The 57,036-nt window shown below is 58.4% G+C and carries 53 protein-coding genes and 2 pseudogenes (2 of these 55 running past the window's edge); 37 read left to right on the plus strand and 18 right to left on the minus strand.

The genetic code is table 11. From position 1 onward, the window contains the following. Window positions 1-270, plus strand: partial view of a DNA internalization-related competence protein ComEC/Rec2 gene (locus FJ145_06080; protein MBM4260998.1) — the 3' end only. The gene continues 2,211 nt to the left of window position 1, outside the view; only the last 270 of its 2,481 coding nucleotides appear in the window; the start codon falls outside the window, past its left edge; the stop codon is at window positions 268-270. A 300-nt stretch (window positions 271-570) separates the two neighbouring features. On the opposite strand, the gene FJ145_06085 is transcribed toward FJ145_06080, so the two are convergent. Beyond that, entirely contained in the window at window positions 571-1,770 is a 1,200-nt protein-coding gene (locus tag FJ145_06085) for an NAD(P)-dependent oxidoreductase (GenBank protein ID MBM4260999.1), read from the minus strand. On the opposite strand from FJ145_06085, the gene FJ145_06090 reads away from it, so the two are divergent. The 10 genes from FJ145_06090 to FJ145_06135 all read left to right on the plus strand — a co-directional run bounded on the left by FJ145_06090 (window position 1,741) and on the right by FJ145_06135 (window position 11,398). Then, the gene (locus tag FJ145_06090) at window positions 1,741-2,835 is read left to right on the plus strand and encodes an amidohydrolase (GenBank protein MBM4261000.1); all 1,095 of its coding nucleotides are present in this window, start codon (window positions 1,741-1,743) and stop codon (window positions 2,833-2,835) included. The genes FJ145_06085 and FJ145_06090 overlap by 30 nt on opposite strands. 251 nt (window positions 2,836-3,086) lie before the next feature. After that, window positions 3,087-3,794 carry a hypothetical protein gene (locus FJ145_06095; GenBank protein MBM4261001.1) on the plus strand — a complete coding sequence of 236 codons (708 nt, stop codon included), beginning with the start codon at window positions 3,087-3,089 and terminating at the stop codon, window positions 3,792-3,794. Between the two features lie 12 nt (window positions 3,795-3,806). Continuing rightward, the gene (locus FJ145_06100; GenBank protein MBM4261002.1) at window positions 3,807-4,028 is read left to right on the plus strand and encodes a hypothetical protein; all 222 of its coding nucleotides are present in this window, start codon (window positions 3,807-3,809) and stop codon (window positions 4,026-4,028) included. 255 nt (window positions 4,029-4,283) lie between these two features. After that, the gene (gene thrC, locus FJ145_06105; GenBank protein ID MBM4261003.1) at window positions 4,284-5,630 is read left to right on the plus strand and encodes a threonine synthase; all 1,347 of its coding nucleotides are present in this window, start codon (window positions 4,284-4,286) and stop codon (window positions 5,628-5,630) included. A gap of 5 nt (window positions 5,631-5,635) precedes the next feature. Beyond that, window positions 5,636-6,856 carry an aminotransferase class I/II-fold pyridoxal phosphate-dependent enzyme gene (locus FJ145_06110; protein ID MBM4261004.1) on the plus strand — a complete coding sequence of 407 codons (1,221 nt, stop codon included), beginning with the start codon at window positions 5,636-5,638 and terminating at the stop codon, window positions 6,854-6,856. A gap of 78 nt (window positions 6,857-6,934) precedes the next feature. Further along, the gene (locus FJ145_06115) at window positions 6,935-7,930 is read left to right on the plus strand and encodes an ABC transporter substrate-binding protein (GenBank protein ID MBM4261005.1); all 996 of its coding nucleotides are present in this window, start codon (window positions 6,935-6,937) and stop codon (window positions 7,928-7,930) included. 84 nt (window positions 7,931-8,014) lie between these two features. Then, on the plus strand, window positions 8,015-8,977 hold the full coding sequence (locus tag FJ145_06120; protein MBM4261006.1) for a transporter substrate-binding domain-containing protein: 963 nt from the start codon (window positions 8,015-8,017) through the stop codon (window positions 8,975-8,977). A 101-nt stretch (window positions 8,978-9,078) separates the two neighbouring features. Then, a complete protein-coding gene (locus FJ145_06125; GenBank protein ID MBM4261007.1) occupies window positions 9,079-9,849 on the plus strand; it encodes an ABC transporter ATP-binding protein in 771 nt (256 codons plus the stop codon). Then, window positions 9,846-10,625: an ABC transporter permease gene (locus FJ145_06130; protein MBM4261008.1), complete on the plus strand. Its 780-nt coding sequence runs from the start codon at window positions 9,846-9,848 to the stop codon at window positions 10,623-10,625. The genes FJ145_06125 and FJ145_06130 overlap by 4 nt, the downstream gene beginning before the upstream one ends. Window positions 10,626-10,630: 5 nt before the next feature. Next, the gene (locus FJ145_06135) at window positions 10,631-11,398 is read left to right on the plus strand and encodes an ABC transporter permease (protein MBM4261009.1); all 768 of its coding nucleotides are present in this window, start codon (window positions 10,631-10,633) and stop codon (window positions 11,396-11,398) included. Window positions 11,399-11,464: 66 nt separating this feature from the next. Here the strand turns inward: FJ145_06135 and FJ145_06140 are convergent, their stop codons facing one another. Beyond that, on the minus strand, window positions 11,465-12,376 hold the full coding sequence (locus FJ145_06140; GenBank protein ID MBM4261010.1) for a fumarylacetoacetate hydrolase family protein: 912 nt from the start codon (window positions 12,374-12,376) through the stop codon (window positions 11,465-11,467). Between the two features lie 135 nt (window positions 12,377-12,511). Further along, window positions 12,512-13,336 carry an undecaprenyl-diphosphate phosphatase gene (locus FJ145_06145; GenBank protein ID MBM4261011.1) on the minus strand — a complete coding sequence of 275 codons (825 nt, stop codon included), beginning with the start codon at window positions 13,334-13,336 and terminating at the stop codon, window positions 12,512-12,514. A gap of 183 nt (window positions 13,337-13,519) precedes the next feature. Here FJ145_06145 and FJ145_06150 point away from each other — a divergent pair, with 183 nt between their 5' ends. Next, complete coding sequence (locus tag FJ145_06150; GenBank protein ID MBM4261012.1) at window positions 13,520-14,608, plus strand: ornithine cyclodeaminase family protein; 1,089 nt, start codon at window positions 13,520-13,522, stop codon at window positions 14,606-14,608. A 95-nt stretch (window positions 14,609-14,703) separates the two neighbouring features. Here FJ145_06150 and FJ145_06155 read toward each other — a convergent pair whose 3' ends face one another. Continuing rightward, complete coding sequence (locus FJ145_06155; GenBank protein ID MBM4261013.1) at window positions 14,704-15,072, minus strand: metallopeptidase family protein; 369 nt, start codon at window positions 15,070-15,072, stop codon at window positions 14,704-14,706. Between FJ145_06155 and FJ145_06160 the strand changes: the two genes are divergently transcribed. Both FJ145_06160 and FJ145_06165 read left to right on the plus strand, forming a co-directional pair. Then, a complete protein-coding gene (locus FJ145_06160) occupies window positions 15,072-16,280 on the plus strand; it encodes a transglycosylase (protein MBM4261014.1) in 1,209 nt (402 codons plus the stop codon). The genes FJ145_06155 and FJ145_06160 overlap by 1 nt on opposite strands. A gap of 13 nt (window positions 16,281-16,293) precedes the next feature. Continuing rightward, window positions 16,294-17,178, plus strand: coding sequence for a cation transporter (locus tag FJ145_06165; protein ID MBM4261015.1), 885 nt, complete (start codon window positions 16,294-16,296; stop codon window positions 17,176-17,178). A gap of 32 nt (window positions 17,179-17,210) precedes the next feature. Here FJ145_06165 and FJ145_06170 read toward each other — a convergent pair whose 3' ends face one another. Continuing rightward, window positions 17,211-18,428: an MFS transporter gene (locus tag FJ145_06170; GenBank protein ID MBM4261016.1), complete on the minus strand. Its 1,218-nt coding sequence runs from the start codon at window positions 18,426-18,428 to the stop codon at window positions 17,211-17,213. Window positions 18,429-18,761: 333 nt separating this feature from the next. Here FJ145_06170 and FJ145_06175 point away from each other — a divergent pair, with 333 nt between their 5' ends. After that, entirely contained in the window at window positions 18,762-19,022 is a 261-nt protein-coding gene (locus FJ145_06175) for a hypothetical protein (GenBank protein ID MBM4261017.1), read from the plus strand. Window positions 19,023-19,057: 35 nt separating this feature from the next. Then, window positions 19,058-20,485 carry a UbiD family decarboxylase gene (locus FJ145_06180; protein MBM4261018.1) on the plus strand — a complete coding sequence of 476 codons (1,428 nt, stop codon included), beginning with the start codon at window positions 19,058-19,060 and terminating at the stop codon, window positions 20,483-20,485. 21 nt (window positions 20,486-20,506) lie between these two features. On the opposite strand, the gene FJ145_06185 is transcribed toward FJ145_06180, so the two are convergent. The 3 genes from FJ145_06185 to FJ145_06195 form a co-directional block, all read right to left on the minus strand. Further along, entirely contained in the window at window positions 20,507-20,752 is a 246-nt protein-coding gene (locus tag FJ145_06185) for a hypothetical protein (GenBank protein MBM4261019.1), read from the minus strand. Between the two features lie 111 nt (window positions 20,753-20,863). Beyond that, window positions 20,864-24,460, minus strand: coding sequence for a DUF748 domain-containing protein (locus FJ145_06190; GenBank protein MBM4261020.1), 3,597 nt, complete (start codon window positions 24,458-24,460; stop codon window positions 20,864-20,866). A gap of 75 nt (window positions 24,461-24,535) precedes the next feature. Beyond that, window positions 24,536-24,979 (minus strand): gamma-glutamylcyclotransferase, encoded by a 444-nt coding sequence (locus tag FJ145_06195; protein MBM4261021.1) that lies wholly within the window; start codon window positions 24,977-24,979, stop codon window positions 24,536-24,538. Window positions 24,980-25,152: 173 nt separating this feature from the next. Between FJ145_06195 and FJ145_06200 the strand changes: the two genes are divergently transcribed. Continuing rightward, on the plus strand, window positions 25,153-25,749 hold the full coding sequence (locus FJ145_06200; GenBank protein ID MBM4261022.1) for an ABC transporter substrate-binding protein: 597 nt from the start codon (window positions 25,153-25,155) through the stop codon (window positions 25,747-25,749). A 4-nt stretch (window positions 25,750-25,753) separates the two neighbouring features. On the opposite strand, the gene FJ145_06205 is transcribed toward FJ145_06200, so the two are convergent. Then, the gene (locus FJ145_06205) at window positions 25,754-26,998 is read right to left on the minus strand and encodes an ABC transporter substrate-binding protein (protein MBM4261023.1); all 1,245 of its coding nucleotides are present in this window, start codon (window positions 26,996-26,998) and stop codon (window positions 25,754-25,756) included. Here FJ145_06205 and FJ145_06210 point away from each other — a divergent pair. The 12 genes and pseudogenes from FJ145_06210 to FJ145_06265 all read left to right on the plus strand — a co-directional run bounded on the left by FJ145_06210 (window position 26,987) and on the right by FJ145_06265 (window position 39,191). Further along, on the plus strand, window positions 26,987-27,730 hold the full coding sequence (locus FJ145_06210) for a hypothetical protein (protein MBM4261024.1): 744 nt from the start codon (window positions 26,987-26,989) through the stop codon (window positions 27,728-27,730). The two genes, FJ145_06205 and FJ145_06210, sit on opposite strands and share 12 nt — an antisense overlap. A gap of 232 nt (window positions 27,731-27,962) precedes the next feature. Further along, the gene (locus tag FJ145_06215) at window positions 27,963-29,117 is read left to right on the plus strand and encodes a hypothetical protein (GenBank protein MBM4261025.1); all 1,155 of its coding nucleotides are present in this window, start codon (window positions 27,963-27,965) and stop codon (window positions 29,115-29,117) included. Between the two features lie 126 nt (window positions 29,118-29,243). Further along, window positions 29,244-30,266 (plus strand): cupin domain-containing protein, encoded by a 1,023-nt coding sequence (locus FJ145_06220; GenBank protein ID MBM4261026.1) that lies wholly within the window; start codon window positions 29,244-29,246, stop codon window positions 30,264-30,266. A gap of 143 nt (window positions 30,267-30,409) precedes the next feature. Then, a pseudogene (locus FJ145_06225) lies at window positions 30,410-31,186 on the plus strand (ABC transporter ATP-binding protein). Window positions 31,187-31,541: 355 nt separating this feature from the next. Then, window positions 31,542-32,762 (plus strand): extracellular solute-binding protein, encoded by a 1,221-nt coding sequence (locus tag FJ145_06230; protein MBM4261027.1) that lies wholly within the window; start codon window positions 31,542-31,544, stop codon window positions 32,760-32,762. After that, window positions 32,617-34,596, plus strand: a complete 1,980-nt coding sequence (locus FJ145_06235; GenBank protein ID MBM4261028.1) for an iron ABC transporter permease — start codon at window positions 32,617-32,619, stop codon at window positions 34,594-34,596. Before FJ145_06230 ends, FJ145_06235 begins: the two co-directional genes overlap by 146 nt. Before the next feature lie 167 nt (window positions 34,597-34,763). After that, a complete protein-coding gene (locus FJ145_06240) occupies window positions 34,764-35,213 on the plus strand; it encodes a FecR domain-containing protein (protein MBM4261029.1) in 450 nt (149 codons plus the stop codon). 1 nt (window position 35,214) lies between these two features. After that, window positions 35,215-35,850, plus strand: coding sequence for an OmpA family protein (locus tag FJ145_06245; GenBank protein ID MBM4261030.1), 636 nt, complete (start codon window positions 35,215-35,217; stop codon window positions 35,848-35,850). 179 nt (window positions 35,851-36,029) lie between these two features. Next, the gene (locus tag FJ145_06250; GenBank protein MBM4261031.1) at window positions 36,030-36,287 is read left to right on the plus strand and encodes a hypothetical protein; all 258 of its coding nucleotides are present in this window, start codon (window positions 36,030-36,032) and stop codon (window positions 36,285-36,287) included. A gap of 90 nt (window positions 36,288-36,377) precedes the next feature. Then, window positions 36,378-37,001, plus strand: coding sequence for a methyltransferase domain-containing protein (locus tag FJ145_06255; GenBank protein ID MBM4261032.1), 624 nt, complete (start codon window positions 36,378-36,380; stop codon window positions 36,999-37,001). Between the two features lie 349 nt (window positions 37,002-37,350). Continuing rightward, window positions 37,351-37,779 (plus strand): annotated as a pseudogene (locus FJ145_06260) (hypothetical protein). Next, entirely contained in the window at window positions 37,743-39,191 is a 1,449-nt protein-coding gene (locus FJ145_06265) for a hypothetical protein (protein ID MBM4261033.1), read from the plus strand. The pseudogene FJ145_06260 and the gene FJ145_06265 overlap by 37 nt, the downstream one beginning before the upstream one ends. Before the next feature lie 106 nt (window positions 39,192-39,297). On the opposite strand, the gene FJ145_06270 is transcribed toward FJ145_06265, so the two are convergent. The 3 genes from FJ145_06270 to FJ145_06280 are packed head-to-tail and all read right to left on the minus strand — an operon-like array spanning window position 39,298 to window position 41,663. Then, window positions 39,298-40,368: an Ldh family oxidoreductase gene (locus FJ145_06270; GenBank protein MBM4261034.1), complete on the minus strand. Its 1,071-nt coding sequence runs from the start codon at window positions 40,366-40,368 to the stop codon at window positions 39,298-39,300. A gap of 9 nt (window positions 40,369-40,377) precedes the next feature. Beyond that, window positions 40,378-41,088: an MBL fold metallo-hydrolase gene (locus FJ145_06275; protein MBM4261035.1), complete on the minus strand. Its 711-nt coding sequence runs from the start codon at window positions 41,086-41,088 to the stop codon at window positions 40,378-40,380. 8 nt (window positions 41,089-41,096) lie between these two features. Beyond that, window positions 41,097-41,663: a hypothetical protein gene (locus FJ145_06280; GenBank protein MBM4261036.1), complete on the minus strand. Its 567-nt coding sequence runs from the start codon at window positions 41,661-41,663 to the stop codon at window positions 41,097-41,099. A gap of 198 nt (window positions 41,664-41,861) precedes the next feature. Here FJ145_06280 and FJ145_06285 point away from each other — a divergent pair, with 198 nt between their 5' ends. After that, window positions 41,862-42,338 (plus strand): flavin reductase family protein, encoded by a 477-nt coding sequence (locus tag FJ145_06285; protein MBM4261037.1) that lies wholly within the window; start codon window positions 41,862-41,864, stop codon window positions 42,336-42,338. A gap of 93 nt (window positions 42,339-42,431) precedes the next feature. Here the strand turns inward: FJ145_06285 and FJ145_06290 are convergent, their stop codons facing one another. Then, the gene (locus FJ145_06290; GenBank protein ID MBM4261038.1) at window positions 42,432-43,403 is read right to left on the minus strand and encodes a hypothetical protein; all 972 of its coding nucleotides are present in this window, start codon (window positions 43,401-43,403) and stop codon (window positions 42,432-42,434) included. Between the two features lie 360 nt (window positions 43,404-43,763). On the opposite strand from FJ145_06290, the gene FJ145_06295 reads away from it, so the two are divergent. From FJ145_06295 to xerD, 5 genes are read left to right on the plus strand one after another with little or no spacing between them, the layout of a single operon-like run. Beyond that, window positions 43,764-44,243: a MerR family transcriptional regulator gene (locus FJ145_06295; protein ID MBM4261039.1), complete on the plus strand. Its 480-nt coding sequence runs from the start codon at window positions 43,764-43,766 to the stop codon at window positions 44,241-44,243. A gap of 42 nt (window positions 44,244-44,285) precedes the next feature. Continuing rightward, a complete protein-coding gene (gene mutS / locus FJ145_06300; protein MBM4261040.1) occupies window positions 44,286-46,856 on the plus strand; it encodes a DNA mismatch repair protein MutS in 2,571 nt (856 codons plus the stop codon). Window positions 46,857-46,894: 38 nt separating this feature from the next. Then, window positions 46,895-48,334, plus strand: coding sequence for an N-acetylmuramoyl-L-alanine amidase (locus FJ145_06305; protein ID MBM4261041.1), 1,440 nt, complete (start codon window positions 46,895-46,897; stop codon window positions 48,332-48,334). Between the two features lie 15 nt (window positions 48,335-48,349). Further along, window positions 48,350-51,055 carry a [protein-PII] uridylyltransferase gene (gene glnD, locus FJ145_06310; GenBank protein MBM4261042.1) on the plus strand — a complete coding sequence of 902 codons (2,706 nt, stop codon included), beginning with the start codon at window positions 48,350-48,352 and terminating at the stop codon, window positions 51,053-51,055. Further along, window positions 51,030-51,950: a site-specific tyrosine recombinase XerD gene (gene xerD, locus FJ145_06315; GenBank protein ID MBM4261043.1), complete on the plus strand. Its 921-nt coding sequence runs from the start codon at window positions 51,030-51,032 to the stop codon at window positions 51,948-51,950. The genes glnD and xerD overlap by 26 nt, the downstream gene beginning before the upstream one ends. Before the next feature lie 24 nt (window positions 51,951-51,974). Here xerD and FJ145_06320 read toward each other — a convergent pair whose 3' ends face one another. The 4 genes from FJ145_06320 to FJ145_06335 form a co-directional block, all read right to left on the minus strand. After that, window positions 51,975-53,357, minus strand: a complete 1,383-nt coding sequence (locus tag FJ145_06320) for an amidohydrolase family protein (GenBank protein MBM4261044.1) — start codon at window positions 53,355-53,357, stop codon at window positions 51,975-51,977. A gap of 103 nt (window positions 53,358-53,460) precedes the next feature. Beyond that, window positions 53,461-54,054: a hypothetical protein gene (locus tag FJ145_06325; GenBank protein ID MBM4261045.1), complete on the minus strand. Its 594-nt coding sequence runs from the start codon at window positions 54,052-54,054 to the stop codon at window positions 53,461-53,463. A gap of 17 nt (window positions 54,055-54,071) precedes the next feature. Further along, a complete protein-coding gene (locus FJ145_06330) occupies window positions 54,072-54,653 on the minus strand; it encodes a hypothetical protein (protein MBM4261046.1) in 582 nt (193 codons plus the stop codon). A 67-nt stretch (window positions 54,654-54,720) separates the two neighbouring features. Beyond that, window positions 54,721-55,047, minus strand: coding sequence for a hypothetical protein (locus tag FJ145_06335; GenBank protein ID MBM4261047.1), 327 nt, complete (start codon window positions 55,045-55,047; stop codon window positions 54,721-54,723). A gap of 133 nt (window positions 55,048-55,180) precedes the next feature. Between FJ145_06335 and FJ145_06340 the strand changes: the two genes are divergently transcribed. After that, window positions 55,181-55,912, plus strand: coding sequence for a class I SAM-dependent methyltransferase (locus FJ145_06340; protein ID MBM4261048.1), 732 nt, complete (start codon window positions 55,181-55,183; stop codon window positions 55,910-55,912). A gap of 70 nt (window positions 55,913-55,982) precedes the next feature. On the opposite strand, the gene FJ145_06345 is transcribed toward FJ145_06340, so the two are convergent. Next, complete coding sequence (locus tag FJ145_06345; protein MBM4261049.1) at window positions 55,983-56,738, minus strand: class I SAM-dependent methyltransferase; 756 nt, start codon at window positions 56,736-56,738, stop codon at window positions 55,983-55,985. 71 nt (window positions 56,739-56,809) lie between these two features. Here FJ145_06345 and FJ145_06350 point away from each other — a divergent pair, with 71 nt between their 5' ends. Next, window positions 56,810-57,036, plus strand: partial view of an efflux RND transporter periplasmic adaptor subunit gene (locus FJ145_06350; protein MBM4261050.1) — the beginning only. It continues 970 nt past the right edge of the window; 227 of the gene's 1,197 nt are visible here — the first part of the coding sequence; the start codon lies at window positions 56,810-56,812; its stop codon lies beyond the right edge, outside the window.

A 57,036-nucleotide genomic window follows, 5' to 3' on the forward strand; every position in this document is an offset into this window, starting at 1 on the left:
GCTGCCATTCTCAAGATCCCGCGCCATGGCAGCGCCACGGCGAGCAGCGATGAATTCATCGGCGCGGTAAAACCACAGCTCGCCGTCCTGTCGAGCAGCGGCCGCGGTCCAGGCGCGGCCAAGCGCGATGAGTTGCTGGAGCGCTACCGCCAAACCGGCGCGCAGCTATTGCGCACCGACGAAGATGGCGCCATCATTCTCAAAACTAACGGGGAGTCGCTGCAGTTCGAAACCTACAAGAGCGGCAGAAGGGGCACCATCGATTTCTAAATTATGCCTTACACTCTCTCGCATCCGGCAGCCATTCTGCCGATCTGGCACCTGAGCCAAAATCAAACGCGTCTTGCTATTTGGCGGTTTCTTCGCCGCGGGCGGCATCCTCAATGGGCTGCGTTTTGCTCACGGAGGGTGCAGTTACTTCGTGGTTGGCGGTGGGGTCGGGGTGATTCTCACTTTGACAATGGTGGTGTTAGCACTCGGCTGGAGCCAAGCCCGTGTGTCGGTAAGTTCGCGCTGAACTGTAGAGGCGATGTAGCCGCGCATCGCCCCTACAGCTGTGTCGGATGAACGTTACAGCGCCTTTAATTCCTCGATGTAGTCTTTGAAGCCCGCGACGATGTCATAGTCCGGCGTCCAGCCCAGGACTTCTTTCGCCTTTGCAATCACCATCGGCTGCTTGGCCGAGCGCGGTTTCGGGCCTGGCGTAATTTCGACCTGCAGCTTGGGCAGCAGCTTTTCTGCCGTGGCGACGAGATCGTCAAACTTGATGACGACGCCGGTGCCGATGTTCAACGTCACCGGATCTTTCAACGGTGTGGTCGCGGCTTTGTCGAGGGCGCGGCCTAGGTCTTTGTAATAGACGTATTCGAAATCGCGGGCGACCTCCTGGGAGATTTTCACCACGCCGCCTTTGATGCCGGTCTGCAGCATGTTCTGCACCATCTCGCCGCCGCCCGAGCCGCCGGCGAAGTGGCCGACGCCGTAGACGTTGGCCAGGCGCAGCACGATCAGCTCGAAGCCGAACATTCTCTGATAGGCTTCGACCATCAATTCTTTGGCGACTTTGGAATTGCCGTAGGCTTCGCCCGGGCCGCGGCGGAAGTCCTCGCCAAGCGGCGTCGGTTCGCCTTGCCGGCGGTCGTAGACACCAAAGGTGCTGATCTGGATCAACCGCTTCACGCCGCACAGGCGGACGGCCTCGGCAACGTTGATCGTTCCCATGACGTTGATCTGCAGGCCGGCGTAGATCGGGTTGCCAACCTTGCCGCCGATCAGGCCGGCGGTGTGCAGCACGGTGTCGCATTTGTGTTTCTGAATGGTTTCGATCAGCGACGGCAAATCGCGAATGTCGCGCTGCACCACCGTGACGTTTGCTGTGCCGAGTTTGTTCGCCAGGAAGTCTTTGCGCGGCGCCATGTCATAGAAGACGACGCTCTCGCCGCGTTTGAGCGCGTTTTGCGCGTAGGACGTGCCGACCAGGCCAAGACCGGTCACTAGAGTTGTGCCCATGGGTTGCCTCCAAATGCTTAGGTTAACTGACCCATACTGCAAACGGGGAATGCCTGCAAGGTTTCGGGTTTCGAGTTCCGAGTTTCGGGTTTGCGCTCGGTTCGGATCCGGGTTGAACTCGAAACCCGAAGCTCGAAACGGCATTCTCCCGTTGCATCGAAGCCAGGTCACGTTGTATAGGCAAAGAACGACCAGGTAGAGACTATTCGTCAGACAAAGAAGGAGAACGCCATGCAAGGTGTAGTTGACGCCGATACTCATATTGCCGAGCCCGAAGCGATGTGGAAATTGATCGATGAAAAGATGGCGCCGCGCCGGCCGGTGTTGGTCGGCTTGCCAGAAGACACCTGGTTCGGCGAGCGCAACGCGCTGTGGCTGATCGACGGCAATATTTTTCCCAAGCCGGCGGGGAAAGGCAGTTATCGGCTGGTGACGCCCTCGGCGCAGAAAGCCGAGGCCGTGCGCGGCGATATTACGATCGGTAGCCGGGAGGTTGCCAACGTCGAAGCGCGCATCAAAGACATGGACCGCTTGGGCGTCGATGTGCAGGTGATCTATCCGACGCTGTTCTTGGTTTACATTACCGACGATCCTGAACTGGATACGGCGTTGTCGAAGGCTTACAACAGCTGGCTGGGCCAGGCCTGCGCTAAATCCAACGGCCGTCTGAAATTCGTCGCGGTGCTGCCGCTGCGCTCGATTCCCGAATCGTTAAAGGAAATGAAGCGGGCTAAAGACCTTGGCGCTGTCGGTGTTTTCTTCCGCGGCATCGAGGGCGACAAGACCATCGATCATCCCTATTTCCATCCCGTCTACGAGCTCGCCGAAAAGTTAGATTTGGCGATCTCGATTCATACCGGCTCCGGCGCGCCCTGGATGCTGCCGTACTTTGAGCATGCGCGTAACCATACCTTCGCGCACGGCCGCGCACTGCCGATCATGGCCTTCAGGGATATCGTCGCCAACCGCATTCCGGAAAAGTTTCCTAAGCTGCGCTGGGGCTTTATCGAAGCTTCAGCCGGCTGGGCGCCGTTCATGGTGCATATCTTGCGGCGGCTCTTCAAAAATCGGCCGAAGTACCAGAACAGCCAGGAGCTGTTTCGCGACTACAATCTTTTCATCGCCGCCGAAGCCGACGAGGACATTCCGTATCTTGCCAAGTGCATCGGCGAAGATCACATCGTCATCGGCTCAGACTACGGCCACAACGATCCATCGGCGGAAGAGAAATTGGTCGAGAGCTTGCAGAAACGCGAAGATATTCCGGAGCCGTTTGCACGCAAGATTTTGTGCGAGAATCCGCGGCGGCTGTACGGCTTGAACTAGCCGGAAAGTTTCTCGCGCAGAGCACGCAGAGGCCGCAAAGAAAGAATTTTTAGGGGCGGCGACCGGTGGGTTGCCCGTGCCCTCACCCTGGTCCCCTCCCATGGAAAACTGTGTCGCAATGTCATTCTGAGCCGAAGGCGAAGAAGCTGCTTCACGCGCCTGTGCGCAAAGCAGATCCTTCGCTACCGCTCAAGATGACAAGAGCGAGAAATTTCGTGTTGCAACACAGTCTCGGGGGCGAGGGAACTCGGATGGGCCAGATCGACCATTTCACTACACAGGTTGCCGAATTCTTTGCCGCGCGGCTTGGTGCCTCTCTAGTCGAGGCCTACAAACTTGGCAGCCTCGCCCACGGCGGCTTCAGTAAGATCTACAGCGATATCGATGTCGGCCTGTGGCTTAACTGTAATCAGCCACCGGAGGCGATGGCTGAGCTGCTCACGCAGGCAAAAGCGCTCGATAGCGACTATGGCAAGAAGCTTTCGGTCTTTTGGGGCAACCCTGAGTGCAGTTGGGGGCGGTTGCCGATGATCGATCGGCTCGACATGCTCGACCACGGGGTGCCGTTGCTGCACGGCGTTCGCGCCAGTTTTCGCCGGCCAACTAAAGAAGAAATTCATGAAGAACAACGCCGAAGTATCGAGCGCAGCTGGAGATCGAAACTCCCGGAACTGCGCCAACTAGAAACCCTGGAAGCGCAGATGCGCAAGCCCTACATTCGTGCGATTCTCTATCCGGCGCGCCTGATCTATACTTGGGACACTTTGCAAGTCGGCTCCAACGATGTTGCGGTGGACTATCTGCACAAAGTGCAACCGCGAGGCTTGGACTTGACGCCCATCGACGTGGCGCTCGATTGTCGCCGCGAGAAATGCAGCGCCGAAGAGGTTTTTGCTCTGCGCGCTAATCTCATGTCCCAGTGCGAGGCGGCATTGGGCTACCTCGCCGCGCGACCGTAGCTGAGAGTCATCATGGCCAATCTCTATTATAAAGACCGTTTGATCATCACGTTTGCATCGTTCAACCAGAGCAGCAAAGACTTTAGCGCCGGCGCTGAAATCACTTGGAAGGGCGCAGACGGGCAACGTCTTTCGCACTCGATTGGCGGTCTGACAGACCGCTTCAAGAGCGCCGACGACGCCGAGAGATTCATTGTCAACTTGGCGCAGAGTTGGGTTGACGCCAACCCGTAAACGGGCAGTCCTGAGACCTGCTCCTACAATCTATTCCGACCGAACTGGAAAATTTCGCCAAAGTAGGCAAAATGGCATCTGCGTCTCAGATTCTGCTAAAATCAAAGAATGCTTCGACAGGCTTAGCATGAACGGATTCTTGCGCGCAGGATGTTAGCTCTGATTCCGTTCGTCCTGAACCCGCAGAATCCATGTTCGCAGCAGTTGTTTCTAAGCGGGCTTTGAGAGTCGGCCTTGGCAAAAGGTATTTAGATTATGAGTTATAACGCTTGGTTCCAGTGTATTAATGGCTGTCCCGGTCAGTACAATCTGCTTGAGATCATCTACCGCTGTCCGACTTGCGGCGATCTCCTCGAAGTTCGGCATGACACCGAAGCGCTACAGACCCGCGCGGCGGCGGCGTGGATGAAATTGTTCGACGATCGGGTGGGGGACAATACCTATCCCTATGCGTCGGGCGTCTGGGCAAAGAAAGAATGGGTGGTGCCGTTTATCGACGACGAAAATATCGTGTCGACCTGCGAGGGCAATACCAACCTGTTTTGGGCCAATCGCTACGGTAAGCAGCTCCATGTCGAAGATCTCTGGGTGAAACAGTGCGGCAATTCCCACACCGGCTCATTCAAAGACTTGGGCATGACGGTGCTTGTGTCGGTGGTCAAGCAAATGATTGCCAATGGCGAGCCGATCGACGCGGTGGCGTGTGCGTCGACGGGCGACACTTCGGCCGCGTTGGCGGCCTATGGCGCGGCCGCCGGCATTCCGACGATTGTCTTTTTGCCACGTGACAAAGTCTCGCCGGCGCAGCTCGTCCAGCCGCTGGCCAACGGCGCGCTGGTGCTCTCATTGGATACCGATTTCGACGGCTGCATGGCGGCGGTGCAAGAAGTAACGCAGCAAAAGCGGCTCTATCTGGCCAACTCGATGAACAGCCTGCGCATGGAAGGGCAAAAGACGATTTCGGTTGAAATCGTCCAGCAGTTCGACTGGGAGGTGCCGGACTGGATCATTCTGCCGGGCGGCAATCTGGGCAATGTCAGTGCCTTCGGCAAGGGTTTCATGATGATGTATGAGCTGGGGTTGATCTCGAAACTGCCGCGCATCTGCGTGGCCCAGGCGCAAAACGCCAATCCGCTCTATCTTTCGTATTTGAAGCACTTCGAACATTTCGAGCCGGTGGCGGCGAAAACGACACTGGCGAGCGCGATACAGATCGGCAATCCCGTCAGCGTGCGCAAGGCGATCGCCACGCTACAGCGTTTCAACGGCGTAGTGGAGCAGGCTTCGGAATTGGAATTGGCCGAAGAGGTCGCGCGCGCCGATCGCACCGGCATGTTCAACTGCCCGCACACCGGCGTCGCGCTGGCGGCGCTGCGCAAGCTGGTGGAGAAAAAAATTATTCACGGCCACGAACGGGTGGTGGTGATCTCGACGGCGCACGGGCTCAAGTTCGCCGAACAAAAGATCGATTACCATCTCGGCAAGCTCGAGGGCATCAAGAGCACTCTCACCAACCGGCCCGTCGAAGTCAGCGCCGATCCGAAGAAAATCAGCGAGGCGATCTCGCGCTACGTCGAAAGGGTCCGCCTGTTGGACAGCTAAGCATCATGGGACACGACAACACGCGTAAACCAGCTTTTTCCAGCAGCGATGCCAACAAACTTGGCTTTAGCACATTGGCGGTGCACGGCGGCGAGCCGCGGCCGAAACTCGGCAGCTCGCTGGCGACGCCGATCGTGCAGACCGCGACCTATACGTTCTCCGGCACGGCGGAGCTGCACGATCACTTTCAGCACAAGATCGACCGTGAAGAGTATGGCCGCTACGGTAACCCGACGCAAAAAATCGCCGAGCAAAAGCTTGCTGCCTTGGAAGGGGCGGAAGATTGCCTGCTGTTCTCCAGCGGCATGGCGGCGGTGACGACGGCGCTCTATGCCGTGCTCTCACACAATTCTCACGTGGTGGTGACCGACGATTCCTATCGCCGCACGCGGCAGTTTCTGACCCAGACATTGCACCGCTATGGCATCGAGGTCTCGGTCGTGCCCGCCGGCGACTACGAAGCCATCGAAGAGGCGATCCGCCCGACGACACGCATGCTGGTGAGCGAGTCGCCGACCAATCCTTACAATCGCATTGTCGACATGGAGCGCTTCGCCGCCATCGGCAAGAAACACCGGGTAAAGACTTTGATCGATGCCACCTTTGCCACGCCGTTCAATCAGCGGCCGCTCGAATTTGGCATCGACTTGGTGCTGCATTCGGCCACGAAATATTTGGCTGGTCACAACGATCTGTTGGCGGGCGCCGTGCTTGGCTCGGAGGCTTTGGTCGATGGTGTTCGTTCGCTGCAGCACATCACCGGCGCGGTCGTCGATCCGATGGCCGCCTATCTGCTCATTCGCGGACTCAAGACTTTTGCCTTGCGCGTGCAGCGGCAAAATACCAATGCTCAAGCCTTGGCCGAGTTTCTCGCCAAACATCGGCGCGTCGACGCCGTCCACTATGCCGGGCTGCCGACCCATCCGCACCATCAGATTGCCAAACGGCAAATGCGCGGCTTTGGCGGTGTAGTTTCGTTCGAAGTCAAAGGCGATCTGGAAGCAACCTCGCGGGTTGTCGACGGCTGCCGCATTCCGCAGATAGCGCCGTCGCTGGGCGGCGTCGAAAGCCTGATTGAACAGCCGGCGCTCATGAGCTTCTACGAGCTGTCAACGGAAGAACGCTTACAAGTAGGCATCAAGGATAACTTGATCCGCTACTCAGTGGGCATCGAAGACACCGAGGACTTGCTTGCCGACATCGCGGCGGCGCTCGATCGCGTGTAGCTAGTCCCATTGCCGTCGCATAGACGCCTGCCGCGCATTTCCCGACAAAAGCTCTTCATCAGCCTGGGTGTTTGTGGCATGTTCGAGATACTATGGTTTCTCGGAGGCTCGATGAGAAAAGGGCTCGTTGTCCCGACCTTGTGTCTGCTGACGTTTCTGTTTGGAGCTGTCGTTCAGGCGCAAAACCTGCGGATCAGTTATTCCGGCGTCTCGGGACAGAACAATGTGATCTGGGTGACCTACGAAGCCGGCTTGTTCAAGAAATACGGCCTCAATACGGAAATGCTGATGATCGCCGGCGGTGTGACCAACATCCAGGCGCTGATGGCGGGGGAGATCGCCTTTGTCTATCAGGGCGCCGCTTCGCCGGTGCAGGCGATTGCGCAGAACGCTGACTTGACGATCATCGCCACGACCTATGGCTTGATGCCCTACGGCATCGTCAGCGGGAAGGGGATACAGACGGCCGCCGACCTCAAGGGCAAACGGGTCGCGGTGTCGCGCATCGGCGGCATCGAAGAGACGGCGATTCGCATTGCGCTCGACAAGCTCGGCGTCGGCGCGCGCAATGTGACGTTTATTCAGACCGGCGCCGATCCAGTGCGGGTCGCCGCGGTGGAATCGGGCGCGGCGTCGGCCGCGGCGCTGGCGCCGCCGGGACTTTTTGGGGCGACGGCCCGTGGGTTGAATTTGCTGACCGATCTCGGAGCGCTCAAGATTCGCTATCCGACGTCGGTCATTTCGGCGCGCCGAACCGCGCTGACGACTGAACGGCCGATGGCCAAGCGATTTCTCATGGCGCTCACCGAAGGGTTGCACGTTTACCGCTCTAACAAGACCCTCGGCATGCAGGCGATGCAGAAGTACACCAAGCAGACCAACCCGGAAATTCTGTCGCAGTCCTACGATTATTTCATCAAGAACACGCCGACCGTGCCGTTGTCTGAACTGGCGGCGTTCGAAAACGCCATGCCCACCGATAAGCCGACCGACCGCAAGCCGCAGAGTTTTTACGACAACTCGATCTTGGAGGAGCTGGTCAACGAAGGCTTCGTCAAGAAAGTTGCTCGTTGAGGTCTTGCAAGGGCAACTCTTGACGTCATTTTCGTTAGCCGCTAGCGTTGGCGCAAAATTGCAGGGATTTGTGGAGGTCGATGTATGTTGATCAGTCGGCGTAATTTTCTGACGAAGGTAACGGTCGGTGTGGCGGGCGTGTCGCTGCTGCGCGATGTCGTTTGGGCGCAGACCAAGAGCAAGCTCGGCTACATGAAGATCGTCGACAACGCGGCGATGTTCATGGCGATGGAAAAGGGTTTCTTCAAGGCCGAAGGCCTGGAGTTGGAAACCGTTCCCATGGCCGGCGGCGCGGTGATCGTGCAGGGCGTGACCTCGGGCGATCTGCAGTTTGGCTGGACCAATGTGATTTCGCTCTATCAGGCATTTGTCGAAGGCTTCGATTTCAAGCTCATCGCCGGCGGCGCCACCAATGTGCGCGGCAGCAACGAAACCCACGCGATCATCGTCGGCAAAGATTCACCGATCAAGCAGGCTAAAGACCTCGAAGGCAAAACCGTCGCGGTCAATACCTTGAACAACATCGTGCACCTGATGGCGATGGCGTGGGTCGACAAGAACGGCGGCGCGGCCGGCAAAATAAAATTTATCGAAATTCCTTTCCCCGCCATGGAGGCCGCCTTGGTCGCCGGCAAGGTCGACGCCATCAGCGTACAGGAGCCGTTTGCCGCCGCGGCGGCGCGGCGCGCCGAAACCCGCGTGCTCTCGAATCCTTGGGGCGACGTGCTGCCGAGATTCCTGGTCGCCAGCTGGTTTGCTTCCGAGAAGTGGATTCAAAAAAACAAATCCACGGGCGAGGCGTTTGTGCGCGCGATCAATCGCGGCGTTGACGCCATTCGCACCGACAAAGACGGCGCGCGCGCGGCGATGATCAAATGGGCCGGCTTGAACCCCGACTTCGTCGGCAAGATTGGCCTGCCGCAGTTTGAAAAAGCGATCAACGAAAAAGACGTTCAGGTGACGATGGACCTGACCTACAAGTACAAATTGATTTCCAAGCCGCTCAAAGCGCGCGAAGTGTTGAGCGACCTAGCGCGCAAAGCATGAAGAAATGGAGTCATGGAGTGTTGGAATGATGGAGTATTGGGTTTCGGACCCAACGCTCCAATACTCCATCACGCCAATGTCCGAGACCTCCCGCCGTGCCGATTCTCCAGGTCCAAGGCCTTTCCAAGAGTTACCGTCAGGCCGGCGGTGAAACCACCGTCGCCATTGGCAACATCACCTGCGCAGTCGAAGCCGGTGAGTTCGTTTCGTTCGTCGGGCCGTCCGGCTGCGGCAAGACGACGCTATTGATGTCGATTGCCGGGCTGCTTGCGCCGACAGCCGGCAAGATCATCGTCAATGGCAGCGAAGTCGCCGGGCCGCCGCGCGATCTAGTATTACTGTTCCAGGAATACAACAAGTCGCTTTTCGCCTGGCGCACGGTGCTCGGCAACGTGCTGTTTGGCGTCCATGCGCGCGGCAATCATTCCACTGAAGGGGATGCCAAGGCGCGCCAATTGATCGAGTTGGTCGGCCTCAAGGGCTTCGAAAAGCATTATCCTTGGGAGCTCTCCGGCGGCATGCAGCAGCGCGTGGCGATCGCCCGGGCGCTGGCGTACGAACCGCAGCTATTGCTGATGGATGAGCCCTTCGGCGCTCTCGATGCGCTGACGCGCTTGGAGCTCGAAGACATGCTGCTCAAGCTTTGGGCCGAACTGAGAACCACGATTCTGTTCATTACCCACGATATCGAAGAGGCGATTTATCTCTCGGATCGAATCTGGATGCTGAGCCGGCGCCCGTCGCAAATCGTCCAGGAATTTAGAATCGACTTTTCCCGCCCGCGTCATCAAGTCAACACGCGCGCCGAGCCGCGCTTCATGGAGATCCGCAACGATATCTATCGGCAGATTGGCAATGCCGGTGCTTCATGACGGAAGCTAAGCGATTCAATTGGCTCGGCTGGCTCGCGTTTGCCGGGCTTTTGCTAGCCTGGGAGTTTGCCGCGCGCGGTAACCCCAAGCTGCAACTTTATTTCCCGCCAATCAGTACGATCATGGCGTCGCTCTGTCAGCTTGTTGTCGGCGGCCGGATCGGCGGCCATTTCTGGGTAACGGTGATCCGTTTCTTTGCGGGCTACGCGCTTGCCGCGTTAATTGCAGTCTTGCTCGGCATCGTGCTTGGCTATTTCCGCGTGCTCCATAGCTTTGTCGCCATGCTGATCGAATTTCTCCGGCCGATGCCGTCGGTGGCGATCATTCCGGTGGCGATCTTACTGCTCGGCATCGGCGACGGCATGATTGTCGCGGTGACGGTCTACGCCAGCATCTGGGCGATCTTGATCAATACCATCGAAGGTGTGCGCCACATCGAGCCGACGTTGATCGATACCGCGCGGACCTTCGGCCTCGGGCGCGGGCAGGTGCTCTGGCAAATCATTCTGCCGGCGGCGTCGCCATACATTGTCACGGGATTGCGCATCGGTTTATCGATCGCGCTAATTCTCGTAACCACCGCGGAGATGATCGCCGGCAGCAAGGGACTGGGCTTTTTCATCCTCGACGAAGAGCGCTCGATGAACAGCAGCAACATGTACGCCGGGATTGTCGTCGTTGCGGTGCTCGGCTATGCGCTGAACCGGGTTTTTCTCATCATCGAAAGTAAAGCGATGCGCTGGCACCACGGCATGACCGCGCGCGGCGGCGCATAGATTTTGTGAGAACCTCGAAGCTCAACGGTATCGTGTTTTTGCTAGCACTCTTGGTGCTATGGGAGTGCGTCGCTCAGGCGGGCTGGGTCAATCCCTTAATCGTGCCGCCGCTCAGCCGCATTCTGCAAGTCTTTTACGACTTGGTGTCGTCCGGCCAGATTCCGCTGCAGATCGTCGCGAGCATGAAACGCGCGGCGGCCGGTTATTTGTTGGCGGCGCTGGTCTTCATTCCGCTCGGCATCGCCATGGGATTGTGGCGGCGGGTTGACGATTTCTTTGCGGTGATTGTCGAAATGCTCCGGCCGATTCCGCCGCCGGTGGTGATACCGGTCGCCTTGCTTTTCTTCGGCTTGGAAGATTCCATGAAGATCTTCGTGATTTTTTTCTCGTGCGCCTGGCCGATTTTGCTCAACACGCTCGACGGCGTGCGCAGCGTCGACCCGATCTTACTGCACACCGCACGCACCTTTGGTTTATCCTATGGGAAAACCATCTGGCAGGTGATTCTGCCGGCGAGCGCGCCGCAGATCATGACCGGTCTGCGGGTCAGCCTGCCGATCACGCTGATCCTAGTGGTGATCTCGGAGATGGTCGGCAGCACCGACGGCATCGGCTATTTCGTGCTCGATGCCCAGCGGCGTTTCAAAGTGGCGCAAATGTACGCCGGCATGTTGGTGCTGGCGCTGCTAGGATACGTGCTGAATGTTGTCTTTGACTGGGTCTACAGGAATCTATTGTCGTGGCATGTCGGAAGTAGGAAGGATGAATCATGAAGGATGAAACAAAGACAGATCAAACGGGCTTCAATTCACCCTTCATAATTCTGAATTCATAATCACTTATACCACGTGCATGCCGCCGCCGGGAGGCGGTGTCGGTTGATTCTTGCCGGGCAGCCAGGGGACGTCTTTGCGCGGGCTGTTGCCTTTGACGCTGAACTTGGCGCGGCCCATGTTCTCGAATTCGATCTCAATCGTATCGCCGGCATTCACCGGCATCAGTCCCTCGTGGAACGTGCCCGTGAGGACGACGTCGCCGGGACTCAGAGTCAAAAATTTCGTCAGCCAGGCGATCTGATTGGGCACCTTATGGGCCATGGCGCCGGTGTTGTAGTTCTGGCGCGGCTCGCCATTGGTCCAGGACTTCACGATCACGTTGTGCGGGTCGGGGATTTCGTCCTTGGTGATGATCCACGGGCCGCAACAGCCGTGCGCGCCTTGCCCTTTGCCGATGAACTGGGTGCGCCGCACTAGCCCTCGGGTTGAAATATCGAACATCGGCACGTAGCCGAAAACATGATCTAACGCGTTTTTCTCCGAGACGTTTTCCGCGGTTTTCCCCATGACGAAAGCAAATTCGGCTTCGGGCTGATAGACCACGCAGGCCGGGATGTCGCGGAGATTTACCGATTCCCCGGGGCCGACCAGGTCCGGCGACTTGTAGAAATATTCATTGGGAAAATTGTCCGCGGTGCGGCCAGGCCGGTCGATGTAGTTGCTGAACGCCGCGAGACATTTGCCCGGGCGCGCCAGTGGGCTGCGCAGCTCAACGCTACCGAGCGGCACGCCTTCCTGTTCGGCCAAAACTTTTTCGAAACGGCGGCGATACTTGCGCCAGCCTGCGATGACTTCCTCCATGACGCGCTGCGGCCCCTTGGCCTTGCGCGCGCTGATCGTATCGCTAACATCGACGACGCGATCGCCGCTTTTCACGACGCCGATGCGGTCGTCATTGAATCGCAGAATCTTCAATGTTGTGCCCTCCCCTACGCGGAATGGGCTATGTTTGCGACAAGTGGCCGGGAATGTCAAATCGAGGACCGACGAAGGCCTGCGGCCAGAAAAGCATCGGTGTGCGAAGTTGCCGAAACAAACCGTCTCGGGGCGTTAGAATTTCAGGCCAACGGTCAAGTAGTAAAAGATCGGCGCGGCGATGATCCGATACCATCCAAAAGGCGCCAGAGTCCATCTGTTGATAAGCTGGATGAAGCCTTGAATCGCGATGGCGGCGACGCCGAAAGAAACGATGAAACCGATGGCTAGAGTGTCCATCTCGTCGTCAGTCAGGGAGCCGCCCATCTTGAGCATCTCGTAGCCCGTGGCGATGCACATAATTGGCACGGCGACGATGAAAGAAAACTCGGCCGCTGCTCTGCGGTTGAGGCCCAGCAGCATGCCGCCGATGATGGTGGCCGCCGAGCGCGACGTGCCGGGCCAGAGCGAAAGGACTTGAAAGCAGCCGATGCCGAAGGCCTGCGTCAGGCTCATGGTATCGAGCCCGTTGGTAGTTTTCTTGTTTAGGAATTTTTCAACCAGCAATATCGCAATGCCGCCGACCAGCAGCGCCGCGGTGACGGTGGTGGGAGAAAAGAGATGCTCCTTGATCGCTTTGCGCGCCACGAAGCCAACTGCCAGCGCAGGCAACATAGCCAGGCCGATGCGCATGAGGCCCGACCAACCCTCCAGGGCGGTAAATTTTTGGTCGGTATAGATGCGGCGGCGCGGGATCAGTAGAAAAAACTGGTCGTGGTAGAGCGCCACGACCGAAAGAATCGCGCCAAGCTGAATGACGACTTCAAAGCTATGCGCTTTGTCGCCGACGAAGCCGAGTAGATGGCCAAACAGTATGAGATGGCCGGTGGAGGATACCGGAAGAAACTCGGTTAGCCCTTCGACGGCGCCCAGAATCGTTGCGATCACCCAATCTTCCAAAGCAAACCTCCCAAACCCTTCGCAAGTGTAAAGTTAAATGGGTGAGAGTCAACAGGGGTCGGCGCCAGATGTGTTCGTCGGTCTTCGTTGCCGCGGGAAAAAAATAATGTCTCGCGCGGGGTTGTTGCGCCGGTTTCTTCCAAAGTGGCGCCACATATTATAAGCCAGGAGACGGAGGGCTTTATGCTGTTAATCAACAATCAGGAAGTGGAAAAATTGTTCACCATGAAAGACTGCCTCGACGCGCTCGAGGACGGCTATGACGACTTGAGCAAGGGGGATGCGGTTTATCGTCCCAGACTCGATCTGTGGATGCCCTGCGAGCGGCCCGACGGCTATTGGCGCTGGGGCACGATGGAGGGGGCGAGCCGCAAGATCGGCGTCTTTGCCATTCGCATGAAGTCCGACGTGGTGTATTGGCCGAGCGGCGAGACCGAAGAGAAATATTGCATGCAGCCCGGCACCTGGTGCGGCCTGGTGATGGTCTTTAGCGTGCGCAACGGCGAGCCGCTGGCGATCGTCAACGACGGTCTATTGCAGCATATGCGGGTTGGCGGCTGCGCCGGCTTGGGCGCGAAATATTTGTCACGGCAAGACGCCTGTGACGTCGGCATCTTCGGCTCCGGCGGCATGGCGCGCAGTTATCTCGAAGCGTTTTACGAAGTGCGCAAGCTGCGCCGCGTGCGCGTTTACAGCCCGACCAAGGCCAACCGCGAAGCCTTCGCGCGCGAGATGACCGGCAAGTTGGACATCGAGGTCGTGGCGGTGGACGGGCCGGAAAAAGTCGTACGCGAGGCAGACATCGTCGCCACCTGCACCGACTCGACCCAGACCGTTTTCGATCAACCGGAGTGGCTCAAGGAAGGCGCCCATATCACCTGCGTGCGCGCCTGCGAAGTGGGCCCCAAAGTGATCAAACAGTGCGATCTCTCGGTCAAGCTCGGGCGCAACACTTTTGAAGCGATGGACGAAGGCATGATTCGCTTGCACGGCAACGCCGGCTTCATTGCCGGCCAGCCGGAGGAGCGGGCGCGCATTCCCAACCCGGCGGTGGACAATTACAAGGGCGACTACTTCAAATACTTCATGGATATCCGCAGCGGCAAAGTGCCCGGCAGGCAAAACAATAAGCAAGTGACTTTCTTCATCAATGCCGGCACTCAGGGACTCCAGTTTGCGGCCTGCGCCGGCAAAGTCGTCGAGCTGGCGAAACAGAAAAAGATGGGGCGCGAGCTGCCGACCGAGTGGTTTTTGCAAGATATCAGAGACTAACGGTTGTTTCGGGTTTCGAGTTTTGGGTTTCGTGTTGCCGGATTTGGGTAGTGTTCAAAAAAACCCAAACTCGGAACCCGAAACTCGAAACGTATTCAATACCCCAAATCCTCTATCTCATCCTCGTCCATGCCGAAGAAATGGGCGATCTCGTGTAGCACCGTCAGCCGAATCTCCTCACGCAAATCTTGCGGATCGGGAAAATCTTCGAGCAACGGCTCGGAAAAAATGGTAATCTTGTCCGGTAACAGCGGCGGATCGAGCAAGGAACGCTCGGGCAGGGGAACGCCTTGATAGATGCCATACAAACTATCGTGGCGCGGGTCGAGGCCTTCTTCGCGCAAGAGCTCCGCGCTGGGCCGTTTCTCGATGACGATTTCGAGATTCAGCAACTGATCGCGAAATTCTTTCGGCAAGCGGTCTAAAACTTGCACAACCGCTTTCTTAAAATCGTTTTTGTCCAATGACGTTAGGTTACCTTCAATTGATTGGCCGGTTCAAGCCGGTTTTTTGGCGCAGCGCTCTCGGACTTCTGGCCGGTGTCATTATTTTGGCGAGCCCAACGGGCGCTGTTGCGCAACCCGATTGGGCCGACGACCTGGACCGCGATTCTTTGCGCACCGCGATCCGGCGCAGTATCAGCTATCTCGACAAGCTGCCGCGCGAGCGCGTGGTCGGTGAGCAGCCGCGCCGCCTGAGCGCCGGACAGGTGCTCGACTCGCTGCGGGCATTCGAGCGCTTGCTTGAACGCTGGGATTGTCGCCCCTGCTTTCAAAAGGAGCTGCAGTCGCGTTTCGAGCTGGTGCCGTCGTCCAACGATACCGAGCTGGAGCAGGTGTTGTTCACTGGCTACTACCAGCCGATACTCGAGGCGAGCCTGACGCGGACGGAGGAGTATCGCTATCCGCTCTACGGCACGCCGGCCGACTTGGTCATGGCGGAACGGGTAACGCTCACCCCGGAAGTGAGAATCGAAAGAGTCATCGGCCGCGCCGACGATGTGAGTTTCCCTGCCTACTATTCGCGGCGCGAGATCGATGAGGCCGGTGCTTTGCTTGGCCGTGGTATCGAGCTTGCCTGGGCGAAGGATCCGGTGGATATTTTTTTCTTGCAGATACAAGGCTCGGGAGTGTTGCAGTTGCCCGACGGCCGGCGAATTCACATCGGCTATGCGGCGCAAAACGGGCAACCCTATCGCAGCATTGGCCGTTTGCTGATCGATCAAGAGAAAATTCCCAAAGAAGAGATGTCGATGCAGCGGCTGCGCCGCTATCTGGCGGAGAATCCGGCGGAGCGCGATGAAATTCTCTACTATAACGAGAGCTACGTGTTCTTTCGGCTCTTGGAGGATGGACCGTTTGGCAGCCTCGGTGTGACGTTGACACCGGGGCGGTCACTGGCCACCGATTCGCGGCTGTTTCCCAAAGGCGCATTGGCGTTTGTTGCCACCGAGCAGCCAGTGGTCGGTGCCGACGGCGAGGTGCGCAGTTGGGAGCCCTTGTCGCGCTTTATGTTGAACCAGGACACCGGCGGGGCGATTCGCGGGCTACAGCGCGGCGACATTTACTTCGGCGGCGGCGCCGCGGCCGGCGCGCAAGCCGGTTACATGAATCGGCAGGGCAAATTGTTTTTTCTCGTCTTGAAGGACAAAGCCGCGGCGGTCAAGCGATGAATAGGATCCGGCGATGAGCGGCGAACATAAGCGGCATGACGAGACGCGCCGGCTTACCGCGGCGCTGGCGATCAGCGCCGCTTATTTTGTCGCCGAGGTGGTCGCCGGCTTTCTCACCAATAGTCTGGCGCTGCTTTCCGATGCCGGCCACATGCTCTCCGATGTCGGCGCGATGGCGCTCAGCTTATTCGCCTTTCGCATGGCGGCACGGCCGGCGACGCACAGCAGCACCTATGGCTTTCACCGGGCCGAGATTCTTGCCGCGCTTTTCAATGGCCTAACGCTCTGGCTGATCGTCGGCGTGATCTTCACCGCAGCGTTTAACCGCTTCTTCAACCCACCCCACGTAGAAAGTTTTGGCATGATGGTGGTTGCGGTGCTGGGCTTGTTGGTAAATATCGCCGCGGGTTTAATTCTGCATCACGGTCATCACTATAGTCTCAATATGCGCGGCGCGTTCCTGCATGTGATTAGCGATGCGATTGGCTCGGTCGGTGCGATTGTCGCCGGCGTTGTCATGCTGACTACTGGCTGGTACTTGGCCGATCCGCTGATCAGCGTCTTCATAGGATTTCTCGTCCTCTATTCGTCCTGGAATCTGGTCAAAGACTCGGTCAGCGTGCTCATGCAATCGGTGCCCAAAGGCATACAGCTCGACGAAGTGCGCGAAACCATCGAGGCGGTCGACGGCGTCGCCAAAGTCCATGACCTGCACGTTTGGGCGGTAACTTCGGGTATCTACACTTTGAGCGCTCACGCCGTGGTGGAAAATGGCGGCGATTTTCACCAGGTGCTCGACGGCATCGAAATCACGCTCAAGGAGCGCTTCAACATCGAGCACACAACCATCCAGCTAGAAACCGAGAGTCGCGAGGAAAAAGAGTTTAAGGATTTTTAAGCCGGTTGACACTGGTCAAACGGCCTTCGTTTTTAGGACGCTGCCGCCACCGGGCGTTGGTTCGCCCGCGGCAGCAGCAGTGCCATCAATCCTACGCTGACCAGCGAAAGAATCCCGATCAACCAGAAGATCGTCGGCAGGTCGGCGCTGACCAACAGCAAGCCGACAATCGATGTCGACGTGGTTTTAGAAATCTGCTGAATCAAACGGTCGACGGACACGATGCCGGCGCGCAGCTCAGCCGGAGCGTTTTGGGTGAGCAGGCTCTTTTGCATCGGTGAAATGACGCCGTTGGCTAGGCCGTAGAACAGCAATGACGAACCCATCAGCCAGACATTGGGAATGAATGGAACGGCAATGATCGAAAGGCCACTGATGATAAAGGCGATGAACAGCAAAGTCGCCTTGTCTCTACCCGCGGCGATGCGGCCGGCCTGACTCGATGTGATCATGGCGCCGATGGCGAAAAACACGTAAAGCAAACCGGCCGTTGCCGTCGAGACGCCGTGGGTGCGTACGAGAAACAACGGAAAATAGGTGAGAAAACCGTAGTCGAGAAAAAAGCGCAGGAAGCCGGCGGAGAAGGCAACCATCAGCTTGGGATGGCGCGTCAGCCGGAGGATGTCGCCCAGGTAGGCTTTAGTGCCGCCTTTAGTTTTTCCCTTGGTCTCCGGCATCCAGACAAGCGCAGCGACGCCAAGCGGTACGGTGAAAAAATAAAAAGCGAACGGCCAGTACCAAGCGAAGGTGGCGAGAAAACCGCCCAGCGGCGGCAGCAGCATGTAGCCGACCCGATCGAGAAATACTTTTAATCCCTGCCCGCCGATTTCGTTGTCGCCTTCGAGCAGATCGCCAATCAACACAATCGTCAGCGGCGTCACGGCGGCAAAGGCCACGCCCTGCAGCACACGAAAAACTAGCAGCCAAGTGAAGTTGGGTGCGAAAGCCATGGCCGCGCCGCAGATGCCATAAGCAATCAGTCCCACACCCATCAAAAGCCGGCGGCCGCGCAAATCGGCGATCACGCCGAAAATCGGCGAGAGAAATATCGCCGGCCCGGCGAGCGCCGTCATGATTAACCCAAGCGCGGAATCGCTGATACCAAACGGTTGGATCAACGCCGGCAACACCGGCTGAATGAAGTTAACACCCATGGTCAGCCCGACGCTGGCTGCCATGACGATGTACAGCGCCCGCGACTTGTCGCGCGGCAAACCGCCGAGCCCGAACATGGTAAGCACCGAGGGCATGGGATGATCAGTAGGGGAATTCGAATGGTGAGTCAAATGAATCGGTTCGTTCACACTGTCACGTTATGTTGGAGTGCATGCTATAGTCGTATCGTTGCCGTTGTCCTTGACCTTGGGTATCTCAATGCAGGGCATGATTGAGTAAAAGATGACGATCAAGAAGGCACAAAGGTCGGTGATCCCAGAACGATTAGCCGACTCTGAGGCATGCAATCGCAAACAGCTCACGCATCGCTCGAAGAAAGACGGGCGCATTTTCTCGGTGCAATTCAAGGGAAACCCGTACTATCCTGGGTTTCAATTTGACGTTCAATAAGGGGTCCCAGGGAAGCAATGGCTGAGCTTATCCAAACACTGGGCGAGCTTTATCGGGGATGGTCGTTGGCGCTGTGGTTTACTAGTGCCAATGAGTGGCCGCCGGAAAACGGCCGATCGACAACTCGTTATGTGGATGTCTCTTTTGAGTTTGGTGATAACAGCCGCGGTTACAAAACTAACTGGCGCCAAGAGGCGCAAGTGCTGGCGGATAAGATCGCCGCGTCGTTGGCGGTCACAACCTTCGCGAAAAAACAAGCGGCTGAATTGGTTTTGTGATATCACAAGTCATTTCATCCCTGCGGAGATAATTCATGTCTCAAGACATGCGTTCGTGGATTGATCAGTTAGAGAAAGCTGGCCTGCTAGCGCGGATTGCGAAACCGGTGGACCCGCGCACGCAGATGGGGGCGCTCTTGTGGCAGGCGCGCGATCGCGGGTTGTTGTTTGAGAATCTGCCCGGTTATCCTGGTTGGCGCTGTCTGGGCCAGGCACCGGGCGATGTTTCGCTGGCGCCGGTGGCCTTTGGCACCGAGCGCGACGAAATGGTGCCGGAGTTTGTTCGGCGCACCGAGAAATTGGGCCGCACGCGTTTGGTCGAGACCGGGCCGGTGCAGGATAGAGTCTTGCTCGGCGACGAAGTCGATATCACCAAGATGCCGATCCATCAGGCTGGCATTCGCGACGGCGGGCCGTTTATCGGCTCGGGCTTGATGATCACGAAAAATCCCGAAACTGGGCGGCGTAACTTGAGCTTTCACCGTTTGCAGATGAAGGGGCCGAACAAGACCGGCATTTTACTTTACCCGCGCCACGCCTGGGCCAACTATCAGATGTACGAAGCGGAGAACAAACCGATGCCGGTGGCGATCATGATCGGCCACCATCCGATGTATTACATGGCGGCGGCGACGACGACGCAGTACGGAGTTGACGAATTGGAAATCGCCTCCGCGTTGTTGCAGGAAGACGTCGAGTTGGTGAAGTGCCGGACGGTGGATTTAGAAGTTCCGGCCTTTGCCGAAATCATTCTCGAAGGCGAGATCCCGCCGAAGGTGCGCGAGCCCGAAGGGCCTTTCAGTGAATTTCAAGATTATTATTTGACCGGTTCCGGCATGAACCCCATCGTTAACATCAAAGCGATCACCATGCGGCGCGATGCGATTTTTAAAAACATTCAAAACGGCACCGAAGTCGAAGGCTGCGTTTACCACAAAGTTCCCATGTCGGCGCAGATGCTGCGCCGGGCGCGCAACGTCGGCGGCTTGGCGGATGTCAAAAACGTCTTGGTCATGCCGGGAATCTTCGGTGTGGTGGTGCAGATGAACCCGCGCTACTACGGCGAAGCGCGCAACGTTTTGATGTCGGTGTTGTCGAGTGAATATCAGCATCCCAAGATCGCCATTGCCGTCGATCCGGATGTCGATATTTTCAATTACGCGGAAATTTTGTGGGCGATCAATACGCGGGTCAATCCGTCGGAAGATATCGTCGTGATCAACGGCGCAAAAATTCACGCCATGGATCCGTCCTGCCCCGAGTTCGGCTCTCCCGGCGCGCCGGGCTGGCATCGCATCGGCGGTAAAATGATCATCGACGCGACCAAGCCGCCGGAGTGCGACGCGAAGCGGCGCAGCGAATTTGAAAGATTGAAACCTGTGGGTTGGGAAACAATTAGAATCGAGGATTTCTTGCCGGAAGGAGCGCCGCCGCTGCGCTTTAAACCGAAGATACCGCTCTAATCGGGTGGCGGCGCTGCTGCGTTATTCGTCGGTCTCGCCGAAGTAATCGCGCAGAATGCGTTCTTTGATGTATTCGATGGCGCCGAGATCCTGCACGATGTCGCCGCCGGTGTCGTAGAAAAAAATGTCGCCTTTTTTGTTGCGGCCGATGGCGACCAGCCAATCGAGCTCGTCGCGGTCTTCGAGAAGGTAATTGATCGCCTGGTTGGCGCCTTTGCTTGCGATGATCGTGACTTTGGGAGCGGTGGACTTCTTGGGTTGGCTCATTAACTTGTCTCCTGGCTTAGGGGCAACCTATATCAAACGAACCGGTTGCACAACATCGCGCGCGTGCTCGGATTATTTAACCGCGAAGAACGCAAAACAGAATTAGGAAAACTATCTCAGCGAGAAATCTACACGACTCGTTTTTAGCTTGGCTTTTTCTTTGTCGCTTTCGGAGTTTGGCTTGGCGGCGACGATAAACAGACGGTCCGCGGTAATCTGGTCGGCGGCGAGGACGCGGTCGCGCACGGCCTGAGCGCGGCGATTGGCGAGCTCGCGCAGATCGTCGTCGCTCACTTTGGTATTTTTGTTCATCAGTTCTTCCATCTCGGCCACGGGCAAATCCTTGGCGAGGCCGACGATGTTGCGCGGCTTGGGAAAACTCTCGTCGCCGTAGGCGAGCTTTAAATATTTTTCATATTCATCTTTTTCGATCTGCACCTCATCGACCGACGCCGGAGCGTTGCCTTGGCGCAGCAACTCTTTCAACTTTTGCGCCTTTACTTTTCTTTCGATGGCGACTTTTTTGATGCCGTCGAGGTCGGCCAGGGGATCGACGCGGCCGCTGATCTCTAGTTTTACCACGGGGCGGTTATTCATCGCTGCGACCAAATTTTTGATCTTGGCTTCGCCGCTTTGCGGCACGGCGGCGCGGCCGTAGTCGAATTCGATGTAGCTCAACTCTTCGCCGCTGCCGCCGCCGAACGCGGCGCCGAGCATTGCGAACGGCGAGGTCACCGCTTTGACTAATATATTGACGATGATCTGCCAGATGATGCCGCCGACGCTGAACTTGGGATCGTCGAGGGAGCCACCAATGGGCAGATTGATGTCGATGACGCCATTGCGGTCTTTGAGCAGTGCGACCGCGAGCAGCACCGGCAGCTTGGTGGCCTCCGGGCTCTCGACGCGCTCGCCGAAGGTGAGTTGGTTCAGGATGATTTTGTTTTCGGCTTCGAGCTTGCGGTCGGCAATTTTGTATTTGACGTTGAACGAGAGTTTGCCGCGCTCGATGCCGTAGCCGACGTATTTGCCGGAATAGGGGGAAAACGGCGGCAGGTCGACTTCCCGGGCATCGGCGACGATATCCATGAACAAATTTTTCGTCAAGGGATTGATCTTGCCGCGGATGTCGACAGGCGCGGCGTTGTCTAGCTTGGCGACGATCTCCAAATCGCCGGGCGTTTCCGGCTTGAGCTCGGAAATCGTGCCCTGCACGCTGGTGAGATTGGCGGTGTAATTGGGTTTGATGAAAAAGTCGCTAAAGTTGACGTTGCCGCCTTGCAGGTTGATCTTGCCGATGGTGATCGCAGCGTCGCCGGCCGCGGATGTTGCGGTGGTCGTGTCGGCGGCGTTTTTGACCGGCTCGTCTTTTTTGTCGCCCGGCTTCACCAAGTTCTGCAGGTTGATCTTGCCGTCGGCGGCAAGAATCAGCCGCGAATAAAAATCGCTGAGGTTGATCTCGCCAACGCGCGGCTGCATCGGTTCGAGGGAAAACTGAATGCCGTTGAGCGCCAGCGACTTCCATTTCAGTAGATCCTGGGCGCTGCTCTTTTCGACGGTGGCGAAGTCGGCGACCTGTAGCGTCCCTTCGTAGTTGACCTTTGCCGGACCGCTGCTGGTCGCGTCGAAGACGAGCTTGCCCTCGGTGCCGATCTGCCCGCTGGTGAGCAGAAACAAGACCTGATCTTCCAAATAGGGTTGAAATGGCAGCAGGTCGACGTCTCGGCCGGTGACGGCGAAGTTGGCCACCGGCGGATTGAAACCAGCGCTGCCGGTGAGGCGCAAGGAGCCTTTATTGTTGATGCGCGTTTGCAGCGTGGTTTTGCTCCGGTGATTTTTTGCATTGGAAAAGTTTTCCAAGCGCAGTGAGAACTCGGATAGATTGACTTTGACCGGCGCTGCCGGGGCGCGGTCTTCGAAGTTGACCCGGAACCGATCGAGAGCGATCTGCTTGGCGACGATCTTCCATGCGTCACTGTCAGCTTTTCTGACCGGCTTTGCTCCTTTCTCGGCCGGCGCTGATTTGATCAGTTTGTCGTAGTTCAAGCTGCCGTCGGCGTTGCGCTGGGCGTAGCCGCTGCCGCCGCTGCCTTCGACTTTGCCAATGGCGATGCTCTTGCCTTCGAGGTCGACGTTGACTTCGCTGACGGCGAAGAGCGGCACGCTCCACAGCGGTTCGCGCCGGCCCGGCTCGTCGATGCGCAGGTTGCGCACCGTGGCGCTGACCTCAGGGAGCTTGAATAGGCTCTTCTCGGCTTTGGTTTCGAGGGAGTAGGCAGCGACCAGGTCGACCAGACCTTCTTTGATTTCCGCTGCGAGAGTCTTCTCGTAGTATGGTCTCAGCGCGGCAGGGCGCAGGCCGGTGACTTCTAATTTCCCTTCCACCAAAAGCGGCGCGAGCTGCGCCGAACCGGTGTGTTTGAAGCGCTCCTGTTGCGGCGATTCAAACGTTAAATCGACGGTGGCTTTCTTACCGGCTTCGTTGGTGAGCCCTTTGACGTTTAAGTTTAGGTTGTCGAAACGAGTCTGATAGCCGCGCTCGGGCACTTGATCGATGAAATGAATTTTTGCCGACTCCAAGGTGACGTCGTCGATTTGATACACGAACGGCGCGCCGCCAGCGGCCTGAGGCTGCTCGGCCGCTGCGGGTTTTTCCGACTGCCCGACCAAGCTTTCTAGGTTGAGCTTGCCGTCGCGGCCGCGCCGCAGGTGCAGCTCGGTGCCGCGCAATTTCACTGACGTGAGTTTGGCTTTGCGGGCCGGCAGCTCCAATGCGTCGAGCTGGGCTTCCAGAGCCGGCAATGCCAATAACGCAGTCGCATCTTTTTGCTGCACCGCCAATTCTTTCACCGCCAAGTTGCCGCTTAAAGCCAGCGTGGTGGGTTGACCCTTGGGAGTGTGGAAAGAGATCGTAACGGTGCCATCGATCTGGCCCAAGGGCGCAATGAAATTCAATTTGACTGGGGAGTATTCCAGATATTTAGGAATGCTGAGCTTGTCGATGGTGATCTGGAATTTGCTTGCGAGAGAATCTCTGAAAGGCTGGGTCTCGCCGCCGAGCGTTACCGGAGAGCCGTTGACCAGCGCCGAAAACGACGGCTGAACTTTTGTTTCACTCTGCGAGGCGATGCTGGAAACAAACGGCACGCCGATGTTGACCGCGCTGACTTTGTGCTTGGCTTGCTTGGGCCGGTCGTCGAAATCGATCGCACCGTCGCTGATCTTTATGTTGTAAATCGCAAAGCGCGGTGTCGGGCCGGCAGGCGCGGCCATGAATTCGTCGATGAGATCTTGAAAATTGTAAGAGCCGTTCTCGTTGCGCACCAAGCGCACATAGGGTTTTACCAAGCGCAATTCTTTCAGCACGGGGGCGAGGCGAAACAACGATTGGAGTTCGAGATTGGCGAACAACTCACCCAACGACAGCGCGGTCTGATCGCCCTGGCGTTCTTTTACGGCCAGGCCGCGCACGGTTGCGGTCATGGTGTAAGGATTGATTTGAATGTGTTCAATGGCAACTGGCCGGCGCAGTTGCTTGGAAAGCTGAGTCGTCAGTTGGCTGCGCAACAGCGGCGGTGCGACGAAGAAGCCTAACAGGCCGAAGCCAGCGACGATCGAGACGAACCAAAGAGCAAGGCGTCGCCAGCGCCAGCGGCGCTTTGGCGGAGTGGTGGAAACGGCCGTAGAGTGTTCGGCTTCGCTTGCCATGCCGGTAAAAAGCTTCAGCCTTCAGCCATCGGAGCTGGAGGAGTCCATTTAGTATGCGCGCCGCCCATCGACAACTCAAGCCGCCGCCGCTGCGATCGCTTGCAGCATGGTTTGATAGTCCTGTGGCAACTGCCAGTGGCGCGCACCCGCGACCATCAGTCGTTTGTACTCAGCATTGGGCAAAGGCACGTCTTCTTCCTTCGGGGCGATGTAAACCAGCGCGCGACGCGGCGCTTTGCCGTCGTTAATCGCATAGACATCGACAAAGGCGCGCGCGTAGCCGTCCTCAAAGCCGTCCATGATGATCAGATCGGTGTCGCTGACGTCGTAGACCACACCCCAAACGTCGCTGCCGGCTTTCGGATAGATATTGGCCGTGCCGCAATGGCGCAGCCGTGAATGGCGCGCGATGGCAAAACGGTAAGCCGGCAGGCGCGCGACACAGACGAACTGCGCCGATGGGCAGCGCCGCTGCATCTGTGGCCAGTCCATGTTGGAACCGTAAGCGAAGTAATACACAAGTTAAGCTCCCAGATTTAGTTAGTTGAAAATATTAAGGAAAGCCGCGCAAAGAGACAAGCGAGTTGGGGGTTTTTTGCAAACCAGATTGCGAGTTTTTTTGTGGGCTTTGCATAGAGCCGGCGTCTAAGATAATAGTTAATACATAAACTATTTATCTAACCGGGGTGATTATGCGCTCAATTGGAAGAGCCTTGGCCGTGGTTTTTGTCCTGTGCGTCATCGCTGCACCGCGCGCGGTTCTTGCGACTGGTGAAGCGACCAAACAGTTGAGCACCACGATCAATGAGTTTGTCGCTATCATGGTCAAAACGCCGGTGTCGGAGTTGCGCGCGACCGGTCTCCCGGAGAAGGCACTTAAACTGATTTTCGAGCGCTTCGACTTCGTCGAAATGACCCAGCTTGCTCTGGGCGGGCATTGGAAGTCGCTGAACCAGAGCGAACAAAAGGAGTTTGTCGATGCCTTCACGCAGCGGTTGCTGGTCAACTACGGCAAGACCGTGCGCAGCAACGGCGACGAAAAAATCGTCTGGCAGCGGGAAACCCAGAACGGCAAGCAGGTGAGCGTCGAGACTAAGGTGGTGAGCGGCGGCGGGGGAGAAACACCGATCGATTATGTGCTACATAACGTTAATGGCCAATGGAAAGTCTTTGATATGTCGATCGACTCGGTGAGTCTAGTAAGAAACTTTCGCGAGCAGTTTCAGCGCATCATCTCGCGCTCATCCGTGCAAGAACTGCTCAAGAAAATCAAACAGATCGATTCTTAGACTGCTAGCGCTGGACAAAGCTCCAATCGAATACCCTGCCCGAGTCGGGCAGGGCCTCTAACTTCATTTCTGCTTTGATCTCTTCCATAGCAATTTGAATTCCCTGCGGGTTGGCCGCACCAGTATTGGACCAGCTCGACGCCGCCAGCTCATAGCTGCCGTCCGCCAGCGCCCCGTCCATCTCGGTCCATTTGACGATCGAGCGCAGGGTTTCCTGCTTGTTGGCTTTGGCGAATTGCACGCCGCGCAGCGTCGCACGCACCAGACGGTGAATTTCATCGGGCTGCTTCTGGATCTTTTCTAAGCGGGTGCCAAAGCCCGCCAGCGGCGAAGGAATCAAATCGCCGACAAAAAGAATCTTCCTAAAGCCTTTCCGTTCAAGCATGACATTGTACGGCGCCTCGATCAGCGCGCCGTCGATGGCGCCGGTCTCCATGGCGGCAATCCGATTGGCGCCGCCGCCAAGCGCGAGAATCTTGACGTCCTGGTTTGGGTTCAACCGATATCGGCGCAGCAGGGCGCGCGCATAGGTGTCGGAGCTGGCGCCGAAGGATGAAATGCCAAGGGTCTTGCCACGCAGCTCTTCGACAGACTGGATGTTTGGCTTTGTGATCAGCGTGAACAGCGGTTTGTCGGCGATGGTCATGACCACGCGCAACGGAATGTTGCGCAGCGCCGCGCGAATCGTCGAGCCCAGCGCGGTGGTGTAGCCGACGTCGGCCGTGATCAGCGCTTGCATGGCGAGCTGCGGTTTCATCAGCACATAATCGACGTCGAGTCCCTCGGCGCGATAAAAGCCTTTCTCGCGCGCCAAGTGAATCGGAAACCACGACAGTGACTTGGAAGGCGCGGAGACCAGCACTTTGGCGTTCTGACTGTGCGCCTGCGGGGCGCCGAGCAGCAACGCGATCAATATTGACGGTAGCAAGACCAGGGCTTTCATGGTGCCAGGAAAATAGCCGGTGCCGCGTGGGCTGACAAGTGGCGCCGGTCGTTGACCGGCTGTAGCGCATTCGATAAGCCTCTTGGCATGAGCAAACTCAAAATCACACTGGCCCTGGGCTCCTATGATCGGCACGCGCCGCTGCTGGAAGGGTGCATTCAACACCCTCTGGTGGACGTTCAATACATCGAAAGCGACCCGCAACAGGGGCGGCACGAGCGGTTTCTGCAGCATTTCGAGTACGATGCGGCGGAGTTGTCGTTCTCCTCTTATTTGATTGCCATCGACCAGGGCATGCCGGTGCATGCTGTGCCGATTTTCCCACGCCGTTTGTTCAGCCAATCGCAAATGTACAGGAACGTTAACTGTGGGATCCGTGCGCCGTCGGATCTGGCCGGCAAACGAATCGGGCTGAGCGGCTACCAAAATACCCTCGGCGTGCGTGCCAAGGGCGATCTAACGCATTTTTATGGTGTCGATCGCCGCTCCGTGACTTGGGTTACACCGGGCAAAGAGGTGGTCGACGTGAAGCTGCCTGACGATCTGAAAATCGAAACCCGCGGCAGCATGGACGAGATCGAGAAAGAGTTCTCCGAGGGCACGATTCAAGCGATGTTTGTTTCGCGGTTGCCGAAAGTGTTTCGCGACGGCAATCCCAACCTGGCGCGCTTGTTTGAAAATCCCCAAGCGGAAGAAGAGCGCTATCTCAAAGAAGAAGGCTATTTTCCGATCATGCACGTGCTGGCGTTCAAGAAAGAGCTGGCGCAAGAGCATCCTGAGCTGCCAACGGCACTGTTCGATATTTTCGAGCAGGCACGGCTGCGCGCCATGCGGCGCTGGGTCGACCCCAACTGGTCGATGCTCATGTGGGGCCGGCGCGAGCTGGAGCGGCAGGGTGAAGCTTACAAAACCGATCCGTGGCGCAACGGCCTGGAGGCCAACCGCAAAAATATCGAGCGCTTTGCGCTTTACAGCAATGAGCAAGGACTGACACGGCGGCGCTTGACGCCGGAAGAACTGTTTGTGCCGATCGGTTGAGGATTTATTCACCACGAAGGCGCGAAGGGCGCGAAGGTCGGAGAGAAGAACCACGAAACACACGAAAATCACGAAAGGAAAACTGGGCCGATTGTTTTTTCGTTTATTTCGTGTGTTTCGTGGTTGTCTCTTAATCTGTCCTTGGTGCTTTCGTGGTGAGTCCGTTCCCTTGACAGCTTCGGCGCTCTTGCATATCTCAACAATAGCGAACTGACGAAAGGACTCTGTGTCAATGGCTCGTCAATACAAATGCATTTCCGGCGACGGTCACATCGATCTAAACCCGGACATCTGGCGCGATCGCGTGCAGGCACAATTCCGCGATCGCGCGCCCAAGCGCGTTAAGATGGACAACGGCTCCGACGCCGTGGTGATCGACGGCGGCAAGCCCAACACCATCGGCATCACTCGCAGCGTGCGCGTCGCCCATATCGATCTCGCCAAGCAGGTGCCAACGTTCGAGACCTGCGCCGGCACCGGCTCTCCCGAGCAGCGTTTGGCGGAACAGGATCAAGACGGCATCGATTGCGAGATCTTGTTTTCGCAAATCACTTTCGTGCTGCGCCAAACCCCGGACGACGATCTCTATCGTGACTGCATCCGCGCCTACAATGAGTTTCTCGCACTAGAGTATAGCGCGCCGGCGCCGGATCGCCTGGTTTGCATGGGCACGCTGCCGACGACCAATGTCGACGACGCCATCAAAGAGATGGAGCATTGCAAAAAGCTAGGCATGAAGGGGATGAAACTTGATCGCTATCCGAGCGGCAAGAGCTATCCGACAAAAGAGGACGACAAGTTTTGGGCGGCTGCCATCGATATGCAAATGGCGCTCACCAATCACAACACCGGCAACATGGGCTCGGGTAGAGGTCAGCCCGATTACATGTACCCCAAAGACCCTGGGCATGATGTGCATCAGAAGGAAGCCTTTAAGTTTTTTACGCGTTTTACCAACGACGCCATGACCGCCGCTTTGCAGATGGCTTTCTTCGGCGTGTGGGATCGTTTTCCCAAGCTTGAAATCTACTGGGCGGAAACGATGATCGGCTGGTTTGAATACGGCTTGTGGCAGGTCGACGATCACTATGACCGTTACATGGGCATGATCAACGACGCCTGGGGCTTGAACAAGCTCGATCGCAAGCCCAGTGAATACTTGAAAGATCGCAACTACTGGGGCTTTCTGCGCGACCCGGTGGGCATCAAGCGGCGCCACTGCATCGGCGTCGACAAGCTCATGTGGGGCACCGACTTCGCCCACGCCGCCAGCGATTTTCCCAACTCGCAGAAATACCTCAAAGAAGATTTCGCCGGCGTGCCGGAGAACGAGCTGCGCGCCATGCTGGTGGATAATTGCGTGCGCTATTTCCACCTCGATCAATAAGATGACTCACCACGAACACGAAGAATACGAAGTGAAGCCAAAGAAATTTTTTGTCCGAACCTTCGTGCTCTTCGTGCCTTCGTGGTGAAATCACTTTGCCCAAACGCTCTCACCGGAGAAAAATCTATGAGCGACGTTGGCACCACCCATGAAGACCTCGAGCGGTTTCTCGGCGAGCACTATCTTGTCGGCGCCGGGTTAAAGCGCGACAAGCGCATGACGCCGCGCGGGGGTAAGACGGCGGCGCACTGGCAATGGGATGGCATCCATCGCGGCTTGATGCGCTCCGGTGAGATCGTCACGGTGGGGCCCAACGGCATGACCGGCATGCGTTCAGTGGTGGGTATCGAGGCGAAGAACTTTCCTATCTGGATGAACGCACAGATTCTCATGCCCGGCGAGCGCACGCAGTGCCATCGCAACTTGCGCAGTGAGACGCGGCTCGTGTGCGAGGCGCCGAAGGATGCGGTTTTCGTCTGCGAGTATGAGGCCTATCCGATGGAGCGGGGCGATGTGATTATCAGCCCGGCGTGGACCTATCACGACCATTGGAACAAAGACAAAACGCCGGCGATCTGGATTGACGGCTACGATAACGGCTACAACCCCAACGTCAACATCAATGAACGCTTCCCTAAAGACGCGCCCTACGAAGAAGTGAAAAAGCCCACTGGCTATGGTCAACGCACCCTCGGTCTGGCACGGCCGATCGCCAACGAAGCGCCGTTTCCGCTGCCGCCGATGCGCTACGCCTGGGCGGACACCTACGGCGCGCTGATGGCGCTGCGCGAAAACAACGAAAGCGATCCCTACGACGGCGTGATGATCATGCTCGCCAGTCCGGTGGACGGCGGCCCGACGCTGCCGACGATCGCCTGGCATGCGCAGCTATTGGCGAAAAAGCAGAAAACCCTGGCGCACCGCCACAACAGCACCACTTTCTACTTTGCCTTCGAGGGCGCCGGGGCGGTGGTGATCGACGGCGAGCGGCTGGAATATCACAAGGGCGATATCTTCGCTGTGCCGGCCTGGACCTGGCACCATCATGAGAACCGCGCGAGCGATGATACAATTCTTTTCTCCATCGATGACTGGCCGGCGATGAAAAAGCTTGGCTTCTACATGAAAGAAGAGGCCAAAGGGTTTTAGAGGAGGGCAGGTCTGAGACCTGCCCCTATATCAACCAACCCGTCACGGCAACGATCGCGACTTCGTGGGGGCGCGGCTAAGACCCGCCCGGTTTTCCCCTGTAGAGTCCTGCCCGACTTTCGTGTAAGAGAATCAGCACGATTATGAGCAAGAGCGCTCCTACCCAGGCGGCCAATGGCGCTGTTGCAGCGAAAGTCGCCGTCAGTTTGAAGAACCTGTGGAAGACCTATCCCGGCAATAACCACCCTGCGGTCAAAGATCTCTCCCTCGATATCCGCGATGGCGAAATTCTGACGCTGCTCGGTCCGAGCGGTTGCGGCAAGACCACCACGCTGCGGATGGTCGCCGGTTTGGAAGTTCCCGACGGCGGCGATATTTTTTTCGGCGAGCAAGCGGTCGTGATGACCGCGCGGCGGCTCTGTTTGTCGCCCGACAAGCGCAACGTCGGCATGGTGTTTCAGTCCTATGCCATCTGGCCGCACATGACGGTTGCGGAAAACGTCGCCTTCCCTTTAAAGGCGCGGCGTTTTCCCAAGCACGAGATCAGCGATCGGGTGCGCAAAGCGCTCGATCTTGTCGGTTTGACCGGATTTGAAGACCGCCAGGGGCCGCTGTTGAGCGGCGGGCAGCAGCAGCGGGTTGCGTTCGCCCGGGCACTGGTCACGGAGCCCAAGGTTTTGCTGCTCGATGAGCCGTTCAGCAACTTGGACGCCAAGCTGCGCGAGCAGATGCGCCTCAGCGTCAAACTTTTGCAGAAGCGTCTCAACATCGCCATGTTGTTTGTCACCCATGATCAGATCGAAGCGCTGAGTTTGTCTAATCGCATCGCGTTGATGAACCAGGGCGTGATTCAACAGCAGGGCGATCCGCGCTTGCTTTACGAAGAGCCGGCCAATGAGTTTGTGCGCGATTTTGTCGGCCGCACTTTGTTGTTCAAAGGGAAAGTCCAGACCAGCAACCCCTCCGGGCAGATGGCGATTGCGTTGGAGGGGGCGCCGGATTGCGTCGTCTTTGGCCGGACCTACAATCCGGACGGTGTCCAAGCGAATGCCGCGGTCTACATCGGCGTGCGGCCAGAGGACATCGCGATTCAACCGGCAACGGCCGCTAGCGTGCCGGCGGGCATGATCGGCGGCACAGCCCAAGCGGCGCTCTTTGTCGGCGAGCGCATCGAGTATCAAGTGGAGGTGGACGGCCAGGGTAGCGTGGTTATTTATGGCGAACGCCACCAACCGATCGAGGAAGGCATTAAGGTTTGGTTGAAGCTGCGCCCGGATGGCCATAGCGCATGGTCATCGGACTGGGCGCATAGAGAAGAGTGAGGTTATGAGAAAGTCATCAGACGGATCAGGCCGATCGGTTGGATCTTTAATCTTGATAGTGGCAATGTTCGCGAGCAGCGTCGTCTTTGCCGCCGCCGCGCCGGCGAACTTTGACGCTGAGTGGGCAAAGTTGGTCGCCGCGGCGCAGCAGGAAGGCACAGTAACAGTCGCTTCCGGCGGCGCGCCGTCGCGCCAGTATCGGCCGGTGGTGGAAGCTTTCACGAAAAAATTTGGTGTCAAGGTTGAAGTGTCGACCGGCAATGCAACGGACACCGTCAACCGCGTTCTGGCCGAGCGCAAGGCCGGCAAATTCACCATGGACGTGGCGTTGATCAGCTCGCGCGAGAACCAGCAGCGGCTGGTGCCGTCCGAATCGCTGGTGCCGATCACGCCGATGTTGTTTCATCCGGAAGTGACCGACCTCTCTAAATGGTACAAGAACCGCCACATGTATGCCGACAAGTTCAGCAAGTTCACGCTGATCTATCATGCCGGCTTAGAAGACCAATACGAGACTTGGTACAACACCGACAAGATCAAAGAAGCGGAAATCGCCACACTCAACAAGCAGACCGATGTGTTCGATCCCAAATGGAAAGGCAAGGTCGCCGGCCAGGGTCTGGGCGATCCTTCCGGCATTCGCCAGATGATCGACAGCTATTTCGAGCCCGACCGCGGCCCCGACTGGGTAAAGAAATACATGATGGATACCGGCGTTACCTTCACCGACGACCGGCGCATCCTGGAGACCTGGGTCGTCAACGGACGCTTTCCGCTGCAGTTCGTCGCTACTGGCACCGAGGAGTACGTCGGGCTGGCGAAGAAGGGGCTGCCGATCAAACCGCGCTCTCTGGTCAAGAAAGCCGGCGTGCTACGCGCGTCGGGTTCCGGCTGCTGTATCTCGATGTTTGCCAATGCGCCGCATCCCAATACGGCCAAGCTTTTCGTCAATTGGTTCCTAAGCAAGGAAGGCCAGACGCTGACGCACACGCTGATTCCCAATCTCGATCGCTCATCGCTGCGCACCGATGTGCCCTTTGGCGAAGTCTCACCGCAGCAGCGCCGCGGCTTTGGCAAAGAGTATGCCTTCCCCGATGCGGATCCGGCCACGGGGGGCAAGCAGGAAGAGGTGCAGAAGTGGCTCTTCAAGCTCTGGGAGTCGCGGCAGAAGTAGTGGCCCGGAGATCCGACCGATCCGTCGGATCAGTCCGATCCGTCTGATCATGGCACCAAGCTCCACCCTCGACCAAGTTAGCACTGCGCCAGTAGCCCCGGTGGCAACCTTGACCAAGGGCCATTTCACCATGGCCGTGGTGCTGCTGGCGCTTGGCTATATTCTTATCTGGCCGGTGCTGCTGCTGTTGATCAACAGCTTCAACGCCGCCGGCGACTGGTTCGTCGAGCCGCGCCGCTGGGGCGTCGACCACTGGGTCAATGGTTTTCAACGTCCCGGTCTGCTGCGCTCGCTCGGCAATTCGCTATTGATCTGGGCGCTGACCGTGGTGATTAGCTTCCCCATCGGGGTCGCCATTGCCTGGCTCCTGGCGCGCACCAAAATTCCCTGCAGCCGCACGTTGGAGTTCTTGTTCTGGGTCTCCTACATGGTGCCGAGCTTGCCGACGACGATCGCCTGGATCACTTTGCTCGACCCCGACATCGGCATGATCAACGTCGGCCTGAAGAATCTTTTCGGCCTCGACCAGGGGCCGTTCAATATTTTCAGCGTGCCGGGGATAGTTTGGGCCAATCTGATGGGCCACGGCATCTCGATCAAAGTCATGCTGATGACCCCAGCTTTTCGCAACATGGACTCGACCCTCGAGGAGGCGGCGCGGGTTGGCGGCGCGAGTAACTTGCGCACGCTATTCAAGGTGACCTTGCCGCTGATGGTCTCGCCGATGATCATGGTCTTCGCGCTGCAATTGCTGCGGGTCTTTCAATCTTTCGAAACCGAGTATCTGCTCGGTGTGCCGTTTGGCTTTTACGTCTATTCGACCAAGGTCTATGCGTTGGCGCGCAATGCCATACCCAATTACGGCGAGGCCACGGTGCTCGCGAGTATTACGTTGTTAATCATTGCGCTGATCATTCCGCTGCAGCGCTGGATTCTCGACCGGCGCCGCTACACGACCATTACCGGCGCCTTTCGGCCCGGCTTGCTCGACCTTGGCAAGTGGAACTATGCCGCCTTCGCGGTGATTGCGACGCTACTCGTGCTGCTTACGATTGGCCCGTTGGTGGTGCTGGTGCTGGGAAGCTTCATGCAGCGCATCGGCTATTTCATGCTCGGCTATACCTTCGAACATTGGCGGCTGGTGCTAAGCGATCCGGTTTTCATCAAAGCGCTGCGCACGACGTTGGTTTTGGCGAGCGCCGCGGCGCTCTGCAGTCCGTTGCTGTTTTCGGTGATCGCCTACATCATCGTCCGGACCAAATTGCCGGGGCGCAATGCGCTGGACTTGATGATCTGGAGCGGCGGCGCCATTCCCGGCATTCTTGCCGGCCTGGGGCTGCTCTGGCTGTTCGTCGGCACGCCGGGTTTGAACTTGCTGTTTGGCACTATCTGGGCGCTGATTCTGGTCGTGATCCTCCAAGGCAAGACCACCGGCGTCAACATCATGAAGGGGGTGCTGGTTCAGGTCGGCGCCGACATGGAAGAGGCGGCGCGGGTCGCCGGCGCGGGCTGGATCCGCACCTATTTTCGCATTTGGCTGCCGCTGCTGGCGCCGACATTGATCCTCTTGGCGGTGATGAATTTCGTCAGCGCCGCCGGCGCGACCAGCAGTATCATTCTTTTGGCATCGCGCGATACCATGACGCTATCTCTGATGGCCTTGGAATTGTCTGCCACCGCTGTGAGCAACCGTGAGGCGGCCAGCATTATTAGTATCTTTATCATTGCGATTACCTTCGTGGGTGCGCTGCTAGTGCGCTACTGCGGCCGGCGCGTGGGCGTGCGCCACGACATGCATGGCAGCGCGGTGGGCGCGAGCGCGCGATCAAGATAGCGCTTGCTCTTGCATGGCGGCTTGTCCCTGCGTTCACAAAAATATTGCTTAATACCGTAAATTTTTGTGGACATTTTTCTGCGTATTCGGTAAAGACAAGAAGAATCACTATCGCGAAAGCTTCGAATGAGCCCCACGCGCGTGTCTTGGCGTTAGGGGTTCCATATATGAGTTCCATCGCTCGCGCTGTACTCGCCACGATTGTCGCTTCGCTGGCTCTTTTGTCAGGCGCCGTTGCGTGGGCTGACATCGGCCAAATCAAATCCCTTTCCGGGGAAGTTTACCTGATCAGAAACTCCGTGCAGCAGCGTGCCGCAGTGGGCGGCCTGGTGCAGCAGGGCGACGTGCTGGCCACCGGCGCCAATAGCAGCGCGGGTATCACCTTCGTCGACAATTCGCGTCTCTCGGTCGGCTCCAACACACGCATTGAAATAGCTCAATACCGCTATGACCCGACAACCCAGGAAGGCGTATTTCTGACCGATATCAAACGCGGGACGCTTTACGTCGTTTCTGGAACCATCGCTAAACAGCCCGGCGAGCCCATGAAGGTTAGGACGCCGACAACGGTGATCGCGGTGCGCGGCACCACGCTCGCGGTCAAAGTTGAAGAGTGACATGATGTCGAGACGCAGCCGCAGAAAAAGCAGCAACAAGATCGCGCTCTACAGCGCGCTCTTGGTTTGTGCGCTGTGGCTAGCTGGCTGCACCACCGCGACCAATACGACGGTCATCCTACTGCCAGAAAAGGACGGCCGGGAAACCTCGGTGATTGTCGGCGAGGGTGGGAACACCATTGTGTTGAACAAGCCGTTGCAGGTGGCGATTATCGATACCCGTCGGGCGATGCGGCAAGTCGACATGACTCTCGATGAAGTAAACAAAATGTTTGCCGAGGCGCTCGCTGCGCAGCCGCCCGAACCGATCAAGTTTACACTTTATTTCATTACCGGCGGCACTAACCTGACCGCGGATTCACAGCCCTATGTGGAAACCATCATCAGGGAAGTCGCCAAGCGGGTGGCCGTCGAGGTGGAGATCACCGGCCACACCGACCGCGTCGGCAGCCTCGCGGACAACGATAAACTCTCTTTGCAGCGGGCTGACGCCGTGCTCAATATTCTTCAGCAACGGGGCCTGGCGCCAAGCAGTTTCAAGCGCACGGTGGGGCGCGGCGAGCGCGAACCGCTGGTGCCGACCGCGGACGAAGTTGCCGAGCCGCGCAACCGCCGGGTTGAAATCATCCTGCGTTAGCTGGCGCCGTCGCTGCTCGCAATTCGTTCGAGCCGTTCAAACAATTCAAACCCTTCGCTACGGGACCATTCAGGGCTCACCGTTCCTCGAAATCCACTTGCCGGAGCAGCGACCGCTTATGGTTGCGTCGCGAGCGTCGCACCCGCGCTTCACTTGCTTTTCAGTGCCACGTGAACTCCATGTCCCAACAGACCGTCACAGATGCTCTCGTCGAATATCTTATCTCGCGCAACGTGACCCATGTCTTCGGCGTGCTCGCCCACACGCTGTTTCCCATTGGCGACGCGATGGCGAAGCTTCGGGAGCAGCGGCACTGGGCATCGTCCATGCCGGTGCCGCCACTCGTTCTCGGGCATCTCGTCCTTGTCCTGCGTCGCCAGGGTCAGGCTGGCGCACAGATTTCTGCTGAAAACCCAAGAAGGCTTCGAGCGGCGTAGCCTGAACCCGACGCGCGGTTCTTGCATTTACGCGCCGACGTATCATGCTTGAGATGACATCACGAAAAACCCATCGAGGAGGCAACTCGTATGAAAAAAAGCATTGCGGTATGCGTGCTGGTCCTGTCTTTGGCCTTGGTTGGCGCAGCGGCTCGGGCGCAGGAAGCTAACCCGGGCGGCGGCACCACGCAACTGCGTTCGCCGGATGTGGTCTACGTGCCAACGCCGACGGAGGTGGTCGAGGCCATGCTCAAAGTCGCTAAAGTCGGCAAGGGCGACGTGGTTTATGACCTTGGCTCGGGCGATGGGCGCATTCCGATATTGGCCGTGGAAAAATACCATGCCGAGCGGGCGGTCGGCATCGATATCAACCCCGAGCGGGTGCGCGAAGCCCAGGCCAACGCCAAGAAAGCCGGCGTCGAAGATCGCGTGCGCTTTCTCAATCAAGATCTGTTCGAGTCGAAGATCAGCGATGCCACCGTGGTGACGTTGTATCTGCTCAGCACGCTGAACGTGAAATTGCGGCCCAAGCTGCTCGAAGATCTCAAATCTGGCACGCGCGTGGTCTCGCACGCTTTCGATATGGGGAGTTGGAAACCGAAGGAAACGCTGACGATCGACGGGCGACAGGTTTATTTTTGGATCATTCCGCAGAAGGGCACGCCGGAATACCAGGCCGCCATGGCGGCGGCGGGGAAGACGACGAGCCGGTAGGCGCGGTTGCGCTCGGAAAAATCGATGATGGAGGATTGAAGATGGAGGATCGCGTTGATCAGCTACATTCGAGCTGTGCGCGGCGGTTTTGATATAGCATCTGAGCTGAGCGGGGATATGGGTGCAGCGCGCTAGGGGGCGACGTGGCGCTGCTTTGAATAGAGGTTACTGTGCCGGCGCTGGTATACGATTTGCTCAACCCTACCTGGGTTCTGAAAGCGGCGGCCAGAGGGCGGTTTTTCCAACACAAACGCGGCGCCCCGAAGGGTTTTTCAACGGTCGGGACTGAAGGAAATGTCCGCGTCGCCGAGCCATTACAAACCTCGCCAATCGTGCGGCTGCGAAGCCTATGACCGAAAACCCCCAGAGCACGGCAGCTGACGCTGCCAAACAAAGCGTCCCCCTGACCCGCGCCGCGCACGCCCAGTGGTACAAAGATGCAATCCTTTGCGAAATCCATGTGCGCGCCTTTTGCGATGGCAATGGCGATGGTATCGGTGACTTTAAAGGGCTCACTGAAAAGCTCGACTACTTGCAGGACCTGGGGTTTACGGCAATCTGGCTCTTGCCGTTCTAGCCGTCGCCGCTGCGCGACGACGGCTACGATATTTCCGACTACACCGACATTCATCCGAGTTATGGCACGCTGCAAGATTTTCGCGCTTTTTTGAGAGCGGCGCACCAGCGCAATCTGCGGGTCGTCACCGAGCTGGTGATCAACCATACCTCGGATCAGCACCCCTGGTTCCAGCGCGCGCGGCGCGGCAAGTGCGATTGATCGATGCGGTGCCGTTGCGTGCCAACGGTGCGACCGCCTACGTCAGTATCGTGCAAGTGCAGTACCACGAGGGAGCTGCGGAAGATTATCTGCTGCCGATTCGCTATGCGAGTGGCGAGCGTTCGGGAGAGCTTAAGCTTTCCCAGGCCGTCATCGCTCAGCTGGCCGTGGGGTTGCAGCCAGTCGAGGAGGGCGTTGTCTATGATGCGCTGATCGACGCCGACTTCGCCGGCACGCTGCGCGACGCCAGCGTGCGGCGTCGGGTTGTGAAATCAGCGGATGAGGATGGCATTGAAGTAGCGGCCGTGCCAGCGCGCGGCTTGCGCAAACTAATCGGTCCGCCGGCGATCATCCCGGCGGCCACCTGGGTGCGCGACGAGGAAAACCATACTTCCGTGATATTTGGCGAGCGCTTGGTGCTCAGGGTGTTTCGACGCTTGTATGCGGGCATCCATCCCGATTTGAAAATTAATCGCTTTTTGAACGATAGGACGAGTTTTCGCCACGTTCCGACGCTGGCCGGACACATCGAGCTGCGCTGCCCCGATCGCGCGCCGACGGTGGTGGCGATCCTCCAGGGCCGGGTGTTGCACGAAGCCGACGCTTGGAGCTACACACTCGACGCGCTGAAGCAGTTTTTTGAGCGGTGTCTGCCACGTCCCTGTGACGTTGAATTTCCGCGCCGTCATCTCGTCGACTTGGCGGAGGAAGAGATTTCCGAGGCGGCGCAGGAGCTGATCGGTGGCTACCTTGCGTCCGCGGGACTTTTGGGACAACGCACCGGCGAGTTCCACATTGCGCTGTCGAACGCTGGCGAGGAGCCGCAATTCGCCCCTGAGCCATTCACGTTGCAGGACCGCCAATCGTTATATCAGAACCTGCGCGCCTCGGCGCAGCGAGCGCTGGCACTCCTGCGCCAGCGCTTGGCGCAACTGGCGGAACCGCTCAAGCCTCTAGCCAGCGAGATTGGCGGCGCCGAGGGGCGCCTTTTGGCGCGCTACCGGATGCCGCTCGATAGGAAGATTACCGGGCTGCGGCTGCGCTGCCATGGCGATTACCATCTCGGACGAGTGCTGTTTACCGGCAAGGATTTTGTGCTCGTCGATTTCTCGGGCGAGCCCGGTCGCCTGCTCGGTGAGCGGCGCCTGAAGCGCCCGGCATTGCGCGACGTGGCATCCATGCTGCGCTCGTTCGACAATGCGGCCCGGGTGGCCGTGCGCACCAGCGGTCATCGCGTCGAGGACGCGGTGGCGCTCGAACCTGGGCGCACTTTTGGAATCGCTGGGTTTGCGCCGTGTTTCTCAAGAGGTATTTTCAAGCGGTTCAGCGCAGTGCTTTTCTGCCGAAAACCAAAGAAGAAAACAAAGTGCTGCTCGACGTGCTCCTGCTCGATAGGGCGATTTATGAATTGACCGACGCACTCAACACTCGATTGGAGTGGGTTGACGTGCCGCTGGGTGGCTTGGTCGAGCTGCTAAATCGCGAGGAGTGACTCTTGCGCCACCGATCAAAGCGCGCCTACTGTAGCTGGATCGGCGGCGTGGCTACTTTGAGCGTACCGGCTAATTCCTTCAGCGCTTCCCAGGTCGGGCCTTCGATCTCGACACCACGCTGTTGGTTCTGCGCTTCGCGGCGCCGCCCCGATTCGCCGGGCAGCAGTATCTCGCTGAAACCGGGTGCGCACTTTGTCGATTTGATGAACCCGATCATCTCGTCGACTTTGTCGTAGAACGTCTCCAGCGGTTGAAACTCTTCGACGGCGAAGGCTTGAAGAAACAAACCGTTGACGCCGTGGCCGCGGTTGTCCCAGTAGAGTTTGCCCATGCCGTTGCCGGAAAGCAGCCCTGCGAGTATTTCCGTCATCAGCGCGACACCCGAGCCCTTGTAGCCGCCGAAGGCGGTGAAGACGCCGCGCGGCGGGCCGCGAAAGGCGTCGAAGTCAGTGGTCGGGTTGCCGTGGCCGTCGAGCATGACCCCTGCGGGGATTTTCTCTTTGGCGCGCACGCGCTTTTGTATTTCACCCATGCTCATGGACGCGGTGGCGAAATCTAGAATAATCTGCTTGCCGCCGCGCGCCGGGATGCCAAAGGCCATCGGGTTGGTGCCGGTGATCGGTTTCATGGCGCCGTAAAGCGCGGTGACGGCCGAGCCGACGCAGGCTGCGCCGATGCCGATCATGCCCTGGGCGGTGGCCATCTCCATGTAGTCGGCTAACCTGCCGGTGTGGCCGGCGCGCCGCAGGGTGACGATGCCGGCGCCGTGTTCTTTGGTTTTCTTGATCGCCAGCTCCATGGCGAAGCAGGCGGCCACCTGGCCGATGTAATGTTTGCCGTCGACGGCCGCGGCGATTTTGCCTTCCCGCTCGATGGCCGGCCGCTCTTTGATCTGGTAGGTGCCGTCTTTGATCCAGTCTAAATAGGGCCTGACGCGAATCACGCCGTGGCCGGCGTAGCCGCGCAGCTCGCCGCGCACCAGCAGGTCGGCGACGAGCTTGGCATCGTCGGCGGGCATGCCGCCCTTGGACAGCAGTTGATGACAAAACTCTAGGAGTTGTTGAGGGTCGACCTTTGGCAACGGGTGGCTCCGGATTGTGTGGAGTTAGATGCCTTCGCCCATGCCGCGCTGGCGGAAAAACGGTGTGCGGTTCCATTCAAAAGCTTCTTGAATTTTGCGTGGCAGGGGCGGTTTGCGCGAGGTCATGAACCGGATGAACTCGTCTTTCGAAGTGATTGTCATACGCGGATTTTTTTGTTTCTCGTCGCCCAGCGTCGAAACCGCCTCGCGATAGTCGTGGCCGGGGTAGAGGCGCAGGTCGCCGCCCAGCGCTTCGAGGCGGCGCAGGCTATGCCACTGACTCTCGGCGCTGCCGCCGGGCAGGTCGGTGCGGCCGCAGCCACCGATCAAAAGCGTGTCGCCGGTGAAAATCCGGTCGTTGAAGAGCAAACACATCGAGTCGAGGGTATGGCCCGGTGTGGCGACGACTTTGAGCGCCTGGCGGCCGAATTTTATCTCGTCGCCGTCATCGACGCGAATATCGATGTAGGGCGCGTCGGCAGCCCGGTGCATGACCACTTGGATGCCATAGCGCTCGCGCATGACTTTGCATGCCGAGTTGTGATCGGCGTGGGTGTGGGTGTCGATGGCGTAAAGTAGTTTGGCCTTGAGAAATTCCGCCAGCCCGACGTAATCGTCCGCCTTGTCAATTTCTGGGTCGATGACGATGCAGACTTTTTCCGCGGCGCAGCCAAGAATATAGGACAGGCAGCCCGCGGAGCGGATCTGCTCGAAAAAGATTTCAGCGCCGCTCATGGAGACTCTTACTTCGATGCCGGCACGGGAATCAGCTTTTGCTTCTCGATGTTGTAGCGGCTGCGATCGATCTTATCCAAATCATAACTCAAGAAACGAAATACCACGCCAGGTCCTTGGACCGCGTTGGTCGAATGGATCTCACCTTTCAAGTAGGGGATCACGGTGCCGGCTGAAAGCTTGTCGAGGCGGTGCTGTGCCAGCACCGCTTTGCCCGGCTCAGCGCCGTCATCGGTGCGTTTGAAAGTCTTGATCTCGGTGAGCCCGGTGTAGGCGCCGTAGACCACCCAGCAGGGGCCGTGATCGTGCGGCGTGTTGCCGTGGCCCTGCTTGTGCACATGGCCCATCTGGATAAAGCCATGATCCGGATCGCGGTAGAGCTCGCGCGACGGTTTGCCGTCGCCGATCAGCTCGGCCATCCAGGGGTCGTTGGGGCTGGTCGAGGCGAAGAGTTTTTCCATTGCCGCTTTGACTTTGAAGGGCAGCTGCGGATCTTTGCCGTCGCCCCAAATCGCGCGAACTTCAGCGATATATTGCTCCAGTGTGTTAGCGGCTTTGCGTTCTTGTACGGCCATAAGGAATCTCCTTTCGATAGCGTATGTCTATCACGCCCCGAGCTTATTCGTCTAGTTGCTGCGCTGGAAGCTTTTCGGTTCTGGAATTTGAAATCTGCAATTTGTAATGCCGAGCGTTAGCGAGGCGGTCCTGATTGACAGCACCGCCGGCGCTCTGTTACCTGTGAGAAAAAATTTTTTCACGATCGTGAGTGAATCATGACCATCGAAGCACAGGAACTACGCCGGGTGATGGGGCACTTTGCCACCGGCGTGACAGTGATCACAACCAAAGACCAGGGCGGCGCGCCGCAGGGATTGACGGCGAATGCTTTCATGTCGCTTTCGCTCAATCCGCCGCTCGTGATCATCAGCGTCGACAAGGGCGCCACATGTTATAACTGCTTTGAAAAGGGCAACGGCTACACCGTCAATTTCTTAAGCGAAGATCAAGAGGATATCTCCAAGCGCTTTGCCACCAAGGGTATCGACAAGTTCGCCGGCCTCAATTGGCACGAAGGGCAAAACGGTGCGGCGATCATCGATGGCGTGCTCGGCCATGTCGAGTGCCGCATCACCCAGAGCTACGACGGCGGCGATCACACCATCGTCGTCGGCGAGATCCTCAACGTCGCCGCCACCGGCGAACGGCCGCTGCTGTTTTTTCGCGGGAAGTATCAGAAACTGCCAAACTAAAAAGCGGAAACGCGGAAAGCGGAAACGTGGAAAAAATCAGCCCGAGGTTTCTTGGGATTTGAAATTTCCGCTTTCCGCGTTTCTGTTTTGGCCCTAGGCGCCCAGCGCCAGCGCGTTAATACAAGGCAAACCGCTAATCAAAGTCTTGGTCTTGCCCTTCGAGTCGACCTTGATCACTTCGCCGTCGGCGGTGCCGACAAGCACGCTGTCGCCGTCGAAGCCCTCGCACATTTCCATCACGCCGCCGGTCATCTGATCGGTCAAGAATTCCCATTTGGCGCCGTCCTGCGATTTGAAGATCGCGGTTTTGGCGCGCCCTTCACGCAGCCAGGTGCGCGGCCGATCTTGGGTGATGCCGAGAAAGATATTGCCGTTGTCGTCCTCCGCCAACGCGTTGCCGTAGGTGCGGCCGCCCGGCGGCGTCACAGTTGCCCATTTATTGCCGCGGTCGGTGCTGCGCGCCACGCCTTCGCCGCAGGCAGCCACCAACAGGCCGGGGCGTTTTTGCGCCGACAGGATGCTGTGCAAGTCGGGGTCGGTGAGGCCGTCGTTACGTTTGGTCCAGTTCTGGCCGTCGTCTTCGCTGACCAGAATGCCACCGACTTCGATGCCGCAGTAGATGCGGTTACCGGATTTTTCAGTTGTCAAAACCCGAGTGCGCGGCGCCAAGTCGGGGTTGGGTGGAAAGGTGCCGCCCAGGGCGCCCTGGCGAATGCCTTTGATCTCTTCCCAGCCTTTGCCCTCAGGTTTTACGTACAAGCAGGCCGGCCGGGTGCCGACCATGACTTTGCCGGGCAGCGCCAGCATCGCAGACATTTCCAAGATCGGCACGTTGGGCTCGGCGCGCTTCCACTCCTTGCCGGCATCAATGGTCACAAACATGCCGGAGTGCTCGGTGCCGGCGTAGACTTTCTTGCGATCGCCGGGGTCCACCTGGATGCAGCTCATCTGCCAAAACGTCAGGGCGCGATCGGTCTGCTGCCAATCTTCGCCGTTTCGTTCAAATCGATACCAGCCGGAATGGGTCGCCAAGTGAATCGCTTTGTTTGTGCCGTTGGTCGCCATAAAACACCTCCCAGGTTTGAGTTTAGCGTTTGGGGTCTAGTGTCTAGCGTTTCCTTGAACTTCCGCGGTTAAACGCTAGGCGCTAGACGTCTAACTAGTTTCCCTGAGAATACGTCGGAGGTGAATTCGGCGTCAAGAGGGGCCGCGCTGTGCGCAGCGGTTGCGGGTTTCGAGTTCCGGGTTGTTCGGGGTCGATCGAGCCAACAACCGCGAATGAGGGGACCCATACCGCTTTACATCGAGCGCCCAAGTCCGGTGAACCCGAAACCACGCAGATCGGGTTGACAACCCGATCTGCGCCCTCTACCCTGAGGAAAACATTGATGTTTCCATTTGTCATTGCCGAAACCGGGCGGTGGTATGGACGCCTATGACAGCAAAACTGCAAGCCGCATTGTCGGTGTGAGTTTGCGGCAAATTCAATACTGGGATGAGCGCGGCTTTGTCCGGCCGTCGGTGCGGCTTGCCGGCGGGCGCGGCACCAAGCGGCTTTATTCCTTTCACGATTTGATCTGTCTCAAGGTCGTAAAGGACCTGGCCGGTTATGGCTTTAGCCTGCAGCGGATCCGGCGCTGCCTGCAGCCGTTGCGCAAAGCCGATGGCCGCGCGATCGAGGTGACCCATGGCTCGCGCTATCTCACCAACGGCGAAGATTTGTTCATGATCACCAGCGACCGCGAAAAGATTTTGGGCGCCATGGAGCGCCAGTTCGTGTTGTCATTGGGCATCGGCCATTTGGTGCAGGAGTTGTCGGGCGCGGTGGCGCGCGCGGCGCTGCCGGCACGGCGCCGGCGCGCGCTCTTGAACGGTGCGGGGGAAAAATTCAGCGGACGCGCCTAGCGGCGGATTCCAGATTACCAATTCCAGATTCCAGATATTTCGATGGAACCGACGAAAGTCACGCCGATGATGCAGCAGTACCTGCAGATCAAGGAGCGCCATCGCGACGCGATTTTGTTTTTTCGTCTGGGCGATTTCTACGAAATGTTTTTCGAAGACGCGCAGACCGCCTCGAAGATTCTCGACATCGCATTGACGGCGCGCAACAAGACCGACGACGGTTCGGTGCCGCTGTGCGGCGTGCCGTACCATTCGGCGGAACCTTATATACAAAAACTGCTCGACGCCGGCCACAAGGTTGCCGTCTGCGAGCAGGTCGAAGACCCGGCGCTAGCCAAGGGCGTGGTCAAGCGCGAAGTCGTGCGGGTGATTACGCCGGGTACGGTGACCGCGGTCGAAGCGCTCGATGCCCGCGGCAACAATTTTCTTTGCGCGGTGGTTAAAGCCGAGCAGCGTTTTGGTCTCGCCCTGAGCGATATCACCACCGGGGAATTTCGCTGCACGGAAACCGCCGACTGGGAGCTCTTGTTGACCGAGCTGAGCCGCATCAAGCCGAGCGAGCTCTTGCTGCCGGAGCCCGAGCGGGCCCTTTCGGAGAAGCTCCGGCGCGAATTTCCGGCGGTTCATTTGACTCCCGTTGGCGCGGAAACTTTTTCTCAAGCGGCACGCGATCGCATGACGTCACGCGGCGATCATGCGGTCGGCGTCGGCGCGGCCTCGGCGATTCTCGCCTATCTCGAACGCAATGCCGGCGAGTCGCTCAAGCTGCTGCGCGAGCTGGAAGTTTATGCGGTTGCCAACAATTTGATTTTGGACGAGAGCACGCGGGTCAATTTGGAGCTAATCACGAGCTACGGCGGCGATCGCAAGGGTTCGCTGCTTGCTGTCATTGACCGCACGCTGACGCCCATGGGGGCGCGCCGGCTGCGCCAATGGCTCCTCTACCCACTGCTCGACGAGCGCGCGATCGCGGCGCGCCACGAGGCGGTGCAGGAGCTGGTCGATCATTTTAGATTGCGCGAAGATCTGCAACAAAGTCTCGCGGCGATGCAGGATCTCGAACGCTTGGCCGGGCGGACCCTGGCCGCCTCAGCGTCGCCGAAAGACTTGGTGGCGATCAAACAAACATTGGCGGCCATCGAGGGTCTGCGGCAGTGCGTCGATGTGGCGAGCGCGCCGCTCTTGATCGAGCTGCGCGGTCATTTGCAGCCGTTGCCACAAGTGAGCGATCTGGTCAGCCGCGCCATCATCGACGACCCGCCGTTTGTGATCAAAGAAGGCGGCTTCATTCGCGCCGGTTTCGACCCTGAGTTGGATGAGATTCGCGGCGCCCGCAGCCACGCTAAAGAGTGGATGGCAGCGTTCGAGGCCGACGAGCGGCGCCGCACCGCCATCCAATCCCTCAAGGTGCGCTACAACCGGGTGTTTGGCTACTACATCGAAATCACCAACGCCAATCTCAAGTCGGTGCCGGAAAATTACATTCGCAAGCAGACCATGGCCACCGGTGAGCGCTACTACACGGCGGAGCTAAAAGAATACGAAGCCAAAGTCTTAAATTCCGAAGAGCTAATCGGCCGCATCGAAGCCGAGCTGCTCGCCAAAGTACGCGAGCAAGTGGCGGCGCACTATCCGGCGCTAAAGCAGATGAGCGCGGCGCTGGCGACGTTGGATAGCCTGTTGTCGTTGGCGCGCGTGGCGGAGTCGGAGCGCTTCTGCCGGCCGCGCGTCGATAACGGCCAAAGCCTGTGGTTGCGTGAAGCGCGCCATTCGGTGGTGGAAGCGAGCGTCGGGCGCGGCGCCTTTGTGCCCAACGATTGCACTCTGGACAGTGAAACCCAGCAGATCGTCATGCTCACCGGCCCGAATATGGCCGGTAAGTCGACCTACATGCGCCAAGTCGCGTTGATCGTCATTCTCGCCCAAATGGGCGGCTTCGTGCCGGCGAGCGAAGCCCGCGTGGGCATCGTCGACCGGATTTTCACCCGCATTGGCGCGGCGGATTCGCTGGCGCGCGGCGAGTCGACCTTTATGGTCGAGATGAAAGAGACGGCCAATATTTTGCATCATGCCACTGAGCGTAGCCTGATCGTGCTCGACGAGGTGGGCCGCGGCACGAGTACTTTTGACGGCATCTCGATTGCCTGGGCGGTGGCCGAGTCGCTGCACGACGCGCCGGCGCGGCCGCGCACGCTGTTTGCAACCCATTATCACGAGTTGACGGAGCTGGCGCGCACCTGCCCGCGTGTCAAAAATTTTAACTTTGCCGTCAAAGAATGGCAGGGCGATATCATTTTCCTGCGCAGCCTTGTGGAGGGCGCCGCAAGCCATAGCTACGGCATTCACGTGGCGCGCCTGGCGGGGCTGCCGGCGCCGGTGATCGCCCGGGCCAAGGATATTTTGGCCCAGCTCGAAGGCGCTGCCGCCGGCCGCGAAGTTTTGACGCCCGCGGCAACCCCGGCGGAGCAAAACGAGCCGGTGCAGATGGCGCTTTTTTCTTCGGGCGATAGCAAGCTGCGCGAAGCGCTGCGCCGCGTCGATGTGTCGGCGTTGACGCCCATCGAAGCGATGAACTTATTGTACAAGTTTTCCGAAGAGGCGAAGGGAAAGTAGTTGCGCACGACGATGCTGCTTTTTGTGATGAGGTATTTATGAAAAGCCAACGACTATTTTACATTTGGCTAGCGATTTTTCCTGCGCTCGCGCTCAATCCGCCGGCCTGGGGCGCCCAAGCGGGACGGCGGACTCCGGTGGTCGAGCGGCCGGCGGTGCCCGCCGCGCCGCCGCTTGAAGCAAAGGCGCAGTTAACCGGCGTCCGTTTGCTGTCGTCGCCGACGTACACGCGGGTGACGATGGACCTGACGGAATCGGTGCGCTACGAGATCGGCCGCTTGCCCGAAGACCCGAAGAATAGTTTGCCGCCGCGCATCTTCATCGACATCAGCGGCACGCGCCTGGCGATGGACTCGGCGGAGCCGATTGCGGTGGACGACGGTTTGGTGCGGCGCGTGCGCCTAGGCCAGAACACCGACACAACGGTGCGCGTGGTCCTCGATATGAACAGTTTGCGCGATCATAAGGCGTTCCTGTTGCCGGACCCGTATCGGTTGGTGATCGATGTTCAAGGCGCCGGCAACCGCAGCGCGGAAAACAGCGTCGTCGCGGTGGAGAAAAACGCCGCCGCAGCGCCGGCTGAAGCGGCCAAGGCCGCGGCGCCGGTGCCATCGGCTCCCGAGAGAAATCGGCCGGCTCCGGTTGCGGAAGCGGCCAAGGCTGCGCCGGTGGAGACCGCACGGCCGGCGGCACCGCCACCGACTGTGGCGGAAACGCGCAAGCCCACACCGGTTCCTGAGCGCAGCCGGCAAACCGCGTCGTTGCCGTCAGCGGGCGCGCGCCCGGCAGCACCGGGCATTCGCAAGATCGTTCTCGATCCAGGCCACGGCGGCCGCGACCCCGGCGCCATCGGCGTCGACGGCCTCACTGAGAAAGATATTGTCTTGAAAGTAGCGCGCAAGCTGGCCGCTAAGCTGCAAAAGGACATGGGAATTCAGGTCGTGCTGACGCGCAAGGATGATTCCTATGTGCCGCTGGAAGATCGCACCGCCATTGCCAATTCCCAGGATGCCGACTTGTTTATCTCGCTCCATATGAACGCGGCGACGACGCCCGACGCCCGCGGCTTGGAAACCTACTACTTGGATAATACTACCGATGAGGCATCGATCCGCCTGGCGTCGCGGGAAAACGGCACGCCGCGCGGCAAGATTTCCGATTTACAGTTCATCTTGAGCGACATGATGCAGAACTCGAAGCTCGAAGACTCGATTACTTTAGCGCACAACCTACAGAGCTCAGTGGTGAACACCATGTCCAAGAAAATGGACGTGCGCGATTTGGGCGTGAAGAAGGCGCTCTTCTATGTGCTGGTCGGCGCGCGCATGCCGAGCGTGCTGGTGGAAATGTTCTTTATCACCAACAAGGCCGAAGGCCGCGCCATGGCGCAGGAAGCCTACCAGGATTCGGTCGTTGAGGCGCTCTATGACGGGATTTTGAAATACAACCAGAGCACGCTGGCGGTAAAGACGCTGTAATCATCGACAACCGGCATGGATACCATCGCGCTTTCTCGTTCGTTGCTCGACTCGGTGCAGGGCGAGGCCGATCTCACCCGGCGCGCGCGCAGCTATGCGCAGCGCGGCCGCGAGCTGCTGTTCGAGCGCCACCGCGCCGGCGCCGGCGGTTTGGAGATCGTTTCGGCGTACACGACGATCATCGATCACTTGGTCCGCCACCTGTTCACGGTCGCTGCCGAGGAGTATCAACAGCACCACCCCGCGGAAAAGCTGCGGTGTGCCGTGGTGGCCCAGGGCGGCTACGGGCGCGGCGAGTTGAATCCTCAATCCGATCTCGATCTCTATTTTCTTCACGTCGGTCAGCCGACGCCGTTTGTGCAAGCCGTGGCCAAGAAGCTCTACTACACATTGATGGATGCCGGCTTCACCGTCGGTCATGCGCTGCGCACCAACAACGACTCGATGCGCTTGGCCGAAGCCGACATGAAGGTTCGCACGGCGCTGCTGGATTCGCGTTTTCTTTGCGGCGACTACGGGCTCTACGGCGTGATCGAGCGCGATATTGAGAAACGCTTGCTGCGCAAACAAGCGAGCCGTTTCGTGGCGGAAAAATTGGCGGAAAGCAAGCAACGACACGCGGAGTACGGCGGGTCGGTTTATCTGCTCGAGCCCGAAGTCAAAGAAGGCGAGGGCGGGCTGCGCGATATCCACACGGCGCGCTGGCTGGCGCGTGTGCTGGTGCAGGCCAAGGACCTGGAGGATGTCGCGCTCAAAGGGATCGTCGCCGGCGCCGACGTGGCCAAGCTTAAAGAGGCGCAAAATTTTCTCCTGCGCGTGCGCAACGAGCTGCATTTTTCGACAGGCAAGCATCAGGATCAGTTGACCTTCGAGCACCAGGAGAAAGTCAGCGATGCCTTGGGTTTCCAGGGCGAAGAGATGCTGCGCGGCGTCGAAGTATTCATGCGCCGGTACTATCTCCACGCCGTGGAGATCAGCCGGATCACCAACTTGATCATCCATCGCATGACCAAGCACAAGCGGCCGCTGTTCGCCGCGCGCTACAGCTTCGGGCGCAACCTACGGCTCGGGGTGCGCGTCACCAAATCGCATATGTCCGTCACCAAGCCGGAAATCTTCCAGCGCGAACCGAGCAATCTGATCCGTTTGTTCGAAGATATGCAGAAACATGGCTACGAGCTGGCCCATGAGACCCGTGAAGTGATGCGCGCCCATCTCGGTTTGATCGACGAAGAGTATCGGCGCTCCGCCGAGGCGAATCTGCCGTTCTTTAGCATTCTCAAATGGAAAGAGCGGGTCTACGAAACGCTTTCGGAAATGCATCAGTGCGGCGTCCTCGGGGCTTTTATCCCCGAGTTCGGCCGTCTGCTGTGCATGGTGCTGCACGACGCCTACCACACCTATACGGTGGATCAGCATTCGCTGCGGCTCGTCATGGAAATCGAGCAGCTCAAAGCCGGCGACCATGAGAAAACCTTGCCGCTGCTCACCCAGTTGGCGCGCGAGGCGGACAAGATCGAGCTGCTCTATCTGGGATTATTATTTCACGATATCGGCAAGGGTTTGGGCGGCGGCCATTCCGAAGTGGGCGCCGAGATGGTTCGGCCGATCGCCAAACGCATGAAGCTCAACGCCGACGACGGCGCGCTCGTTGAGTTTCTCGTGCGCCACCATTTGCTGATGACCCACACCGCGTTTCGACGCGATCTCGAGGACGAAAAGACGATTTTCGATTTTGCCAAGACCATGGGCAACGTGCGCAATCTGCAGATGCTCTATCTGCTGACGTTCGCTGACGTGAAGGGCGTTGGCCCCGACGTGTGGAACCCCTGGAAGGCGTCGTTGCTGGGTGAGCTCTACGTCAAGACGTTGAATCTCCTCGAAGAAGCGGAAAAGGGCGAGCTGCAGCGCCAAGACGTGCGCGCAGTGGTGCGGCGCATTCAGACCCGGCTGCGCAAGGAGTTGGCGAAGGACGGCGCCGCGGAGCGCGTTGACGCGTTTCTCGAAATTATGCCCGATCGTTACTTTCTCTCGACGCCCGAGAACGATGTCGCCGGCCATTTTCGCTTGATGGAGAGCTATGACGGCGATGGCGCGGTTGTCGACGTGCAGCATTTTCCCGAGCGGGCTTGCAGCTCGGTGGTCATTTGCACCCAGGACCGCCCCGGTTTGTTTGCGTCGATCACCGGCGCTCTGACGGCACTGGGTTTAGATATCGTCAACGCGCGCATCTTTACGGCCAATGACGGCCGGATCATCGATGTGTTTCGCATCGCGCACCGCGGCAAACGCGATGCCGTCATGAACGAGCAAAAGTGGGGGCGCTTTCGCGCCACGCTAAATAGCGTGTTGGCTGGCAAGACCGACGTGGCGAAGTTGGTCGAGGGCTCGCGCAGATCGATCTTGCTGCAAAAGCGCGTGCCCAAAGTGTCCACCGTCGTGCGCATGGACAACGAAGCGTCGGACGGTTTTACCATCGTCGAGGTGTTTACCGACGATCGCATCGGGGTATTGTTCACGATTACCCACACGTTGTATCAACTTGGCCTGTCGATTCACGTCGCCAAGATCTCCACCAACGTCGATCAGGTCGCCGACGTGTTTTATGTCACTGACGAACGCGGCGGCAAAGTGCTCGATCCGGGTCGTCTCGAAGCCGCGCGCGATGCGCTGCAACGGATTCTGGCGCCGCAGAATGAGCCCAGCCAACGAGTCGCTTAGTCTCTACGTCGACCGCTTCCTGGCGTCGATTACGGTGGAGAAAGGCTTGGCGAAGAATACCGTCGAAGCCTACAGCCGCGACCTCGCGCAGCTCGTCGAATTTCTTACCCAGCAAGGGATCGGTGCATGGCCAGACGTGGAGCCGCTGCAGCTGCGCTCCTACATCGGCTACCTGCGCGAACAGAGACTCGCCAACCGCAGTATCGTGCGCCGCTTGGTCGGGCTGCGCCGGTTGTATCGGTTTCTGAAAATTGAAGGGGTGGTCGCCAAAGACCCGCTGCCGTCGGTGCGCTTCGCCGCTGCTCCCCGCAAACTGCCGAATACTTTATCAGGCGACGACATCGCCAAACTGATCGCCCACCCGGATCCAACCTCGCCGCTCGGCATGCGCGACCGCGCCATGTTCGAGCTGCTCTATGGCGCCGGCCTGCGGGTGTCGGAGTTGATCGGCGTGCAGCTCCAACAAATCAACTTCGATGGCAACTATCTTACGGTGAAAGGCAAGGGCTCTAAGGTGCGGGCGATCCCGTTTGGCAAGTTCGCCCGCGAAAAATTGTATTCGTATGTCACCGACATGCGGCCGCGCCTGCTCAAAGGCAAAGCGAGCCCGTTCGTATTCACCAATCGTTCGGGCAGGCCGCTAAGCCGCCAAGGCTTTTGGAAGATTATCCGCGCCCACGCCCTCGCCGCCGGCATCGACAAGCGGGTCACGCCGCACACCCTGCGCCACTCCTTCGCGACGCATTTGTTAGAAGGCGGCGCCGACCTGCGCTCGGTGCAAGCCATGCTCGGCCACGCCGATATTTCGACGACGCAGATTTACACCCACGTCGACGGCGCGCGCTTGAAGAAAGTTCACCGGGAGTTTCATCCGCGGGAACGCTCGCGAGGCTAAGCAATTGGCAAGATAGGGAGCCGCCTATTTGTTCGGCTTGGCCCATTCGCCGTCGCCGGCTTTACCGGTGACTTTGCCGTCGCGCATGACGACTTTGCCTTTGACGAGTGTCATCGTCGGGACGCCGATGACCTTTTGGCCGGCGTAGGGTGTCCAGCCGCATTTGGAATACATTTCCTCCGTGAGAATGGTTTTTTCTTGTTTCAAGTCGATGATCGCCAGATCGGCGTCGGCGCCGACTTGGATGGTGCCCTTGCGCGGGGCCAGGGCGAATCTTTGCGCCGGATTGTGCGACGTCAAGCGCACGAGTCGATCGAGGCTGATGCGGCCGCGGTTTACCTCGCTCAGAAATAGACTCAAGTATTCTTGTATCACCGGCGCGCCGCCGGGGGCTTCCCACATGTCTTTCCAGCCGATCTCTTTTTCTGCCGAAGTATGCGGCGCATGGTCGGTGCCGCAGACGTCGATGGTGCCGTCGCGGATGGCGTCCCACATGGCGAGACTGTCTGCTTCGGGGAGCCAGATGCCGAGGGCGTAGGGGCCGAGCTTGGTCAGGTTCTCGCGCTTGTGGCCGAGAAAAAGCGCCCAAGGGTTGACCTCGGCGGTGACGTCTTGGCCCTTGTCTTTGGCGCGGCGAATCAGTTCGACCGCGCCCAGCGTGTTGACGTGAAGCACGTGCAGTTTGGCGCCGGTCGCTTCTTGCATGCGCAGCAGCGTGGCGATCGCGCTATCCCAGACGATGCCTTTGTGCGCTCGATAGGCGTCGGCGTAGGCGGTCGGGCCGCGCAGGCCGCGCTTCCAATAGCCTTGCTCGACCACGTCCATGATTTCCTGGCTGTGCGGATGGACCATCAGCGGCAGGTTGGTCTCGGCGACGGCTTCGAAGATGCGCAGGAGATCGCCCTGGTGGCTGACGCCAATGCCGGGCATGTGGGGATAGCTGCGCCGGGTGTCGCGAATCATGAACAGCTTGAATGCCAAGGCACCGGACTTGGCGAGTTTGGGGACCTCTTTCAGATGGGTCGGCGCCGGGTTGTGATTGAAGTGCACGACCGCTTTCTTAACGCCGTTTTTCACGATGCTGTTGTAACGGGCCAACGTAGTCGTCGGCGGATTGACGTTGGGCATGCCGACCGAGAGTGTCACGCCGCCGGCCGCGGCAGCCTGGGTGGCCGTGAACAAGTCTTCCTTGTGGGTATAGCCGGGATCGCGGTGGTGCGTGTGGGTATCGATGAGGCCGGGAACGATCGCTTTGCCGGATGCGTCGATGGTTTCCTTCGCTTCGGCAAAAACGTCGGCGCTACCCAGCGCGGCAATCTTGCCGCGATGAATGGCCAGATCGGTTGTGACGATGCCACCGGGCGTCCAGACGGCGCCGTTTTTAATAACAAGATCGAAGCTTGCCATCGAATCCTTGAATCGCCACGAAGATCACGAAGGACAAGAAGCTGTGGAGCATTTCTTGAGATCCGACTTCGTGCATCTTCGTGGTGAGTGAAAATTTTGCAGCTTAGGCGGTGATTTCGTACGGGACGTTGGTCGGCCCTTCGATGCGGCGGTGTGTGTTCGTCGCCATATCGTAGTTGCCCTGGGGTACTTTGCCGGCGACACGCTCAGAGCGCAGAATCAAGCCGTAGGATTTTCCCGGCCCGCCATGTTCGGCATGAATGTCGAAGGGCGGCACCAGGTCGCATTTTCCCGGCGTTCCCAAAGTAGTGCTCTCCAGCTCCAGCTTGGCGTAGCCCTCTTTACTGTGATCGTCGACGCGGCGATAGCGCTCCAAAGTCTCCGTGCCTTCAAGCAAGCCATAAGCAGTCCACGCATGGGCATGATCGTGAATGCTGCCTTTGCGGTTGGCGCCATGCACGACGCCGTTGACGACGAAGCCGTAGTCAGGGTCTTCGTAGAAAAGCAGATTACGCCGGCCGCCGTCGGTGTCGGGCCACGTCTTGCAGGTCGCGCGCATCGACGGATCGTTGACCAGCTCCTGGAGCAACTCGCGGCCTTTTTTCATGCGCGCTTCGGTATCCGGTAGTTCTTGCCAAGCTGCGCGCAATTCTTGAATGAATTTTTCGAATGCCGGGAGTCTTTTCGCCGTCGACATAAATACCTCCGAAAGTTCTACTTAATTTCGTAAGGAATATTGGTCGGCCCTTCGATCTGCTTGTAGAGATTGCCTTCCATGCTGTAGCTGCCCTGGAGAACTTTGCCGGCGACCCGTTCGGAGCGCAGGATGACTGCAACAGAACGCGCGGGCCCGCCTTGCTCGGCGTGGATGTCGAAAGGCGGCACCAGGTCGACTTTGCCGGCGTTGCCTTCCGTGACGCTTTCCAATTCAAGTTTGGCGTAGCCTTCTTTGCTGCGGTCGTCGACGCGCCGATAGCGCTCCAGGCTCTCGGTGCCGTCGAGCACGCCGTAGGCTGTCCAGGCGTGGGCGTGATCGTGGATGCCGCCCTTGCGGCCGGGCACGCGGACGACGCCGTTAATCGCGAAGCCGCATTCTTGGTCTTCGTGAAAGAGCAGATTCTTCCGTCCTTCCGTAGACGGCCATGACTTGGACGCCTGGCGGAGCGACGGGTCTTGGACCAGTTCTTCGAGCAGTTGCCGGCCTTTTTTCATACGCGCTTCAGTATCTGGTAGTTCCTTCCACGCCGCGCGCAAGTCCGCAATGAATTTCTCAAAGACAGGAATGTGCTTTCCCATAGCAACCCCCAATGCTCTTTTTCTTGCCTATTGGTAACAAAGCGACTCGGGCCAAGCAACAGTTGAGTTAAAGATGAACAAATGCCCGCACCCAGTTCTTCGGCAGCGCCGTGTGGCCTTGACCGGTGACGTCTTCGGCGAGAAACACATCGCCGGGTCCAAAAACTATCTTGGTGCCGTCGCCGATGCCAATCTCACAGGAGCCAGAGAGCGTAATGCACCATTGGCGCCGCGGTGCGTTGTGCCAGCCCAAGATGTCGCGGTTGTCGTCGTTCTTGAACATCAGCGCTTTCGCGTTGATCGCTTTTAAGAAGAATTCCGAAGCCAGGCTTTGATCGAGATCTTCGAAGTGGGATTTGCCATCGGCACCCGTGTACATTCTGCAAAACTGCATGATTGCCTCCAATCTGTCTGCCTTAGCCGTAGCAGCAAAGGGCGAATTGTTTCAAGTCGATTTAGCCTGAGTTTGACAGCTAACCTAGGGCAGGGTAGCAACAAACAATTGCATTAACGTAGGAGATTTCCAGATGAACGATTCCTGGCAGCAGACTTGGGGTGACCAAGGTTTTATTGAAAACTGGGCAAGCAAAGGCAGTTGGCAGGCGCCGATTCGCGACCCGCAGACGGCGATGGTGCTGCGCATGATTCCGCAGCCTCTCAAAGCACCGGTTCGTGTGCTCGATGTTGGCGCCGGCTATGGTGCGCTGGCCGCGGCGGTGTTGCGTGAACGGCCCAATGCCAAGGCGGTGTGTGTCGACGCCTCGGAAGCGATGTTGAAGCTCGGACCGGACAAAAATCCTGACCTCAAGCAGCGCATGAGCTTTGTTCAAGGATCGCTTGAAACCTCCGATTGGCTCAGGCCTATCACCGGCACCTTCGACGTGGTGATTTCTTCGCGGGCATTGCATCACTTCACGGAAAATCAGCGGCGCCGTTATATCTTTAAAGAACTTTATCCACTCGTAAACAAAGGTGGTTGTTTCATCAACGCCGACAACGTCAAGGGTAACACGAAATCGCTCTCCGACCGCTACCGCCGCGCGCGAGATGAGTATTTGGATCGATATGTTCAGCGCATGAGCGGCGGCAAGACCAACCTCGCCGAAGCTAAAGCCGCCACGCCCAGCAGCTACCACGGTCCCCACAACAACGGCATCCTTGAAGAAGAGCTGCAATGGCTCAGAGATGCCGGGTTCGTCGACGTGGACTGCTTTTGGAAGTTTACGACAATGGTGGTTTATGGGGGATTTAGAGAATAAATGCAAAAATTCAAAGCTAAACAATCGGATGCGATCGAGCGGTTTTGGAGGGTTTTCTAATGTTTAGCTTTTAATTTCTTGCCGTTGCTTTGAAGCGCAAACGCACGTAGTCGGCGGTCCAGATGCCTTGCGCGTCGCATAGCTCTACTTCGAGAGCATTTTTCACCTCTGCTAAATAGCTTTGCCGCTGCGATGCCGCGACCGACTTTGTAAACGGCTGGGCAAAGACCTCCAACCAGCCGAGAATATCTCCGGGTAGTTTGGTTGGGCGCGGGATCAGCTCGATATAGTCCACGGCGAAACCATGGCGGTTTAACAAGGCCGTGTACTCCTGCGGCGCGGGATAAAACCACGGGTCGACGGCCCATGGGTCGATGCTGCGTTGGCGTAAACCGGCGTGCAGCGCGCCGCGAATTTTTTCCACGTTGCCGTGACCGCCAAACTCACCGACGAAGCGACCGCCAGATTTTAGACAAGCTGCCACTCCGCTAACTACTTCCTGGCTGCGCCTCATCCAATGCAGCGCGGCATTGGTGAACACCGCGTCGAAACGATTTTTGAGACTGAGTGCTTGTCCATCCATGGCCAATACGTCGAGGCCGCGCGCTCGCGCTGAGCGCAGTTGGGCGACACTGCTGTCTGTGCCGATCACGCGAGCCCCCGCCGCGGCAATTTTTTCCGTTAGTGCGCCATCGCCGCAGCCCAAGTCGAGAATCCGCTCGCCTGGTTGCGGTGCCAACAGTTGCAGCACCGGCTCGCCCAGGTCGGAAACAAAGCGTGCGTTCTTGGCGTAGCTATCGGGGTTCCAGGTCGTTGTCTTGCCCATGAATGGTGAAAATATCATGGCGCATTCGTCTTGAAAAAGCATGCCTTTCCCAGTTTACTGATAAAATAATCATGGCCACCAAAGACGCCGATCTTTCTTCCCTGCGCATCGATCGAAAGAATACAGTGACAGGTAGCGCGCGACCGCGGCAGCGCTGGGTTCGGCGCATTGTTACATGGGGGCTTACGCTGGTGGCCGTGGCGGTTGCGGCGCACTTTCTTCGCGGTTTCTTGAATCCGCCATTGGAAGTCCAACTGGTCAGCGCAGCGCTCAACTCGCCATCGCAAGCCAATGCCGT

Source organism: Deltaproteobacteria bacterium (assembly GCA_016874755.1).
Classification (GTDB): domain Bacteria; phylum Desulfobacterota; class Binatia; order UBA9968; family UBA9968; genus DP-20.

Coding starts and splice junctions, on each gene's coding strand:
- FJ145_06090 (MBM4261000.1), top strand. CDS start 1,741: ATGCAAGGTGTAGTTGACGCCGATACTCATATTGCCGAGCCCGAAGCG.
- FJ145_06085 (MBM4260999.1), bottom strand. CDS start 1,770: ATGAGTATCGGCGTCAACTACACCTTGCATGGCGTTCTCCTTCTTTGT.
- FJ145_06095 (MBM4261001.1), top strand. CDS start 3,087: ATGGGCCAGATCGACCATTTCACTACACAGGTTGCCGAATTCTTTGCC.
- FJ145_06100 (MBM4261002.1), top strand. CDS start 3,807: ATGGCCAATCTCTATTATAAAGACCGTTTGATCATCACGTTTGCATCG.
- thrC (MBM4261003.1), top strand. CDS start 4,284: ATGAGTTATAACGCTTGGTTCCAGTGTATTAATGGCTGTCCCGGTCAG.
- FJ145_06110 (MBM4261004.1), top strand. CDS start 5,636: ATGGGACACGACAACACGCGTAAACCAGCTTTTTCCAGCAGCGATGCC.
- FJ145_06115 (MBM4261005.1), top strand. CDS start 6,935: ATGTTCGAGATACTATGGTTTCTCGGAGGCTCGATGAGAAAAGGGCTC.
- FJ145_06120 (MBM4261006.1), top strand. CDS start 8,015: ATGTTGATCAGTCGGCGTAATTTTCTGACGAAGGTAACGGTCGGTGTG.
- FJ145_06130 (MBM4261008.1), top strand. CDS start 9,846: ATGACGGAAGCTAAGCGATTCAATTGGCTCGGCTGGCTCGCGTTTGCC.
- FJ145_06150 (MBM4261012.1), top strand. CDS start 13,520: ATGCTGTTAATCAACAATCAGGAAGTGGAAAAATTGTTCACCATGAAA.
- FJ145_06160 (MBM4261014.1), top strand. CDS start 15,072: ATGACGTTAGGTTACCTTCAATTGATTGGCCGGTTCAAGCCGGTTTTT.
- FJ145_06165 (MBM4261015.1), top strand. CDS start 16,294: ATGAGCGGCGAACATAAGCGGCATGACGAGACGCGCCGGCTTACCGCG.
- FJ145_06170 (MBM4261016.1), bottom strand. CDS start 18,428: ATGCCCTCGGTGCTTACCATGTTCGGGCTCGGCGGTTTGCCGCGCGAC.
- FJ145_06175 (MBM4261017.1), top strand. CDS start 18,762: ATGGCTGAGCTTATCCAAACACTGGGCGAGCTTTATCGGGGATGGTCG.
- FJ145_06180 (MBM4261018.1), top strand. CDS start 19,058: ATGTCTCAAGACATGCGTTCGTGGATTGATCAGTTAGAGAAAGCTGGC.
- FJ145_06185 (MBM4261019.1), bottom strand. CDS start 20,752: ATGAGCCAACCCAAGAAGTCCACCGCTCCCAAAGTCACGATCATCGCA.
- FJ145_06190 (MBM4261020.1), bottom strand. CDS start 24,460: ATGGCAAGCGAAGCCGAACACTCTACGGCCGTTTCCACCACTCCGCCA.
- FJ145_06200 (MBM4261022.1), top strand. CDS start 25,153: ATGCGCTCAATTGGAAGAGCCTTGGCCGTGGTTTTTGTCCTGTGCGTC.
- FJ145_06210 (MBM4261024.1), top strand. CDS start 26,987: ATGCCGGTGCATGCTGTGCCGATTTTCCCACGCCGTTTGTTCAGCCAA.
- FJ145_06205 (MBM4261023.1), bottom strand. CDS start 26,998: ATGCACCGGCATGCCCTGGTCGATGGCAATCAAATAAGAGGAGAACGA.
- FJ145_06215 (MBM4261025.1), top strand. CDS start 27,963: ATGGCTCGTCAATACAAATGCATTTCCGGCGACGGTCACATCGATCTA.
- FJ145_06220 (MBM4261026.1), top strand. CDS start 29,244: ATGAGCGACGTTGGCACCACCCATGAAGACCTCGAGCGGTTTCTCGGC.
- FJ145_06230 (MBM4261027.1), top strand. CDS start 31,542: ATGGCCATAGCGCATGGTCATCGGACTGGGCGCATAGAGAAGAGTGAG.
- FJ145_06235 (MBM4261028.1), top strand. CDS start 32,617: ATGTGCCCTTTGGCGAAGTCTCACCGCAGCAGCGCCGCGGCTTTGGCA.
- FJ145_06240 (MBM4261029.1), top strand. CDS start 34,764: ATGAGTTCCATCGCTCGCGCTGTACTCGCCACGATTGTCGCTTCGCTG.
- FJ145_06245 (MBM4261030.1), top strand. CDS start 35,215: ATGATGTCGAGACGCAGCCGCAGAAAAAGCAGCAACAAGATCGCGCTC.
- FJ145_06250 (MBM4261031.1), top strand. CDS start 36,030: ATGTCCCAACAGACCGTCACAGATGCTCTCGTCGAATATCTTATCTCG.
- FJ145_06255 (MBM4261032.1), top strand. CDS start 36,378: ATGAAAAAAAGCATTGCGGTATGCGTGCTGGTCCTGTCTTTGGCCTTG.
- FJ145_06275 (MBM4261035.1), bottom strand. CDS start 41,088: ATGAGCGGCGCTGAAATCTTTTTCGAGCAGATCCGCTCCGCGGGCTGC.
- FJ145_06280 (MBM4261036.1), bottom strand. CDS start 41,663: ATGGCCGTACAAGAACGCAAAGCCGCTAACACACTGGAGCAATATATC.
- FJ145_06285 (MBM4261037.1), top strand. CDS start 41,862: ATGACCATCGAAGCACAGGAACTACGCCGGGTGATGGGGCACTTTGCC.
- FJ145_06290 (MBM4261038.1), bottom strand. CDS start 43,403: ATGGCGACCAACGGCACAAACAAAGCGATTCACTTGGCGACCCATTCC.
- FJ145_06295 (MBM4261039.1), top strand. CDS start 43,764: ATGGACGCCTATGACAGCAAAACTGCAAGCCGCATTGTCGGTGTGAGT.
- mutS (MBM4261040.1), top strand. CDS start 44,286: ATGGAACCGACGAAAGTCACGCCGATGATGCAGCAGTACCTGCAGATC.
- FJ145_06305 (MBM4261041.1), top strand. CDS start 46,895: ATGAAAAGCCAACGACTATTTTACATTTGGCTAGCGATTTTTCCTGCG.
- glnD (MBM4261042.1), top strand. CDS start 48,350: ATGGATACCATCGCGCTTTCTCGTTCGTTGCTCGACTCGGTGCAGGGC.
- xerD (MBM4261043.1), top strand. CDS start 51,030: ATGAGCCCAGCCAACGAGTCGCTTAGTCTCTACGTCGACCGCTTCCTG.
- FJ145_06320 (MBM4261044.1), bottom strand. CDS start 53,357: ATGGCAAGCTTCGATCTTGTTATTAAAAACGGCGCCGTCTGGACGCCC.
- FJ145_06325 (MBM4261045.1), bottom strand. CDS start 54,054: ATGTCGACGGCGAAAAGACTCCCGGCATTCGAAAAATTCATTCAAGAA.
- FJ145_06330 (MBM4261046.1), bottom strand. CDS start 54,653: ATGGGAAAGCACATTCCTGTCTTTGAGAAATTCATTGCGGACTTGCGC.
- FJ145_06335 (MBM4261047.1), bottom strand. CDS start 55,047: ATGCAGTTTTGCAGAATGTACACGGGTGCCGATGGCAAATCCCACTTC.
- FJ145_06340 (MBM4261048.1), top strand. CDS start 55,181: ATGAACGATTCCTGGCAGCAGACTTGGGGTGACCAAGGTTTTATTGAA.
- FJ145_06345 (MBM4261049.1), bottom strand. CDS start 56,738: ATGGGCAAGACAACGACCTGGAACCCCGATAGCTACGCCAAGAACGCA.